This window comes from Lentzea miocenica (assembly GCF_033949945.1).
Lineage (GTDB): Bacteria > Actinomycetota > Actinomycetes > Mycobacteriales > Pseudonocardiaceae > Lentzea > Lentzea miocenica.
In genome coordinates, this window is sequence record NZ_JAXAVW010000019.1 from 1 (window position 1) to 56,970 (window position 56,970).

The following is a 56,970-nucleotide window of genomic DNA, read 5'->3' on the forward strand; positions in this document are numbered from 1 at the left end:
ACCCAGCGAACTAGACCCAGCGCACGTGGGTGCCGTCGCGCACGGTGCCCACGTACTCCTCCAACAGGTCTTCCAACGCCACGACACCCAGCACACCGCCGTCAGCCGACACCGCGCGAGCGAGGTGCGACTGCGCCCGGCGCAACGCGGCCAAGGCCTCGTCCAGACGGGCGTCGACGGGCACCTCAGGCAGCCCGCGCACCCGATCACGCGGGACCAGGGTCTCCGCGCCCTCCAGGTCCAGCACGTCCTTGACGTGCAGATACCCGATCAACCCGGCATCGGACAGCACCGGGAAGCGTGAGAACCCGGTCGCGGCGACCGCGGCCTCGATCTCACCCACGGTCGGCGAGGAGGAGACGGTCGTCAGCCGGTCCGACGGCACCAGCACGTCCGCCACCGTGCGCTCGGCCGACGACAACGTCTGCGCCAGCCGCCGGTGTTCGGAGTCCTCCAGCAGGCCTTCGGAACGGGACTGGCCGATCAGCAACGCCAGCTCGTCCGGCGTGTAGGCCGACTCGAGTTCCTCCACCTGCTCCACCCCGAAGCGGCGCAGCACCCACCGGCCAACGGCGGTGAACATCGCCAGCACCGGCGCGATCATCCGCGAGAACCCGTAGTGCACCGGCACCAGCCACACGGCGGCCCGTTCGGGGCCCGCGATGGCGAGGTTCTTCGGCACCATCTCGCCGAGGATCGTGTGCAGCGCCACCACGATGACCAACGCCACCGCGAACGCCACACCGTGCACCACGGCCAGAGGCAAGCCAACGGCGCTGAGGGGGCCCTCCAAAACCGAAGCCAAAGCAGGTTCGGCGATCGCACCCAGACCCAGCGAGCACAAAGTGATGCCCAGCTGCGCGCCCGCGATCAGCAACGGCAGCTGCTGCGACGCCTTGATCGCCGTGCGGGCCCGAGAGGAACCCTTGTCGGCCAACGCTTCCAGGCGGTCACGCCGCGCGGTGATCACCGCGAACTCGGCACCGACGAAGAAGGCGTTGCCCGCCAGCAACAAGACCACAATGAGGAAATTCACGACGACACCACCCGCAGCTCGGCCACGCGGTGCTTGTCCATCCGCATGACGGTCACCCGCCAGCTGTCGACGCGGATCTCGTCCCCGACGTCGGGGATGCGGCCGAGCCGGGCCAGCACCAGGCCCGCCAACGTCTCGTAGTCACCGTCGGGCATCCGGAAACCGGTCGCCTCGGCCACCTCGTCGTCACGCAGCAGGCCCGACACGAGCCAGCTGTCCTTGCCCAGCGACCGCACCGGCGGCGCCTCGCCCCGGTCGTGCTCGTCGCGTACATCACCGACGATCTCCTCGACGACGTCCTCCAGCGTCACCAGACCCGCGGTGCCGCCGTACTCGTCGACGACCAGCGAGGCCTGCAGACCGGAAGCCCGCAGCCGGTCCAGCAGCGCGTCGCCCTCCAGCGTCTCCGGCACGGAGTACACCGGCCGCGTCAACGCGGACAGAGGAGTCGTCCCGCGCAGAGCAGCCGGCACGGCGAACGCCTGCTTCACGTGCACCATCCCGCGCACGTCGTCCAACGACCCGTCGTGCACCGGAAAGCGGGAGAACCCGGTCTGCCGTGCCTTCATGACGAGGTCCGCGACCGTCGCGTCGGCACGCAGCGCCTCGACCTGCACGCGCGGCGTCATCAGCTCACCGGCGGTCCGGTCGCCGAACCGCAGCGAGCGGTCCAGCAGCACCGCGGTGCCCCGGTCCAGCGTGCCGTGCTCGGCGGAGGTCCTGACCAGCGCGCCGAGCTCCTCCGGCGACCGCGCGGACGCCAGCTCCTCGACCGGCTCGACGCCGAAACGGCGGACCAGCCAGTTCGCGGAGTTGTTCATCGCGGTGATCAGCCAGCGGAACACGCTGGAGAACGCCGCCTGGATGCCGACCACGAGGCGCGCGGTCTCCAGCGGTCTCGCGATCGCGAGGTTCTTGGGCACGAGCTCGCCGAACACCATCGACAACGCCGTGGCGATCGCCAGCGCCAGCGCCAGCGACAACCCGCCGGCCACCGACAACGGCACACCCAGCGACGTCAGGCCGGGTTCGATCAACGAGGCGATCGCGGGTTCCGCGATGTAACCGGTGATCAGCGTGGTCAGCGTGATGGCGAGCTGTGCGCCGGACAGCTGGAACGACAACGTCCGGTGCGCACGGTCGATGGTGCGCGCCTTCGCATCGCCCACCTCGGCGACGTGACGTTCGACGGTGCTTCGTTCCAGCGCGGTCAGCGAGAACTCCGCCGCCACTGCGATGAAGGTGCCCGCGGTCAGCGCCACGACGGCGACCAGACCGAGCACGCTCAACAGGATTCCGGTCACCTACGCGCTCCTGAACAGCAGGAACAAGGGACCGGGCAAATATGCCAGCCAGGGCCAGACCCCATGGGGACGGCTCAACTCCTCATGACTAAGTACGTGAACAGCCAGACGAGTCTAATTGTGAGCAGTCGACGCCCTGAGCACCACCTCGCCCGCCACGCGGACGGTGCGGGCCTCGTCACCCCCGCCGTCCAGCACGAGACCTGCGGCGATCTCGCCCATCTCCTCGAGCGGCAGCCGCACGGTCGACAGCGCCGGAACCGTGTCGCGCAGCGTCGGGATGTCGTCGAACCCGGCGATCGACATGTCCTCCGGCACCCGCACACCCCGTTCGCGCAGCGCGGCCATCGCACCCATCGCCATCACGTCCGTCACGGCGAACACGCAGGTAGCACGTGATTTCGAGGCCAGCAGCTCCATCGCGGCCGCGTACCCGCCGTCCCGCGTGAAGGCGCCGTTGAACACCACGGGCGGTGTGACGCCGGCGTCCGCGAGACCCGCCTTGAACCCCGCGAGCCGGTCGCGCGCCACCACGAGTTCGGAAGGTCCACCCAATACGGCGAACTTCTTGTGCCCGAGCTCGGTCAGCGCGCGGGCGAGAGCACGCCCGCCCGCGCGGTTGCCCGGGACGACCGTGTCGGTGCCGAGCTTCGCCTGCGACACGCACGCGACACGCCCGCCCTGCTCGGTGAACGCGTCGATCTCCGCGGCCAGCCGGGATTGCGACGCGCGGTCAGTCGTCCGCGAACCGGCCAGAACGACCGCACGCGCCCGATGCGCACGCAGGGTGGAAAGCAGCTCCACCTCGCGTTCCGGACGGCGGCCGGTCGTACCGAGAACGACGACGAGCCCCGCTTCCTCGGCCACCCGTGTCACGCCCGCGGCGATGCACGAGAAGTACGGGTCCGTGATGTCGTGGACCACCAGCCCCACGAGAGAGCTCGAGTTGCGGGCCAGCGCCTGCGCGGAGGCGTTCGGCACGTAGCCGAGCTGCTCCGCGGTGTGCAGGACGCGGTCGCTCAGCTCCCCGCTCACCTGGCGCGTGCTGCCGTTGAGCACGCGAGAAGCGGTCGCCAGCGACACACCCGCCTGCTTCGCCACCTCGGCGAGCGTCACCTGTCGGGCGGACACGACCACCTCCGTCAACGTGCATGTGAGCGCTGAGACTAACTCGCGCGGAGGTTGACGGCCGTCAAGTGCCGCGATTAGCGTGGCGGGAAAGCGCTTTCCAGCGCTGCTACCAGGGAGGTGCGATGGCGGTTCGGACCATCGGAGTGGCGGTCAACGGCGTCACCGGGCGGATGGGATATCGCCAGCACCTGGTCCGGTCGCTGCTCCCGTTGCGCGACGAGGGAGTGCGGCTGCAGGACGGGACCGTGCTGAAGGTGGAACCGGTGCTCGTGGGCCGCAACGCCGACAAGCTCAAGGAGATCGCGGAACGGCACGACCTCGCGCACTGGACGACGGACCTCGACGCGGCGCTCGCGGACCCGTCGGTGGAGATCTACTTCGACTCGCAGGTGACGTCGAAACACGTCGAATCGATCACCAAGGCGATCGACGCCGGCAAGCACATCTACACCGAGAAGCCGGTCAGCGAGACGGTCGAGGAAGCGCTCCAGCTCGCGCGCCTGGCCGACGCCAAGGGCGTGAAGCACGGTGTGGTGGCGGACAAGCTGTACCTGCCGGGCATCCGCAAGCTGAAGCGGCTGATCGACGGCGGCTTCTTCGGCCGGATCCTCAGCGTGCGCGGCGAGTTCGGCTACTGGGTCTTCGAGGGCGACTGGCAGCCCGCGCAGCGCCCCAGCTGGAACTACCGCACCGAGGACGGCGGCGGAATCGTCTCGGACATGTTCTGCCACTGGAGCTACCTGCTGCACGACCTGTTCGGCCGGGTCGAGGCGGTCACGGCGAAAGCCGTCACGCACGTCCCGAAGCGCTGGGACGAGCAGGGCGTGGAGTACGCCGCCACCGCCGACGACGCCGCGTACGGAATTTTCGAAATCGAGAACGGCGTCATCGCCCAGATCAACTCGTCCTGGTGCGTGCGGGTGCGCCGCGACGAGCTCGTGGAGTTCCAAGTGGACGGCACCGAGGGGAGTGCGGTCGCGGGGCTGCGCGAATGCTTCGTGCAGCCCCGCGCCGTCACGCCGAAGCCGGTCTGGAACCCGGATCTGCCGGTCACGCACCCGTTCCGCGACCAGTGGCAGCAGGTGCCGGACAACGAGGACTTCGACAACGGCTTCAAGGTGCAGTGGGCCGAGTTCCTGCGGCACGTCTACCAGGGCACGCCGTTCCCGCACGACTTCCGCGCCGGCGCACGGGGTGTCGCGCTGGCCGCGGCCGGGCTCCAGTCCTCTTCGGAGGGTCGCCGGGTGGAGATCGCGGATGTCTGACCAAGAACGGATCGTGTTCGCCGCGGCACACGTTGTCGCCAAAGATGAACGCACGGTGGACTGGGACGCGACTTTGGCGTTCCGGCACCACCTCTGGTCGCACGGACTGGGCGTCGCGGAGGCGATGGACACCGCGCAGCGCGGCATGGGCCTGGACTGGCCGACCGCCGCCGAGCTGATCCGCCGCAGCGCCGCAGAGAAGTCCGGACGGATCTGCGCGGGCGTCGCGACCGATCACCTCACGGGCGAGGCCGGCCTGGACGACGTGCTCAAGGCGTACCTGGAGCAGCTCGACATCGTGCAGGAGGCGGGCGCACAGCCGGTGCTGATGTGTTCACGCCAGCTCGCGGCGTGCGCGCGCGGACCCGAGGACTACGAAAAGGTCTACGGGACTCTGCTCGACCGCGTCAGCGAACCGGTGATCCTGCACTGGCTCGGCACGGCGTTCGACCCGGCGCTGGCGGGGTACTGGGGCTCGGCCGAGGTCGGTCAGGCCACCGACAACTTCCTCGCGATCATCGCCGCACGTCCGGACAAGGTCGACGGCGTGAAGGTCTCGCTGCTCGACGCCGACCACGAGATCGGGCTGCGGCGCAGGCTTCCGGCCGGCGTGCGCTGCTACACCGGCGACGACTTCAACTATCCGGACCTGATCGCGGGCGATTCGCAGGGATACAGCCACGCGTTGCTCGGCATTTTCGATCCGATCGCGCCGGTGGCTGCTAAGGCTTTGCTGAAGCTCGCACTAGGTGACGCCGACGAGTTCCACCGGATCATGGCGCCCACGGTTCCGTTGTCACGCCACCTGTTCAGCGCGCCGACCTACTACTACAAGACCGGTGTGGTGTTCCTGGCGTGGCTGGCCGGGCATCAGGAACAGTTCCTGCTGCTCGACGGCCTGGAATCCGCCCGCAGCGTCGAACATCTGGCCGAGGCGAAACGGCTGGCGGAGATCGCCGGCGTGATCGACCCGGACTTCGCGGAACGGCGGTGGCGGCAATGGCTCGCCTCTCGCTGAACCAGGCCACGATCAAGCGCGCGACCGTCGTCGAGGCCGTCGAAGGCTGTGCCCGGCACGGCATCGAGTCGATCGGCCTGTGGCGCGAACCGGTCGCCGACCACGGGCTGGAGCGCACCGCGAAACTCGTCGCGGACGCGGGACTGCGTGTGTCGTCGCTGTGCCGCGGCGGGTTCCTCACGGCCGTGGACAACCGCGCTGCGTTGGACGACAACCGCCGTGCGATCGAAGAAGCCGCGGCGTTGCGCACGGATACGTTGGTCATGGTCGTCGGCGGCGTCGCGGGCGACAAGGACCTGATCGGCGCACGTCAGCGCGTCGCGGACGCCATCGCGGAACTGTCGGTGTTCGCGGCGGAAGCAGGCGTGACACTGGCTCTCGAACCCATGCACCCGGTGTTCTGCGCGGACCGCGGCGTGCTGTCGACGTTGGCGCAGGCGCTGGACATCGCGGAGAAGCACGAGTCCGTCGGTGTCGTCGTCGACGCGCTGCACGTCTGGTGGGACCCCGACCTCGACGCGCAGATCGTGCGCGCGGGGGAGCGCATCGCGTCGTACCAGGTGTGCGACTGGCTCACGCCGGTACCCGCGGACGTGCTGCTGGGCCGCGGATATCCGGGCGACGGAAACATCGATCTCGACCGGTTGACCAGGCACGTCGCCGCGACCGGATATTCGAGGGACGTCGAAGTGGAGATCTTCAACGCCGACATCTGGGCGGCGGACTTCGACGAGGTGATCGAGGAGGTCTCGCGCAGGTACCACTCCATTGTGGAACCGGCGCTCTAGGCAACGCGGGGAAGCCGGTCGTCGACGGCGGCGACGACCGACCCCGGCGTTGGTATGTATATATCCGAAAACGAGTGCTCTTTGGTCCAGTTTTCAGATAAATCTCAGGAATCAGCCGCCGTTGAAGAACCTGTAAACCTTTGCACGATGTTTCGGCTTCGTGGTCGTGATCTTGATGACCGCGTCGAACATGGACCGGCCGAGCTCGGCGCGAGCCGCGACCGCCGGGTGCGTGGCGCTGAAGTTGACGTCGTTCGCGGCCTTGTCGCCGTCGAACTGGCCCGACGCGAACATCGAGTAGATCAGGATCGCGCGGTTGTCCTCGCTGAACATGATCCCGGCCTCGTTGCGGCCGTCCTCGAACCAGCCTGCCTTCGTGGCGACCCGCAGCCGTTCGTTGGTCGACAGGTTGAGCCGCACGCCATCGGTGAAGCTCGCGGTCGCACGCAGGATGTTCAGCAGGTACGCGGTGGAGGCCGGCGACAGCAACTGGCCGTCGACCAGCTTCTGCAGCAGCGTGTGCGTCTCACGCGCCGTCGTGGTGCCGAGGAAGAACCGGTTCGGGTTCGCGACCGGGACGACCTGCGTGTGCACGAAGCCCTTGTCCCGGAGGATCTGGTTGAGCTCCAGCGCCGGCACGACCAGGCCGCACAGGCGGACCGCGGTGTTGTCCGAGACGGTGAGCAGGTTCGCCAGCGCGTGTCCGACCGTGATCTCGCTCGGGTACGCGCCGTCGAGCGCGAAGATGCCGTCGGTGTCCTGGATGACGATGGCGGCGGACACCGTGACCGTCTGGTCGAGCTTGATCAGCCCGCGGTCCACCTTGTCCAGCACGGCGACCGCCACGGCCACCTTGTTGACGCTGTAGGCCTCGACCACCTTGTCGGCGTTCTCGTCGACGGCGGACTTCGTCGTGCCGTCGAGGTCGGCGACCGTGATCAGCGACGACCAGCTGCCGCGCGCCTTCCTGGCCTGCCTGCGGTACACCTGCGCCACGCGCTTGCGCGACCTCTCGGCGGTGGCCGGGTAGCGTTCGATTTCGGCCTCCGCGTCTTCTTGTGCCTGCGCTGCACCGTTGGAGCCGAGCACGGCCGTCGCGGCCGCGACGGTACCCAGCCCGAACACGGACCTGCGGTTCAAAGTCATGCCGGACATCAAAACAGGCGGCCCTGACACTTCACTGACTAGGGTTCCGGATCATGGAAAACGTCTTCGTGGTGACCGGCGCCTCCCGCGGAATCGGGGCGGCGACCGCAGCTTTGGCCGCCGACGCGGGGTATCGCGTGGTGAGGGCCTCGCGCTCGGCAGAAGAATCTGTCGGTGACCGCGGGTGGGACGCGAAATGTGACGTTTCTTCTTGGGACTCCGTGCAGGACCTCATGTCGCGGGTGGAATCGAGGTGGGGCCGAATCGACGTGGTCTTCGCGAACGCGGGCGTTTCGGTCGACACGTCGTTCGTTTCCGACGCCGGCGCGAAGCCTGTCGAGTGGACCGACATGGTGGTCACGAACGTCTGCGGCCCGGCTTTCACGGCTCGTGCCGCCATGCCCGCGCTGATGCGGTCCGGCGGGCATCTGGTGCTGACCGGGTCCGCGGCGGGGCGCGGCGTGCGGCCTGGCAACCTGTACTCGGCCACCAAGTGGGCCGTCACCGGGCTGGCGCAGGCGATCCGGGCGGAGGCAGTGGAGACCGGCGTCAGGGTGACGGTGATCCAACCGGGACTCGTCGACACCGACGCGATTCCGCCGTCGCGTGTGGATGATCCGAAGCTGGCACCGGAAGATGTTGGCAGGGCGGTGCTTTACGCCGTCTCACAGCCGTCCACTGTGGATGTGAACGAGATCTTGCTGCGGCCGACCGGACAGGCCGCGCATCGCTGAGGGGGACTTTGCCGTGGAACGTGTCGTGCTCTTCGCGGTCGGCGGAGGCGGTGATCCCGTGCGCCACCAGCCGTTGCTGGACGCGTTCGAGGCCCGCGGCTGCCGGGTGATCGCGCCCGCCTTCGAACGCCTGCACCCGCGGCAGGCGACCTGGGACGACTACCTCGCCCGGCCGCTCGGCCTGGTCGAGGCGCTGCGGGACGTCGATCCCGGCGCCGAGGTGGCGGTGATCGGCCATTCGATCGGCGCCTGGGCGGCCCTGTGTCTCGCGGGCGCGACGCCGTGGAGCGAGGAACGCCGGCCGCTCGACGTGCCGCGCGATCCCCGCGTCAGCCGCCTCGTGCTGTACACGCCGCCCGCCGGCTGGTTCGCGGCTCCCGGCGCGCTGGACGCGGTGAAGACGCCGATGCTCGTCTACGTCGGCGAGCTCGACACCTTCGTGCCGGCCTCGGAGGTCGAGGTCCTGAAGGCCGCACCGGCCGAGCTCGATCTGCGAATCGTGCCGCGGGCGGGGCACTTCAGCTTCGTGCACGTGCCGCCGCCCGGCATGGACGAGGATCCGGCGTTCGACCGCGACCGGTTCCTGGATCGGATGGTCGACGACACCGTGGAGTTCAGCCTCCGCTGAGCGCCGCGTCAGGTGCTGACCGCGGGCTTCGCGGGCACGATGTTGTGCCAGAGGTTGAACGCGTTGCCGGGGTCGAATTCGGCCTTGATCGCGGCGAGCCGGTCGTAGTTCTCTCGGCCGTAGCCGGCGACGACGCGGTCCGCGCCCTCGTCGCCGATGAAGTTGAGGTAGACCGCGCCCGTGGTCCACGGTGCGAGCACGTCACGCAGGTGGTGCGCCCAGTCGCGCGCCCGCTGGTCGTCCGCGGGGTTCTCCCACAGTCCCAGCGGATGCGCGATCCAGGGCGTGTCCCGGTTGGCCATCGGCCAGTCGTCCGCGTTGCGGGCGACCGCGCCGCCCCACGGGATCATGGCGTGCTGAGAGGGCGACGGGATGATCATCTTCTCGGCGGCGGCGCAGAACGCGTGCACCGCGTCGTCGGGCAACGACCGCAGGTACTCGGCGGACCAGTAGTTCCGGAAGCCGGGCGGATCGTCCAACATGGACTGGAGATCGGCGTAAGGCATGTCGGTCAGCACCAGTGCGCGCGGCTCCAGCGCCGTGAGCGGGGCGACGAGGCTTCCCAGTTCCTCGGCGTTGCCCATGTAGGTGACGAGAATCCCGCAGCAGAGCTCGCCGACGAGCTCAGCCGGCACGAAGTCCTCCGGCGGCCCGGTCATGTACAGCGCGCCGCCGCCGGCCTCGTCCGGCGAGGTCTCCATGAAGTCGCGGAAAGCGCGGGTCGCGGCTTCGCCTTCCTCAGCGGGCCACAGCATGAGCGCGAAGGAGAACTCCGGCAGCGGGTGCAGCCGGAACGTGAACGACGTGGCCACCCCGAAGTTGCCGCCACCGCCGTGCAACGCCCAGAACAGATCGGGGTTCTCGGTCTCGCTCGCGGTCACCGTCCTGCCGTCGGCGAGCACCAGGTCGACGGCGAGCAGGTTGTCGCACGCCAGCCCGCACTTGCGCTCGATCCAGCCTGACCCGCCGCCCAGCGTCAGCCCGGCGACGCCCGTGGTGGAGACCCTGCCTCCGGTCGTGGCGGCCCCGAAGGGTTCCGCGGCCCGGTCGAACGCACCCCACGTGGCTCCGCCTCCCACCACCGCGCTGCGCCCGTCCGGCGCGATCGAGGCGGCGTTCATCCGGCGCATGTCCAGCACCAGCCCGTCCTGCACGAGGCTCGCGCCCGCCACGCTGTGGCCGCCGCTGCGCACCGCCACCGGCATCCCGGCACGCTGGGCGAAAGCGAGTGCTTCTCGCACGTCGGCTGTGTTGTCGCATTGGGCGATCACCGCCGGTCTCGTCTCGATGGCGCTGTTGAACAAGGCTCGCGCGTCCTCGTACGCCTGGTCGTGCGCGGTGAGCAGGGTTCCGGAGAAGACGGCGCGCAGGCTCCCTAGGTCTGTCATGGCTGAACCTCCTGAGTGGTGGGTTCACTCAGGTTCCGCCACCTGCGGCATTACCGCGCGCCCAGTAAGAGTCCCCTAAGAAGTGGGCACCCTGCGTTTCCCGATGACTCCGTTCAGCCTTCGCTGAGCACCGCTGAACACCGCTGCAGGAGCGCGCGCAGCTGTGCGCGCTCCTCTGGCGTGAACGCGTCCGCCAGCTTCTGCTCCACCGCGACCGCGCCCTTGTCGGCCTTCCGGAACGTCGCGTAGCCCGCCTCGGTCAGCCGGTTCTCCAGGACGTTGCGCTGCCACTGGTGCGGTGTGCGCTCGACGAGCTCCATGGCGACCAGGTTCTGCAGGATCGTGGTCATCGTCTGCGGCGTCACCAGGCACAACCGGGCGAGCTCCGCCGCCGGTGCGCCGGGGTGGTCGCTGAGCGCCAGCAGCGCCGAGTACTGCGGCACCGTCAGACCGGCCGGTCGCACCGCCGCCGCTTTCGCGGTCATCAGTTCGAGCTCGGCGCGCTTGATGTCTCCGCCGATCCGCTCACTGCTCCGCATCCAACCATCGTATGAGTGTGGTAAGAGTATTGATAGTTATCAGAACTCTGATAGCTGTCAGGGCTCTTACTGGAGGGAAGCAATGCGCATCGCGCTTGCCGTCTTGGCGGCGTTGTTGCTGGTCACGGGCACGGCCTCGGCGGCGCCACGCTCGGTGGTGGCGTCATCGCCGTCGCTGCACCCCGAGGGCGTGCAGTGGGATCCGTCGCGTGGCCAGTTCCTGGTCAGCTCGCTGCGCCACGGCACGGTGTCGCTGGTCAGCACGACCGGCAGGGTCCGGCCGCTGGTCAGCGGGACCCGGATGGTGTCGACGTTCGGTGTCCAGGTGGACCGCGGCCGGCTGCTGGTCGCCTACGGGGACATCGGCCTGGGCGAGCGGTCGTCGCCGGGGCAGTCGGGGCTGGGGATCTTCGACCTGCGCACCGGACGGGCGGTGAAGTTCGTCCACATCCCCAACGGCGCCAACGACGTGGCGGTCGACCCGTTCGGCAACGCCTACGTCACCGGGACTCTCGGCGACACGATCTGGAAGGTCGACCGCGCGGGCACCGTCACGGCGTTCGCCCAGGATTCACGGCTGGGTGGAGCGGCGTTCGGCAACAACGGAATCGTGTGGGACCCCAGGGGATTCCTCGTCACCGGCCACTACACGAACGGCACGTTGTTCAAGATCACGCGTGGACAGGTCGAGGAGCTGCCCGCACCCAAGCTGCCGGGCGCGGACGGGCTCACGCTGACGCCGCACGGGCTGGTGGTCGTCACCAACAGCCTCAGCGCGCCTGGGAAGAACGCCGTGACCGTGCTGGACACGCGTACTTGGCAGGTGAAGTCGCAACGTGACTGGGGGACCGCACCTACTACGGCGGCACGCACGCCGTACGGGACGTATGTGTTGAGCGGCCGCGTCGACGTGCTGGTGAAGGGGGAGACGACGGACGAGTTCAGCCTCGACCGATGAACTCGACGAGCAGCCGGTTGACCTCGTCCGGCCGCTCCAGGTACCCGACGTGCCCGCAGTCGGCGACCTCGACGTAGCGGGCCGACGGGATCGCGTCCGCCACCTCGCGTGACAGGCGGGGTGGCAGGACGAGGTCGTCCGCGAAACCGATCACCAGCGAGCGCGTGCTGATGGCGCGGTAGGCGTCCAGGCGGTGTTCGTAGTCGCTCAGGGCGAGCTGGGCGCGTTCGCCGGGGCTGAGAGCGGAGCCGGCGAACTCGTACATCTGCAACCAGTCGCGGGCGACCATCGGGTCCGCGAGGGTCGCCTGCGAGACGTTGCGGGTCAACGAGGCCACGGCGTAGAACGACGCCGGCACTTCGACGCCCTTGTCGTGCAGGTCGCAGAGCGCGCGCGACCAGGCTTGCTGCGCCGGGTCGGCGCGGCCGGCGGTCGCCATCATCACCGCGGACCGGACCAGCGCCGGGTGCTTCAGCGCCAGTTCCTGGGTGATGCGGGCGCCCAGGGACGTGCCGATCACGTGGGCCGGGGCGCCGAGGTGCTCGATCAGCGCCGCGGTGTCGGCGACCATGTCGTCGATGGTGAAGCCGGTCGCGCACTCGGACGACGGCTTGATCCCGCGGTTGTCGAAGTAGGCGACCCGGCAACCGGCCTTGACCAGCGCGGGCACCTGGTAGCTGCGCCACACGCGGCCTGGGCTGCCGGTGCCCATGACCAGCACGACGAGATCGCCGGAGCCCTCGGTCTGGACGTTGAGCTCGATGCCGTTGAGCGGGACGATCGCCATGTCTGGTGATCCTAGAAGCGGCACAAGGGCCTGATCGCGTCGGCGTGGGTGGGATAACGCGCGCACAGGTCGTCCGCGTGACCGAACGACACGATGTCGTCGGTGTACGGCGGCACCACCACCGTGCCGACCAACGACCAGTCACCGTCCGGCGCGCTGCCCTGCCACACGCCCGCAGGGACGACGACCTGCGGGTTGGACGCGCTCAGGAGAGGTTGCTGCACAGTGCCGTCCGGGAAGAGCAACAGCATCCGCAACGGCGAACCGGCGTGGAAGTGGTAGATCTCCAGGTGCTTCAGCACGTGCATGCCCGAGTAGTCGGGCTTGCGCAGCAGGTACGCGATCGAGGACACCTCGTCGGACCGGTGGGTCTGCACGAAGTAGCCGCCCTCGACGGGAAGCTCCTGCATGTTCAACGACGAAATCAACTGCGCGGGGTCCAGTTGTTCTGGGGTCACGTCATCTCCGGGAGCGGGGAACCGTGCACGACGACCATGCCCTTGCCGAGGCGCTTCGCCGTGTACATCGCGGCATCGGCGGCACCGAGCACGTCGTCGGCCGTCACTGAAGGGTCGTACGAAAACCGTTGTGCCACACCGATGCTGGCGTGCACACGATGAACACGGCCGTGCACCTCGTGCGGGTGTGCGAGAGAGGCCAACAACCGCGCGCCGATCTCGTCGGCGTCCCCGCCGTCGATCAGCACACCGAACTCGTCACCGCCCAACCGCGCGACGGTGTCCTCTGCCCGAACGCTGTTCTCCAGCCGTGCGGCGACATTGCGCAGAACGACGTCGCCCTCGGCATGCCCGTGGTTGTCGTTCACGGCCTTGAAACCGTCCACGTCGATGAACAACAGGATCAACGGCTGTGTGCGATCTCGGTCCGCCAGCGCGCGCTCCAGCCGTTCGCGGAACAACGAGCGGTTCGCGACGCTGGTCAACGGGTCGTGCGTCGCCTCGTGCCGTAGCTGTTCGCGAGAGACACGGAGTTGGTCCATCAACCTGACGTTGTCCATCATCGTGAGGAGCTGACGGACGATCACGAGACACACGACGGCGAGACCGACGTAGATCTCGATCGGGTTGAGGCGGCCACCGGTCGCGGTGTTCCACATGATGAACAGGCCGGTGATCGCGAGCGGCAGGTACGGCACGGACAGGTGCAGCAGGTCCGCCATGCGCATGCGGCCGGACGTCGGTTCGAGGTTGCGCGTCGGGGCCAGCGCGCCGAGGAAGAACAGCGCCGGGCACAGCATGAAGCCGATGTCCGCGGTCGCCGGGATCGCCGTGACGCCCTTCGAGATGTAGAACGCGAACACCCAGCCCGACGACGACTGCGCGATACCGGCCAGTGCGACGAACAACATCGGCCACTGACGCACGGAATGATGCGTCCACGACAGCACGACGATCGCCACGAGCAACACGAGATACGCGGCGGGATGCGCGACAACCGTGGCGAAACCGGGTCCTTCAGTTGCCCACGCGCGTGTGAGCGATTCCAGCGTCGACACCCACGTCAGCACGAACAGCGACCCGATGACGATCAGTCCGTCGAGCACCACGACCGTGCGGCTGCGGTAGTTCGGCAACAGGTCGTCGGCGCGCCGTTGTTGTGCCTTCACGATCACCGCGGCCAGGCACAGCACCGGGGTGAGCGTGAACCCGAGCGGCGCGATCGTGGACGACGGCAGTTGCACACCCAGGATCTGCTGTCCCCAGATCCACGCCGACAGCCCGATGCTCAGGCTCGTCAAAGCAGCGGTCATCCAACGGTCGCCCCGACGCGCGTACGCGACAAGTGCAGCTACGGCAAAGAGAAGCTGCACGACCTTGTCGATCGCGAGGCCGATCTCCCGCGGCGCGGCGAGGGCAGTGAGGATGGTGACCGCCATGACGGTGCCGACGCACCCCACAACGAGCCAGAACCTCTTCACCGCATCTCCCGTGATCGAAACCCGATCACCGTAGTGAGGCAGGCCTGGACTTGTCGAACCGTGTCGGTGCGAGTCCCCTTCAGGTGCACCGGATATGGTTCGAACTGTTGTTCGTTCAGCGATCCGGGGAGCTGTTGTGCGGGTGTTCGGGGTCGACCCCGGTCTGACCAGGTGCGGCTTCGGCGTGGTCGACGGCGGACCCGGTCGGGTCGTGCGCGCGGTCGCCGTCGATGTCCTGCGCACGTCCGTTGACGCTCCGCTGTCCGTGCGGTTGCACGAGCTGTACATCGGCGTCTGCGAGTGGCTGGACAAGTACGAGCCCCAGGTCGTGGCCATCGAACGGGTCTTCGCGCAGCACAACGTCCGCACCGCGATGGGAGTCGCGCAGGCTTCCGGGGTGGTGGCCCTGGCCGCCGCGCAACGGAACCTGCCGGTCGAGTTCCACACGCCGTCCGAGGTCAAGGCCGCCGTCACGGGGTCGGGCCGCGCGGACAAGGCGCAGGTGACGGCGATGGTGACGAAGCTGCTCGGCCTGAAGGTGGCGCCGAAACCGGCGGACGCGGCCGACGCGCTGGCCATCGCGATCTGTCACCAGTGGCGCGCGCCGATGCGGTCGCGGCTGGAGGAGGCGCAGGCACGGGCGGCTGAGCTGGCCCGCGTGCACAAGGCCAAGCTGGCCGAAGCCGCCAAGCGAGCGAACTGACCAAGGTCCAGCAAGTGGAGTCCGGAGGAACCAGGTGATCTCGTCACTGCGCGGACAGGTGCAGCACGTCGGCCTCGACCACGCCGTCGTCGAGGTGGGCGGCGTCGGGTTCGCCGTGCAGATGACCCCGACCACGCTCGCCACCCTGCGCCGCGGCGAGGAGGCCAGCCTCGCCACCACCCTCATCGTCCGCGAGGACAGCCTCACACTGTTCGGGTTCGCCGACGCCGAGGCCCGTGAGCTGTTCTCACTCCTTCAGACGGTCAGCGGTATCGGTCCGCGCATCGCCCTGGCGACGCTGGCCGTGCTGGAACCGGACAAGCTCCGGCACGCGCTCGCCGAAGGCAACATCACCGTGCTGACGCAGGTGCCGGGCATCGGCAAGAAGGGCGCGGAACGCCTCATCATCGAGCTCCGCGACAAGGTCGGCGCTCTCCCCGCGCCCACCACGCCCGCGCACAGCCAGACGCGCGACCACGTCGTCGAAGCGCTGCTCGGCCTCGGCTTCCCGGCCAAAGCGGCGGAGAGCACCGTCGACAGCGTGCTCGCCGACAACCCCGACCAGTCCACGCCCGCCGTCCTGCGCAGGGCGCTCGCGACCCTGGGGCGCAAGTGACCGAGGACGAGCTCAGCCCGTACGAGGCGCCGGCCGAGCGGGACGTCGAGACCACGCTCAGGCCCCGTGACCTGCACGAGTTCGTTGGTCAGCAGCGCGTGCGCGAACAGCTCGAACTCGTGCTGCACGGCGCCATGCGACGGGGCACCGCACCGGACCACGTCCTGCTCAGCGGCCCTCCCGGCCTGGGCAAGACGTCGCTCGCCATGATCATCGCCAAGGAGCTGAACAGCGCCATCCGCATCACCAGCGGTCCCGCGCTCGAACGCGCAGGCGACCTCGCGGCCATGCTGTCCAACCTGGTCGAAGGCGATGTCCTGTTCATCGACGAGATCCACCGGATGGCCCGCCCAGCCGAGGAGATGCTGTACCTCGCGATGGAGGACTTCCGCGTCGACGTCGTGGTCGGCAAGGGCCCCGGCGCGACCAGCATCCCGCTCGACATCGCGCCGTTCACGCTGGTAGGAGCCACGACGAGGTCCGGAGCGCTGACCGGGCCGCTGCGCGACCGGTTCGGCTTCACCGGCCACATGGAGTTCTACAGCGCCGACGAGCTCGATCTGATCGTGAAGCGCAGTGCCAAGATCCTCGGCGTCGACGTCGACGTGGACGCCGCCGTCGAGATCGCCGGCCGCTCCAGGGGCACCCCCCGGATCGCGAACCGGCTGCTGCGCCGCGTGCGGGACTTCGCGGAGGTCAGGGCCGACGGCAGGGTGACGGAGGACATCGCGAAGCAGGCCCTCGAGGTCTACGACGTCGACCAGCTCGGCCTCGACCGGCTCGACCGCGCGGTGCTGAGTGCGCTGGTCAAGAGCTTCAACGGGGGACCGGTCGGGGTGTCGACGCTGGCCGTCGCGGTCGGTGAGGAGTCGACCACGGTGGAAGAGGTGTGCGAACCGTATTTGGTGCGGGCTGGCATGCTGGCCCGGACACCGCGCGGCCGAGTGGCGACGCCGGCCGCGTGGTACCACCTGGGGCTGGAGCCGCCCGCCGGTGATCAACTGTGGTGACCTGGCACAATCGGTGAAAGCACCTGGACATATCGGACGTGCGTCGAGGCATGTCCACTTGATCGGAGAATGATGGGCAACCTTTCGTCTTTGATGTTCCCGTTGCTTTTGGTTCTGCTGGCGGTGCCGCTGTTCCTCAGCGCGCGCAAGCAGAAGCGGGCGATGGCCGAGCAGAAGAACCTGCAGGACTCGCTCGCCCCCGGCGACAAGGTGATGACCACGTCGGGCCTGTACGGCACCGTTGCCGACGCGAGCCACGACACCACCATCGACATCGAGATCTCCGAGGGTGTCGTCACGCGCTGGCTGCGTGCGGCCATCCGCGAGAAGGTCGCCGAGACCGACGAGGCCGTGGTCGAGAAGACCGACGACGACGTTGAGGAAGAGGTGCCCGCGACCACCGCACAGGTCGCCGAGCCCCTCGACCACAGCGCCAAGAAGTAACTACCAAAAAATCGGACACTGTGGCTCGCACTCCTGGAGTTGGCAACGGTCAAGACCGCCAACTCCAGGTAGTGACGCGCAGCTCACGCGGCGCGCGTTACGCTGCGCGCTCGGAAACCATAGCTACTAGGAGACGGACGGATCGTGGCACCTCCGGCCGGGCAAATTCGCCCTGCGAAGTATTTGGCGAGTTTTGTCCTCATCGTGGTCGCGCTCTACGCCCTGGTGTTCCTCACCGGGAACGGTTCGGCCAAACCCAAGCTCGGAATCGACCTCCAGGGCGGCACGCTCGTCACTCTGACCGCGCGTCAGGAAGACGGTGCCCAACCGAGCGAGGAGGCGCTGAACCGCGCACGTGACCTCATCGAGGTGCGCGTCAACGGTCTCGGCGTCTCCGGTGCCGAGGTCGTGCGAGACGGCAACAACCTGGTGATCACCGTGCCGGGCGCGGACAGCGAAGGCGCGAAGGGCCTCGGCCAGACCGCCCGCCTCGCGTTCCGCAAGGTCATCGGTCAGCCGGTCCCGGCAGGCGCCGCGCCGAACCCGACGCAGCCGTCGTCGAGCACGGCACCGTCGTCCGGTGCGAGCACGCCGCCGTCGACGCCGCCGAGCCAGAGCGCGGGCACCCCCTCGTCGAGCAACGCTCCGCAGGGCCGCCCCGCGCCGAACCTCGCCGCGCAGCCGTCCAGCACGCCGCCGAGCAGCACCGCTCCGTCGAGCAACGCGAGCACGCCGCCGAGCACCCCGTCGGTCCCCTCCAACGTCGACCCGAAGGTCGCGAAGGAGATCCAGGAGGCCAAGGCGCTCCGGCAGGCCACGGACCCGCAGATCCTGCAGCAGGCCGCGCTCATGCTCGACTGCACGCAGCCCGACCCGCTGCGCGGCAACGACGACCTCGACAAGCCGCTCGTCACCTGTGACGAGAAGGGCGAGTTCAAGTACACCCTGGCTCCGGTCAACCCTCCCAAGGAGGACACCCAGACCAAGCCGGACGACTACACGAACTACACCCGCCTCACCGGTGAGGACATCAACAACGCCGCGGCCAACAACAACCCGAACGGCACCGGCTACGTCGTCAACCTCGACTTCAAGTCCGACGGTGGCTCCAAGTGGGCCAAGTTCACCTCGGCCAACGTCCAGCAGGCCGTCGCGGTCGTGCTCGACGGCGAGGTCATGTCCGCGCCGAACATCCAGTCGGCGATCGAGGGCGGCTCGACCGAGATCAGCGGCAAGTTCACGCTGAAGGAAGCCCAGAACCTCGCGAACACGCTGAAGTACGGCGCGCTGCCGCTGTCCTTCGACTCGTCCGAGGCGCAGACGATCTCCCCGACGCTCGGCCTGCAGTCGCTCAAGGCGGGCCTGATCGCCGGCGGCATCGGCCTCGCGCTGGTGTTCGTCTACTGCATGTTCTACTACCGCCTGCTCGGCATCCTGACGATCCTGTCGCTGGGCCTGTCCGGCGTGATCATCTACGCCGTGCTGGTCCTGCTGGGCCGCTGGATCGGGTTCACCCTCGACCTCGCCGGCATCGCGGGATTCATCGTCGCCATCGGTATCACCGCCGACTCGTTCATCGTCTTCTTCGAACGACTGAAGGACGAAGTGCGTGAAGGCCGCACGTTCCGCTCGGCCGTGCCGCGCGCGTGGGTTCGCTCCCGCCGCACGATCCTGAGCGCCGACGCGGTCAGCTTCATCGCCGCCGCCGTGCTGTACATCATCGCGGTCGGCCAGGTGAAGGGCTTCGCGTTCACCCTGGGCATGTCGACGGTCCTCGACCTCGTGGTCGTGTTCCTCGTGACGCACCCGCTGGTCTCGATGGCGTCGAAGTCCAAGTTCCTGTCCAACCCGAAACTGTCCGGACTGGGCGGCGCCCTGCGCGAGGGTGCGTCTCACCGCGCGGGCACGTCCGGCAAGACCGCTGCCGTGAAGGAGGCCTGACATGAGCAACGTGTTCACGCGCCTCTACGTCGGCAACGGCGCTTTCGACATCGTCGGCAAGCGCATCCGCTGGTACATCACCTCGAGCATCATCCTGCTGGTCTGCATCGGCTCGATGGTGTTCAACGGCTTCAACCTGGGCATCGACTTCAAGGGCGGCACGAAGATCTCGATGCCGTCGGTGTCGGAGTCGAGCCAGACGATCTCGACGAACGCCGTCGAGGACGCGTACTCGAAGGCCCTGCCCGGCAAGAAGCCGAACGCCGTGCAGGCCGTCGGTTCCGGTGCCAGCGCGACGATCCAGATCAAGTCGCCCGCGCTGAACATCGGTGAGGTCGCCGCCCTCAAGACGGCCCTCGCGCAGGACACCAAGCCGCGGGGTGGTCAGGGAGCGATCTCCGACAGCGCCGTGTCCGCGTCCTGGGGCGGTGAGATCAGCGGCAAGGCCCTGTGGGCCCTGTTCTGGTTCTTCGTCGCGGTGACCGCGTTCCTGGCGTTCTACTTCGAGTGGCGGATGGCCGTCGGCGCGCTCGTCGCCGTGTTCCACGACGTCATCATCACCGCGGGCGTGTACTCGCTCATCGGGTTCGAGGTGACGCCGGCGACGGTGGTCGGTCTGCTCACCATCCTCGGTTTCTCCCTGTACGACACGGTCGTCGTGTTCGACAAGGTCAAGGAGAACACCCGAGGCCTGCTGGGCCTGACCCGCCGCACCTACGGCGAGGCCGCCAACCTGGCGCTGAACCAGACCCTGATGCGCTCGATCAACACCTCGCTGATCGCGCTGCTGCCGGTCATCGGCCTGCTGGTCGTCGGCGTCGGCATCCTGGGCGTCGGCACGCTCCAGGACCTGGCGCTCGTGCAGCTCGTCGGTATGTTCATCGGCGCCCTGTCGTCGATCTTCATCGCGACGCCGGTGCTGGTCGACCTCAAGATGCGCGACCCGAAGTACATCGCGCAGGCCAAGCGCGTGGCCGCCCGCCGCGCCAAGGCCGGCGCCGCGACCGCCCAGGTCGCCGAGGGCATCGAGTCGGTGGACGACGAAGCGCTGTCCTCCGACCTGCGCAAGGAAGAGGCGATGGCCGCCGCCGCGTCGGTGCCTCACCGCACCGCCAAGGCAGCGGACTCGCGCCGCCGCCCGACCGGGAAGCGTCAGCGTTGAAGTTGGACCGTGCTCTGGGACTGATGCGTGAGGTCCCCGACTTCCCCAAGCCCGGGGTCGTCTTCAGGGACCTCACGCCCGTCCTCGCCGACCCGGACGCCTTGCGCGCCATGGTCGACGCACTTCAGGACAAGATCGACGACAGCACCCAGGTGATCGCCGCCATCGAGTCGCGCGGCTTCCTCCTGGGTGCTGCCCTGGGTTACGGCTGGCGCTACGGCGTCGTGCCGCTGCGCAAACCGGGCAAGCTGCCGGTGGTCGCCGACTCCGAGTCCTACGACCTGGAGTACGGCAAGGCCTCGCTGGAACTGCCCGCGGACGCGATCCATCCGGGACAGCGCGTCGTCGTGGTCGACGACGTGCTGGCCACCGGTGGCACCGCCGAGGCCGCCTGCAAGCTCGTGGAGCGGGCGGGCGGCATCGTGACGGGTGTGTCGGTGGTGCTGGAGATCGCGGCCTTGGGCGGACGCACACGGCTCGCGGGCCGCGAGGTCAGCGCGCTGCTCGCCGTCTAGCCCGGCGACGTGATCAAGCCGATCACGATCGCCACCGCGATGTAGATCGGCACCGTGAACGGGATCAGCGTCCACGCCTTGAGGCGCCTCCTCAGCAGGATCAGCCAGGTCACGGTCGTGGTCACCACGAACAGGATCCCGCCGTCGACCAGTGCGGGCACCACGTCGTCCCAGCCGGTCCGCTTGTTCAGCGCGCGGGCGACGGGCGAGGCGATGATCACGAGGTACCAGATCCCGGCGCCCGCTGCGACGTGCAGGAATGGCGTGCCTTCTCGAACGGGTCGCGTCGTCGAAGGCGGAGACGGTGGTGGTGGCGGTGCGATCGGATCTGGCTGCATTTGGTCCCCCCAGACCTTGTCGTCGACTCACGACGAGTGACCAAGCATGTCAGAGGGGTGGCGCCGCCGTCACGAACCTGGACGCGACGACGACCGTCAGCGCCCACAGGAAGTAGAAGATCGGCAGGCCCAGCAGGATCAGCCGCCACGCCTTCATGCCGCCGTGCGCGACCCGCAACAGCGCGACCGAGGTGCCCAGCCACGGCACGACGCCGAGCAGAAGGGTGTTGAGCACGTTGTCGCCCCACACGTTGACCAGGACGATCGCGGCGTACCAGATGCTCGCGAACGCCAGACATTGCCAGTACGGCCGGTGAACGTGCGTGTGCTGCTCCATCGCTGCCGATTCTCTCAGGTGGCCGGCGGTGCCACGATGCCGGCGCCGATGCTGATGAACACCAGCGTCACCAACGACGCGGGCGCGGTCACCACGGCGAACTCCCACAGACGCGGCGCCTTGGCCCGGCGCAGCACCATCCAGCTCAGCGTCGTCGCGACCACCCAGCCCACCGCTGAGCCGATGATCGACCTCGGATCGATGTAGTCCGGGTCGTCGAGGGCCAAGTACGCCATCGTGCCGAGCCACACGAACGTCATCGCGGCGCACCAGAGCAGTGTCCTCATGGTCGTGATTCTCTCAAGCGGATTCAATGGCGGTTTCGCCGCCCCGGTTTTGTGCGTGTGTGCATTTTTGCCGTGTAGGTGGTTGTGCGCGTTGTGCACGTCTAGAGAGGTGTGCGATAACGCATCACACGGGGCTTGATCAAGTCGATTCACCCGAACGTGGCACCGCTGACGTGCGTTTACACCATGATCCTGCGGTACTGTCGAACGCATGAGCGAACCGGACTTCCGCCTCCTGTCTACCGACGAACTGCTGAGCGCAGTCGTCGGAGACGTGGTGGAAATTCGCGTTCTCGAGCACGCGATGATGCAGAAGATCGCCGAACTGGAAAGGCGTGGTGCGGCTGCGGATTTGGGATACAAGAATGTGTCTCAGATTTTGCGGCACGCCGTGCGGTGGGACCTGAAGACCGCGCGGCAGTGGGTCGCGCGGGCCGAGGTGCTCGCTCGGGCGATCACGCCGACCGGGTCGGTGCTGGAGCCGGAGTTGCCCGTCACCGCCGGAGCGGTGGCGGAGGGCGCGTTGTCGGGGGAGCACATCTCGGCGGTCGCCGAGGTGATGAAGGACCTGCCGCCCGAGGCGGAACAGCCCGTGGTCGAGTTCGCGCGGGAGCACGAGCCCAGCGCGGTGCGCTCGTTCGGCAAGGAGCTGGCGTACCGGCTCCACCAGCAGGACCCGGAGCCGCACGAGACCGAGCAGGAACCGCCGGTCAACCGCCTGCGGATGCAGTGGAAGGGCGACCAGCTGGAGATCTGGGCCAAGCTGGACAAGGTCACGGGTGCCAAGTTCGAGGCGATGATCGACCCGCTGGCCAAGCCCCGCCCGGCCACGCCGGAGGAAGGCCCGGATCCGCGTTCGCGGGCCGAGCGCGAGGGCGACGCTTTCGCCGACCTCGTCGACCTGATGCTGCGCGCCGACCGGCTGCCGGAGCACGGCGGCGAGCCGGTCACCCTGACCCTCACGATGGCCTACCAGGACCTGGTGCGGCAGATCGGGTTCGCGACCCTGGACAACCGCGACCGCATCCCAGCCGCCCTGGTGCGCCGCCTCGCCTGCAACGCCGGAGTGATCCCGGTGGTCCTGGGCGGCCGGTCCGAGCAGACGGACATCGGCCGCAAAGCCCGCACCTTCACCGCCGCGATCCGCCGCCTGCTCGTGGCCAGAGATCAGGGCTGCGCCTTCCCAGGCTGCGACCGCCCGCCCAAACACTGCGACGCCCACCACATCAGATTCTGGTCCCAGGGCGGCGAGACCTCGGTCGACAACGCGGTGCTGCTGTGCCGCCACCACCACACCTTGATCCACCAAAGCGATTGGGAGGTGAAGTTGCTCCATGGGATACCCGCCTTCATCCCACCCTCATGGCTCGACCCCGCCCGCACCCCCAGAACCAACACCGCCCACCGCGACAGCTGGCACCTCGCCGGCTAGCGCCCCCACGACCAGCCCTGCGGCAGATGCTGCCACCAGCCGTTTTCACCCAAAGGAGAGAGTTCGTGGAGCAGGGCCAATCCCTACGGTCGTCCGCATGACTGCGATCACCTCCACCGCCTACAGCCGCGACCTGGGCGACGAACTGCGCCGCCTGCGTGAGAAGTTCACGACGTTGACCGGCGCCGCCTTCGCCGAGGAACTCGGCTGGGACCCGAGCAAGGTGTCGAACATCGAGAAGGGCAAGGCGCGCGCGAGCGAGATCGACCTCGTGCAGTACCTGATGACGTGCGGCCGCGACAGCAACTACTTCGAGGCGTTCCGCGACCGCTACCGCTACGCCTTCGACCCGTACGTGCTCCTCGTTCCGGACAACATCCGCACGCTGGCCATGGCGGAGGCGAAGGCCACGAAGATCACGACCTACGACGCTCACACCGTCCCTGGTCTCATCCAGACTCCGCAGTACGCGCGAGCGCTGTTCATCGATGGCGGCCGGGTGGCTCCAGCAGACATCGACAAGGGTGTTCAGTTGCGCATGGAGCGACAAGCGGTCCTGCGGCGCCACAACCGTCCGGAATGCCTCTTCTACGTGCATGAACTCGCGTTGCAGCTGAAGGTCGGCGACGATCAGCTCATGGAGGAGCAGTACCTGCGCATGCTCTTCCACACGCACATCCTGCGGATCGTGCCGATGTCGGCGGGTTCCGCTCCGCTGAGGCAGTCGTCCCGCATGCTTTTCAGCTTTGAGAAGCACACGCCAGTCGCGTACAGCGAGAACGGACTCGGCCAGGTGTTCGCACACGACGGCGGTGCCATCAGGGACAGCCGTGAGTTCTTCACGTGGTTGGAAACGCAAGCTTTGGATGAGGGACAATCGCGGAGCCTGCTGGCGAGCTACGTCAGTGGCCTGCGAAAGGACCTCGATGAGCCACGACCGGAGCTGGCGTAAGAGCTCCTACAGCAATGACACGATCGAGAGCGCCTGTGTCGAGGTATCCCTCGCGCGCGACGCGCTTGTGCGTGACTCGAAGGCCACTCGGGGTGACGTGCTGGCCTTCTCGATTCAGGCCTGGCAGGCGTTCGTGGTGAGCGTCGCCTGATCGGCCCAGCAAAAGTTTGGTCGGCGTTCACCGTGTGAGCTGTGCCGCTCAGCGCGCCATCGGAAGTTTCGTCAGCGTAAACGCGTTATCCTCGGTACTCGCGAGACCCGAGGAGCGTGGGGTTGAGTCAAGACACCGAACCCGCTGCGACGGTTGTTCAACCGTCGGCGACCCGGCGTGTGCGCGCCCGCCTTGCGCGGCGCATCACCGCCCAACGTGCGGCCCCGGTGAAGCAGGTCCTCGAACCTCTCGCCGCCGCGCACTACGACCTCCATCCCAAGGCCGATCTGGCGCTTCTGCAGCACGCATATGACGTTGCCGAGGAGAAGCACCGCCCGCAGCGCCGCAAGTCCGGCGACCCGTACATCACCCACCCGCTCGCCGTGGCGACGATCCTCGCCGAGCTGGGCATGGACACCACGACGCTGGTGGCAGCGCTGCTGCACGACACCGTTGAAGACACCGATTACTCACTGGGGCAGCTGAAGGACGACTTCGGCGAGGAAGTCGCTCGTCTCGTCGACGGCGTCACGAAGCTCGACAAGGTCAAGCTGGGGGCAGCGGCCGAGGCCGAGACCATCCGCAAGATGGTCATCGCGATGGCGAAGGACCCGCGGGTCCTGGTCATCAAGCTCGCCGACCGGCTGCACAACATGCGCACCATGCGGTTCCTGCCGCCCGAGAAGCAGGCCCGCAAGGCGCGCGAGACGCTCGAAGTGCTCGCGCCGCTGGCCCACCGCCTGGGCATGGCGACCGTGAAGTGGGAGCTGGAGGACCTCGCGTTCGCGATCCTGCAGCCGAAGAAGTACGACGAGATCGTCCGCCTGGTCGCGAAGCGCGCGCCGAGTCGCGACACGTACCTGCGGACCGTCGTCGACGAGTTGAACGGTCAGCTGGAGGCCGCGCGGATCGTCGCGAAGGTCGAAGGGCGGCCGAAGCACTACTACTCGATCAACCAGAAGATGATCGTCCGCGGCCGCGACTTCGACGACATCCACGACCTCGTGGGTGTGCGGATCCTGGTCGACGAGGTGCGCGACTGCTACGCCGCGATGGGCGTCGTCCACGCCGCGTGGCAGCCGATGCCAGGGCGGTTCAAGGACTACATCGCGCAGCCGCGGTTCGGCGTGTACCAGTCGCTGCACACGACCGTGATCGGTCCCGACGGCAAGCCTCTCGAGGTGCAGATCCGCACCTCGGAGATGCACCAGCGGGCCGAGTACGGCATCGCGGCGCACTGGCGCTACAAGGAGACCAAGGGCACGCACAACGGCAAGTCCGTCGAGATCGACGAGATGGCGTGGATGCGTCAGCTCCTCGACTGGCAGCGGGAAGCCGCGGACCCCGGTGAGTTCCTGGAGGGCCTGCGCTGGGACCTCGCCGCGCGCGAGATCTTCGTGTTCACGCCCAAGGGTGACGTCGAGACGTTGCCGACCGGCTCCACGCCGGTCGACTTCGCCTATTCCGTCCACACCGAGGTCGGTCACCGGTGCATCGGTGCCCGCGTGAACGGTCGTCTGGTCGCTCTCGAACGCAAGCTCGAGAACGGCGAGGTCGTCGAGATCTTCACCTCCAAGGCGGAGGGTGCTGGTCCGTCCCGCGACTGGCTGTCGTTCGTCGCTTCCCCGCGCGCCAAGGCGAAGATCAAGCAGTGGTTCGCCAAGGAGCGCAAGGAAGAGGCGATCGAGCAGGGCAAGGACGCGATCACCAAGGAGGTCCGCAGGGTCGGTCTGCCGATCCAGCGCCTCGTGTCGGTCGACTCCATGCAGGCCCTCGCGAAGGAACTGCACTACCCGGACATGAGCGCGCTGTACGCGGCGGTCGGCGAGGGTCACACCTCGGCCCGCCACGTCGTGCAACGTCTCGTGGCCCAGCTCGGCGGAGTGGATCACGCCGAGGAGGAGCTGGCCGACCGCGCCACCCCGTCCACGGTCACCCGGCGCCGCCCCACCGGCGACGCGGGCGTGATCGTCAAGGACGCGGGCGACGTGTGGGTGAAGCTCGCCCGTTGCTGCACCCCGGTGCCGGGCGACGACATCCTCGGCTTCGTGACGCGTGGTGGCGGTGTCTCCGTGCACCGAACCGACTGCACGAACGCGGACGAGCTGCTGAAGTCGCCGGAGCGGTTGCTGGACGTCGAGTGGGCCCCGTCGGCCTCCTCGGTGTTCCTGGTGGCCATCCAGGTGGAGGCGCTCGACCGGCACCGGCTGCTCTCGGACGTCACGAAGGTGCTGGCCGACGAGCGGGTGAACATCCTGTCGGCGTCGGTGACGACGTCGAGGGACCGTGTGGCCGTCTCGCGCTTCTCGTTCGAGATGGGTGATCCGAAGCACCTGGGGCACGTTCTGAAGGCTGTGCGGAGCGTTGAGGGCGTCTACGACGTCTACCGCGTGACGTCAGCCTCGTAACCGGCACACGAAAAGGCCCCCTGGAGCGATCCGGGGGGCCTTTTCGTGTGAAGAACTAGTTGGCCGCCACTTAGTTGGCCACTGCCGCCGACTTGATGTCGACCGGCGTCTTCGGCTTGCCGTCACCCTGGCCCGGCTGCTGCGAGATCGTGCCGGTCTTCGCGACCTCGTCGATCTTCTTCAGCGACTCCTCGTCCACCGTGCCGAACACGGTGTACGCGGGCTTCAGGTTCGCGCCGTCGCCGTAGACGATGAAGAACTGCGAGCCGTTGGTGTCCGGGCCCGAGTTCGCCATGGCGAGCACGCCGCGGCCGTAGGTGAGCTCCGGGTAGACCTCGTCCTTGAACGAGTAGCCGGGGCCGCCCATGCCGTTGCCGCCGGGGTCGCCGCACTGCAGGACCTGGATGCCGGTCACCACGAGGCGGTGGCAGGTGGTGTTGTCGAAGTACTTCTGCTTCGCCAGGTTCACGAAGTTGTTCACCGTGCACGGCGCGAGCGCGCGGTCGAGGTTGAACTTCAGGTCACCGATGGAGGTGCCGAGCGTGAGCGCCACGGTTCCGGTGGCGGACTGCTCGCCGTTCGCGGGCGGCGTGTTCTCCTTGGCCGCCGGCTCCTGGCCCTTCGTGTATTCACAGTTCACTTTTTCCGGCAGCGCGGTCGGGCGCTTCGGAATCTGGTGCAACGCGGTCGGAATGTTCTCCGCCTTGTCCACCGACTCCTGCTGGGGAGTCTCCGACGCGGCGGCGTCGCCGTTACCGAAGTCGTGGGTCGCGAGCCACCACACACCACTTCCGACGAGCGCAACAACGACGACCGTCGAGACGACGGCGATGATGCGACGCTTCTTGGCCCGCTCCTGGCGGTAGACCATCTGACGCTCAAGCTTGCGCTTGGCTGCCGCGCGTCGCTGCTCGTTGGTGGGCACGTGCTCCCTCCCCAGGGACTCATGCGAATAGGGCGGTCGGCTCGGCAGTCTAGGGCCTGGGCATATGAGCTTTGTGTGGTGGTTAGGCTGTGGTTGAACAGGGAGGTCATTTTCGTGCTCGTGATCGGGTTCCCGACTGGTGCGCTCCAGGCGAACTGCTTCGTCCTGGCGGCCGGTGAGGGCGAGCCCTGCGTGATCATCGACCCCGGTCAGGACGCGGTCGAGCCGATCGAACAGGCGCTGCGGGAGTACAAGCTCGCCCCTGTCGCCGTGCTGCTCACGCACGGGCACTTCGACCACACGTTCTCCGTCACCCCGGTCTGCGACGGCAACGACATCCCCGCCTACATCCACCCGGATGACGTAGCGATGCTCTCCGACCCCCTGAAGGGCGTCAGCCGCGAGTCGGCCGCGTTCTTCGGCGGCAACCTGGAGATGCGCGAGCCGTCCGAGGTGCGCGAGCTGACCGACGGGGTCGAGCTCGACCTCGCCGGGTTGCAGATCACCGTCGACCACACGCCGGGCCATACCGGCGGGTCGGTGATGTTCCGCTCCGGCGTGCAGGAAGGGGGTCGCCTGGTGATCTCGGGTGACACGCTCTTCGCCGGTTCCATCGGACGCACCGACCTGCCTGGCGGTGACCACTCGCGCATGTTGTCGTCTCTGCAGAACAAGGTCTTGACCTTGCCCGACGACACGGTGGTGCTGCCCGGCCACGGCCCTTCGACGACCATTGGCCGCGAACGTGGGACGAACCCCTACCTGCTCCAGCTGCAGGACGCTGTTCGCACTGAGGCTGTTCACATCGAGGACACGCCGGCCGCCCCGCACCGAGGACTTTGAGAGACGTGTTTTCCGCACCCAAAGGCGTTCCTGACTACATCCCGCCGACGTCCGCCGCTTTTGTGCACGTTCGGTCAACCCTGACCCGTGCCGCGGAGCTCGCGGGCTACGGCTACGTCGAGCTGCCGGTCTTCGAGGACACCGCGCTGTTCTCGCGCGGCGTCGGCGAGTCGACCGACGTCGTGACGAAGGAGATGTACACCTTCCTCGACCGCGGCGACCGATCCATCACGCTGCGGCCCGAGGGCACCGCCGGCGTGATGCGGGCGGTGATCGAGCACAGCCTCGACCGCGGCTCGCTGCCGGTGAAGCTCTACTACGCGGGCCAGTTCTTCCGCGCCGAGGCTCCGCAGGCCGGCCGGTACCGGCAGTTCCACCAGGTCGGCATCGAGGCGATCGGCATCGACGACCCCGCGCTCGACGCCGAGGTCATCGCCGTCGGTGACGCCGGGTTCCGCGCGATCGGGCTGACCGGGTACCGGCTGGAGCTCACCTCGCTGGGCGACGCCCACTGCCGTCCCGCGTACCGGGAGAAGCTGCAGGCGTTCCTGAGCGACCTGCCGCTGGACGAGGCGACTCGTCAGCGCGCCGAGCTGAACCCGCTGCGGGTGCTCGACGACAAGCGGCCCGAGGTGCGCGCGCTGGTCGCGGACGCGCCGCTGATGGTGGACAACCTGTGCGACGCCTGCCGTGAGCACTACGAGTCGGTCAAGGGCTACCTGACCGAGCTGGGCGTGAAGTTCGTCGAGAACCCGCGCATGGTCCGCGGGCTCGACTACTACACCAAGACGACGTTCGAGTTCGTCCACGACGGTCTGGGCGCGCAGTCCGGCATCGGCGGCGGCGGTCGCTACGACGGCCTGATGGCGCAGCTCGGCGGCCAGGAGCTGTCCGGCGTGGGCTTCGGCCTCGGCGTGGACAGGGCGCTGCTGGCTGCTGAGGCCGAGGGCGTGCTGCCGTCGTTCAGCCGGGTCGACGTGATCGGCGTGCCGCTGGGCGAGGCCGCCAGAGCCCGTCTGGTCGCGATCGCCGGTGAGCTGCGTGCGGCTGGTGTGCGGACGGACCTCGTCTACGGCGGCCGGTCGATGAAGGCGGGCTTCAAGGCCGCCGACAAGTCCGGTGCGCGGCTGGCGCTGGTGCTCGGTGAGCGTGACCTGGAAGCCGGGAACATCGGCATCAAGACGCTCGCCACGGGTGACCAGGTGACGGTGCCGCTCGCCGACGTGATCTCGTCGGTGCAGGACGCGTTGCGGCCTGGCGATCTCCTCGCCGGTGTGCCCGGCGGCGTCGAGGCGCTGGCCTCGGACGCCGGCGGCACGGTGGCCGAGGCGGTGCGAGAGACCCCGTGAGCGCCTCCGACGACAAGCTCGTTCTCGACCTGCTGGACAAGGCGACGGTGCGCAAGCGCGCGCGGATGGTGGCGATCGGTGGCCTCATGGTCGCGCTCGCCTTCGGCGCGATCGTCGGGTTCATCGGTGGCCGCTGGTCCGGCGTGATCGCCGGGTTGATCGTGTCGGTGCCGGTGATCCTGCTGGCACTGTCCGAGGCGCGCCGCACGGTGTGGCTGGAGGGCACGACCGTGTACGTCCGGGCGTTCGGCACGCGCAAGGTCGACCTCGCGGTGGCCGATGCGCTGGACCTGCTCGTCACCGATCTGCGTGGCGCTCGGACGGTCGGGCTGTTCGTGCGGGGCGGCAAGAAGGCGATCAACATCGCGTTGTCGATGTACGCGGGTACCGGTGGGCGTGAGCTGGGGATCTACCAGCTGCGCCGGCTGGCTGACGCGCTGGCTGCCCGTGGGGACACGCCTGGGTTGGTGTTCTCGGAGCTGCTGGTGGCTCAGTTGCGGGCGGAGGCTCGCGGGCTGGCTGCGGCCGACCGGCCGTTGTACCGGCTGGGGTCGTTGGCACCGGCTGGGCGGATGGCGCAGAAGCTCCATCCGGAGGCCGTGTCGAAGTTCGTGACCTCGCTGGACTGAGCGGGCCCCGGCGGGCTCAGGTGCCCCAAAGGCCGGACGGCGGTGCGGGGGAGAGGGTCGCGGTCACATCGGTGGTGACAGGTGCGCCACCGATGAACTTCGTCAGCCCCGTGCCGTGCTCGACCCGGCCTGGGAACGGATCCCCGGCGGTCGCGCGCATCAGCTGCTGCATCGGCAAGCCGGTGTGCGAGGCGAAGATCACGAAGTTGCCGAACCGCCGGCCGCGGAACACGCCCGGTTCGGCCAGCACGCAGACGTGTTCGAACACCGCGCGCACGGTGGCGCACTGGGCTCGGGCGAACTGCAGTCCGTTGCCGTCGCCGATGTTCGCCGCGTAGACCCCGTCCTCGACGAGCGCCGCCGACGCCTGGCGCACGAACTCGACCGAGGTCAGGTGCGCCGGCGTGCGGGCTCCGGCGAAGCAGTCCGAGACGATCAGGTCGAACGAGCCGGGGCGGGTGCGGGCGAGCACGGCGCGGGCGTCGCCCGTGGTGATCTTCACCCGTGGGGGTGGCGGGAGTTCGCGGCGGATGAACGCGATCAGGCCCGCGTCGATCTCGGCGACCTGTTGAGACGCTCGTGGGAGCGATTCCGCGATGTAGCGCGCTAGCGTGAGCGCGCCACCACCCAGGTGCAGAACACGCGAGGGCGCCGTGAAATCGACGATGTGACCCAGCCGGCGGACGTACTCGAACTCCAGGTACGTCGGATCGTCCTGGTCCACATGCGACTGTGGGGTTCCGTTGACGCGCAACGTCCACGAACGACGGCCACCGATGTCGGGAACCAGTTCGGCGACGCCGGAGTCGATCGACTCGGTGATCGCCTCTGTGCCGGGCCGCTGTCTTCCCACTGCTCTATTGTCTCATCGGGCGTATCAGTCCAGAGGAGGACCTCAAGTGCAGGTTGTTGCAAACGTTCTGATCGCCCTGGTGGTGTTGATCCACATCTACATCGTGGTGCTGGAGATGTTCCTCTGGACGACACCGCGCGGCCAGAAGGCGTTCGGCATCACGCCGGAGTTCGCGCAGGAGTCGAAGGCACTGGCCGCGAACCAGGGCCTCTACAACGGCTTCCTCGCCGCCGGCCTGATCTACGCGCTGATCCGGCAGGACTTCGGCGCGTCGGTGCTGTTCACGGTGTTCGTGATCGTCGCGGGCATCTACGGCACGTTCACGGCGAGCCGGAAGATCTTCTTCGTGCAGGTGGTGCCTGGCGCGCTGGCGCTGCTCTTCGTGCTGCTCGCGGGCTAGCACCCGGTCGTTCCCACGGCCCCTTGTCGGGGTCGTAACCGATGTAGAGGTCGCCCTCGATCCGCTGCCGCCGCGGCGGTTCGGGCTTCGCACGCTTCACGGTCTTGGTCTTGGGTTCCGGCTCCGGGTCGGGTTCTGGCTTGGGAGCGGCCGCGGGGGCGACCTCCTGGCGCACGGCGACCAGCGCGGCCAGCGCGGTGGTGACCGGGATGGCCGCCACCAGGCCGATGCTGCCGACGAGCGTGCGCACGATCTCCTGCGCGATCTGCTGTGCGGTCAGGATCTCGCCCATCGACCGCCCGGCCAGCGAGATCGCCAGCAGCAACGGCAGCGCGGCGCCGGCGTAGGCCATCACGAGCGTGTTCACCACGGACGACATGTGGTCGCGGCCGATCCGCGAACCGGCGGCGAACAGGTCGCGCCACGTCAGCTTGTCGTTGGCCCGGCGCAGCTCCCACACGGCACTGGTCTGCGTGACCGTCACGTCGTCGAGCACGCCCAGCGCACCGATCAGGGTGCCCGCCAGGAGCAGTCCGCGGGTGTCGATGTCGGTGCCGAGCACGGTGACGAGGTTGATCGTGTCCTCGTCCAGCCCGGTCAGCGACGCCACCGCCGAGAACAACGCGCCCAGCACGCCGATCAGCGCGAGGCTGACCAGCGTTCCCAGCACCGCTGTCGATGTTCGAGCGCTGATGCCGTGGGTCAGGTAGAGCACCACGAACATGATCAGCCCGGCGCCGACCACCGCGACCATCAGCGGGCTCTTGCCGGCCAGGATCGACGGCATCACGAACAGCACCAGCACCACGAAGCTCAGCAGCAACGCGCCCAGCGCCGCGAAGCCCTGCCATCGCCCGAGCAACAGCACGGCAGCGGCGAAGAGCAATGCCAGCACCACGAGCGACCAGCCGCGCTGGAAGTCCACGATCTGATACGACTCGGCGGCCTGCGGCTGGCTGCCCGAATAGGACAGAACGACCTCGTCGCCGACGTTGAAGCGCGGTGCTCCCGGGCCGTTCACGCTGGGGATCGTGATGCTCTGCCCGCTCGCGTCGCCGTCGGTCATCCGCACGGTGATCGCGACGCACTTCTCGCCGCAGTTCGCCTGCTCGCCGGTGACGACCGCGTTGACGGGCTTCTGGTGCAGGCCGATCTCGGCGCCGGTCTTCTGCTCGTGCCCGAACGGGTAGAGCAGCGCCGCGCCGACGATCGTGGCCAGCGCCAACGGCACCAACAGCCACATCAGCAACGTGCGTACGCGCTCCGACGCGGGTTCTTCGTCCTTCAGCGCATGGCTATGCCCGTGACCGTGACCCACGCGTGACATCCTGCCTCATGAGTTGTTCGACGGCCGTTACGGCGGTCGCGAACCTGTCCTCGGTCAGCTTGAGCCACGGCACGCCGCGCCGGGCCAGCTCCCGTTCGAACAGTCCGGTCATCCACTCCCGCAGGTGCTCGCCGTCGCGCCAGCCGTCCTGTTCGAACAGAACGCCGGCGTGGTCGGTCAGCAGGTAGAGGTCCGGTTCCGTGCCCAGGAAGATCTCCGGCCGGAAACCGAGGTAGCGCTCTCCCCAGACGGTCGCGGCGAACGCGTCGTTGTCCGCGATCACCAGCGGCGCGGTCTCGGCCTGGATGCGGCGTTCCTGTTCGCGTGCGACGTCTTCGAAGTCGCCCAAGGTCCACACCAGACCGTCCACAGTGGCGTTCTCCGCAAACGCTCGCGCGGCGGCCAGCTTGTGTTCGGTGTGTTCGCGGCCGTACTCGGCGATCCACGGCGCTGCGAAGTGTTCCGCGAGCTGCCGGGACAGGGTCGTCGTGCCGGTGCTCTCGGCGCCGACGACCACGACCTTCCACCCCAGACCGCGTTGCGTGGCGGGCGCCAGGTGGTGCCAGTTCGCGACCGGGTCGTCGCGGACGGCCGTTCCGGAGACCCGATGTGTGAGGCGGTCCAGGTCGACGAGGACGTGCTGCGCGCCGAGCCGCCGGGCCAGCTCGTCGCCGTACTTCTCGCTGGAGAACACGACGTCCACCGGCGCCTTCGACGGGTCGCCGTCCGCGATCGCGCGCCGGGCCAGCACCGCGCGCGTCAGTCCGACGTGCAGGTCCCAGATCTCGTCGGAGTCGAAGTCCATCGGGTGGTCGTCGAGGTCGCCGATGATCCGCACACCCGGCGTCGCGCGGTGTGTCTCCGTCAGCCAGCGCACGCGGTGTTCGAGAGGGATGGTCTCCGACGACGCCGCGAGCACGGTGACCGTTGTGCGTGCGCTGCGAGAGGCTGCCGTCTCGATGAGGTGGTGGTGTCCGTTGTGCGGTGGGTAGAACTTGCCGAGCACCAACGCGTGTTCGAACACCGTCACACCCGCACCTCGTCCTTGGTCCAGTTACGCAGCCCGATCACGCACAGCACCATGAACCCCACGTACAACACAGCCGTGAGGTACAGCTCCTTGTACGCGTAGAGCGGCACGTAGATCACGTCCGCGGCGATCCACAGCCACCAGCACTCGATCTTCTTGCGCGCCTGTCCCCAGGTCGCGAGCAGCGACAACACCGTCGTGATCGCGTCCCAGAACGGCACGGTCGACTCGGTGAACGTCACCAGCACCCAGTGCAGCAGCCCTGTCCCGAGCACACCGGCGACCGCGATCCAGATCCACTGCTGCCGCGTGGTGCGGCTGACGTGCAGCGTCGTGTGCTGCTCGCCGCCGCGCAGCCACGCCCACCAGCCGTAGACCGCGAGCACGACGTAGACGATCTGCAGCCCGGAGTCCGCGTACAGGCCGCTGCCCCAGAACAGCACGAAGAACGCGATGTTGTTGGCGATGCCGATGGGCCAGTTCCAGGCGTTTTGCCTGGCCACGAGCCACACGCACAGGGCTCCGGTGATGAAGCCGGCGATCTCGACAACCTTTTCGGGTGACACGCGCTCTCCTTGACCGCTGTTCGAACATGTGTTCGAATCGAAGGTGTGCGATGGGACGGACAGAAACTCGAGGCAGAGCCGCAGCAGGCACTACCGGGGCTACCGGGACTGGTGCGCAGCGTACGAACTCCTGAGTTCGCGGACGTGGTGTTCCACGAGGTCCGCGCCAAATCCGTGCTCAACGGGGTACCGGGTTCGTCGCTGCCCTTCTCGTGGACCGTGAATCCGTATCGGGGCTGCTCACACGCCTGCACCTACTGCATGGCGGGCGACACCCCGATCCTCATGGGCGACGGCCGCACCAAGCCGTTGGCCGACCTCCGGGAGGGCGATGAGATCTACGGCACTGAGCTCGTCGGCAACTATCGGCGCTACAAGCTGACGACCGTTCGTGCGCACTGGGAGGCGCGCAAGGTCGCGTACCGGCTGACGCTCGAGGACGGCACGTCGGTGGTGGCGTCCGGTGATCACCGCTTCCTGACCGACCGCGGCTGGAAGCACGTGACCGGCGAGACCGCGGGCACCGGCCGCCGTCCGCACCTCACGACCGGCAACAAGCTGATGGGCACGGGGGCGTTCGTCGAGCAGCCCTCCGTGACCGACGACTACCGCCGCGGCTACCTGCGCGGCATGGTGGACGACGAGCACGAGTTCAAGATCCCCCTGGCCGACATCGAGGCCATGGACCGCACACAGGAGTATCTCGACTACTTCGGTGTGCGAGAAGGGAGGGGATTTCTGCACCAAGTGCGCGAGCTCGCGCACTGGCAGATAGCCCCGAACCCCGACTGGCTCAAGGGATTCCTGGCCGGTGCGTTCGACTACCTCGGGACCTGCTCGCGCAGCATCCTGCGCATGTCGACGCGCAACGCCACTGTTCTCGAAGCGATCTGCATCGCCCTGAAGCACTTCGACTTCGACTTCGCGATCGAGGAACTGCGCCGCCGTCGTGGCGTGCGCGTCGTGCGGCTGCGTGGCGGGCTGCGCGAGAACCTGCGCTTCTTCCACACCGTCGACCCGGCGATCACGCGCAAGCGGGACATCGACGGCGTGGCGATCAAGTCGCAGCAGCCGTTGGGTGTCGTGTCGGTGGAACCGTTGGGGGAGATGACGCTTTACGACATCTCGACCGGCACCGCCGACTTCATCGCCAACGGCGTGGTGTCGCACAACTGCTTCGCCCGCAAGACCCACACCTATCTGGATCTGGACTCCGGCAAGGACTTCGACAACCAGCTGATCGTCAAGGTCAACGCGGGGGAGGTGCTGTCGCGGCAGCTGCGGTCCGCCAAGTGGAAGCAGGAGCACGTCGCGCTGGGCACCAACACCGATCCGTACCAGCGGGCGGAGGGGCGGTACGCCTTGATGCCAGGGATCATCGAGGCGTTGACCGCCTCTCGTACGCCCTTCTCGATCCTGACGAAGGGCACCTTGCTGGCGCGTGATCTGCCGCTGCTGTCCGCGGCGGCAGAGGTCGTGCCGGTCGGGATCGCCGTTTCGCTGGCGTTGATGGATCGGGATCTGCACAAGTCGCTGGAGCCCGGCACACCGACGCCGGCTGCCCGGCTGGACCTGGTGCGGAAGGTGCGGGAGGCCGGGTTGCCCTGCGGGGTGTTCGTGGCTCCGGTGTTACCGGAGCTGACGGATTCCGTTGAACAGCTGGACTTCCTGCTGGAGCAGATCGCGGCTGCCGGGGCCACTGGCGTGACGGTGCTGCCGTTGCACCTGCGTCCTGGCGCGAAGGAGTGGTTCGCTGCCTGGCTTCGTCGCGAGCATCCGGATCTCGTCGAGACCTATCGGTACCTCTACGGAACCGGGTCCTATGTGGACAAGCGGTATCGCGCCCGGCTGGCTGCGCGCGTCGTGCCGTTGATCGAGAAGCACGGACTGGCGCCGCGTGGGCGGTCCACCGACGCCGTCACCGGTGTTCCCGGTGACGACGACGGCGTGTGGCCCGATGGCAGTCTGCCGGTGGGTGTTCCGGCTCCGCGTGTGGACCAGGAACAGCTCACCCTGCTGTGATCTTCAGCGTGAGGAGCACCCTCTTCCCCAGGGTGTCCTTTCGCGCGGTCACTCGGCCCAGCCGCCCTGGGCCATCGTCTGGAACTTCCACTCGCCGCCGACCTTCGTGAGCAGGTCGCCGTAGCGGACCGTCATCCCGTTGATCGTGCCGTCCGTGATGACGAAGACCAAGTTGTCGTTGATGAAGTGCGGCGTCCTGGTGGACTCCATCTGTACATCGCCGCCGAGTTGTGCCCCCATCTCCTTCAGGAACGTCTCGCGGTCCCACGACGTGGCCGAGCCGTCGGTGACCGTGTTGATCGGGAACAGTGCCATGTCGGCCATCGCCTCGACGTCGCCCTTGACCGCGAGCGCGTCCCACTTCGCAAACCACTGCATGACCTCGTCGTACGCCATACCGTACATTGTACGGAACTTAGGCGCTGCCGACCACTGCCGTGGTGTCCTCGCTGGTCACGAGCTTGGCGTCGAGCCCTGCCGCCGTGAAAGCGGCCAGTGCGGCCGGTGCTTGGCGTTCGCTGGTCTCGCTCATCAGCCAGCCGCCGGGTCGTAGCCAGGTCGCTGCCTGCGCGGCCACGCGGCGCATCACCTCGAGGCCGTCCTCGCCGCCGTCGAGCGCTACCCGTGCCTCGTGGTCGCGGGCCTCGGTGGGCATGAACCGGATGTCGTCGGTCGGTACGTACGGCACGTTGGCGACCACGACGTCGATGTGGCCCTTGAGGTGCGTGGGGAGCGCGTCGAACAGGTCGCCCTCGAACACGTTCGTGAGGTTCTGGCGTGCGCACGCCACGGCCACGGGGTCGATGTCGGCGGCGTACACGGTGGCGGTCGGCAGCCGGTGTTGCAACACCGCGCCTACCGCGCCTGATCCGCAGCACATGTCGACGACCAGGGCGGGCTTCAGGTCGGTGGCGAGGTCCACCAGCAGTTCGGTGCGGTGGCGCGGGACGAAGACGCCCCTGGTGACCGCGATCCGTTGCCCGCAGAACATCGCCCAGCCGACGACGTGTTCCAGCGGCAGCCCGCCGATGCGTTGCTTGACCAGTTCTCCAAGGTGCCGGTCGTCGCGAGCGGCTTCTTCCAGCAGAGCGGCCTCTTCTTCGGCGAAAACGCAGCCGGCGGCCCGCAGTCGTTCCACGATGCTCATCGCTGCCGGACGCTAGCAGCGACATTTACAAGCAGGCTTGACTGTTTGTTTGTGGGCCGGAACACTCGGGAGCGTGGAGACGAGGCAACGCCAGGCCGACCGCAGCCGCGGCACCAAGCGGAAGCTGATGGAGGCGACCGTCGAGTGCCTGGTCGAACGTGGCTGGTCAGGCACCACGACGACCGAGGTGGCCGAGCGGGCCGGGGTGTCGCGGGGCGCGCAACTGCACCACTTCCGGACGCGCGGTGAGCTGGTCGCGGCGGCCGTGGAGCACGTGGGCGCGGAGAGCGTCGAGGTGCTCAAGGCGCGGGCGCAGATCGCGGAGAAGAGCACGCACGCCGTGGTGGAGCTGATCGCGGACTTCCACGCCAGCGACCTGTTCACCGCTGCCTTGGAGCTGTGGGTGGCCGCGCGGACTGATCCGGAGCTGCGCGAGCAGGTGCTGGAGCTGCAGGCGCGGCTGGGGCGTGAGGTGTACGGGCTGGCGTTGGAGCTGCTCGACGTCGACGACACCAGACCGGGCGTGAAGGACGCCGTGCAGGCAACCCTGGATCTTGTGCGCGGGCTGGCTCTCGCGAACCAGCTCGCCGACGACGCCAAACGCCGTGCGCACGTCGTGCGCTACTGGGCGAGGATGCTGGAGGAGCAGCTGTGATCACGGAACTGCTGGCCGACCTCGACGCCGAGTCGCGGGAGCTGGACGACATCGTGGCCGGCGCGGAGGACTGGTCGGTGCCGACGCCCGCCGAGGGATGGACGGTCGCGCACCAGATCGGCCATCTCATGTGGACGGACAAGGCGGCGATCCTCGCGATCACCGATCCCGAGGCGTTCCAGGCCCAGCCGCTGACGGCGGACATCGTCGACCGGACCGCGGCTGAGGCCGCTGCCATGCCGGACCTGTTGGAACAGTGGCGTTCCGGCCGCGTGGCGCTGCGGGAGCACCTGGCGGCGGCCTCCGGGAAGATCCTGTGGTTCGGGCCGCCGATGAGCCCGGCGTCGATGGCGACCGCGCGGATCATGGAGACGTGGGCGCACGGGCAGGACGTCGCCGATGCGCTCGGTGTCGTGCGGGAGCCGACTTCGCGTCTCAGGCACGTGTGTCACATCGGGGTGCGGACGATGGGATTCGCCTTCCTGCTCAACGGGTTGGCGGCGCCGGAGGCCGAGGTGCGGGTCGAGCTGACCGGGCCGGGCGGGGAGTTGTGGACCTGGGGGCCTGAGGGCGCTGAGAACCGGGTTTCCGGGCCCGCGCTGGACTTCGCCTGGCTGGTGACGCAGCGGCGGAACCGCAAGGAGCTGGCGGTGGAGGCGGTCGGGCCGGTGGCGGAGGAGTGGGTGCCGATCGCGCAGGCCTTCGCGGGGCCTCCTGGCGGTGGCCGGTGATTCGGATCGGCAACGCGTCGGGGTTCTACGGGGATCGGTTGTCCGCCATGCGCGAGCAGCTGGAGGGCGGCCACCTCGACGTCCTGACCGGCGACTACCTCGCCGAGCTGACCATGCTCATCCTCGGCCGCGACCGGATGAAGGACTCGGGTCTCGGGTACGCCAAGACGTTCCTGCGGCAGATGGAGGACTGTCTGGCGCTGGCGCTCGATCAGGGCGTCAAGATCGTGGTCAACGCCGGTGGGCTCAATCCTGAGGGGCTGGCGCGCAAGCTCGACGCCAAGGTCGGGTACGTCACCGGTGATGATCTCAAGGCGCGGTTCCCGGAGGCGTTGACCGCCAATGCCTACCTGGGCGCGTGGGAGATCGCGGAGTGCCTGAACCAGGGCGCGCAGGTCGTGGTCACCGGGCGCGTCACGGATGCGAGCCTCGTGGTCGGGCCCGCCGCGGCGCACTTCGGGTGGGCGCGCGACGACTGGGACCGGCTGGCCGGGGCGACGGTCGCCGGGCACGTGCTGGAGTGCGGGACGCAGGCGACCGGCGGGAACTACTCGTTCTTCACCGAGATCGACGCGACCAGGCCCGGGTTTCCGATCGCGGAGATCGACGAGGACGGGTCGTGCCTGATCACCAAGCACGCCGGCACGGGCGGTGCGGTCACGGTCGACACCGTTACGGCACAACTGCTCTACGAGATCGGGGCGCCGGAGTACCTGGGGCCGGACGTCACCACGCACTTCGACACGATCCGGCTGACGTCGGACGAGCGTGGCGTGCGGATCAGCGGCACCAAGGGGAGTCCGCCGCCGGACACGTTGAAGGTGTGCCTGAACACGTTGGGCGGCTTCCGGAACTCCACGACGTTCGTCCTCACCGGACTCGACGTCGGCGCGAAGGCCGAGCTGGTCAAGCGGCAGCTGCACGACGCCATCGGTGAGGAAAGCCTGACCTGGACGTTGGCGCGCACCGATCACGCGGACGCGGACACCGAGGAGCGGGCCAGCGCGTTGTTGCACGTGACGATCAAGACGGCGGATCCCAAGCGGGCCAAGGGGTTCAGCCGGGCGGCGATCGAGCTGGCGCTGGCGAGCTATCCCGGGTTCCACGTGACGGCGCCGCCGAGCGACGGGACGCCGTTCGGGGTCTACAAGGCGGCCTACGTCCACCGCGACGAGGTCAGCGCGAAGGCGGTGTTGTTGTGAGCGGGGCTGTGAAGAGAGCGCTGGGAACGATCGCCGGTGCGCGCAGCGGTGACAAGGGCGGCGACGCGAACCTCGGCGTGTGGGTTCGCTCGCAGGAAGCCTACGAGTGGCTCAACGGGTTTCTGACTACCGAGAAGCTCAAGGAACTGCTGCCGGAAGCCGGGGAGGTCAGCCGGTACGAGTTGCCGAACCTCAGGGCGCTCAACTTCGTGCTGCACGGGCTGCTCGGTGACGGCGTGGCCAGCAGCACGAGGTTCGATCCGCAGGCGAAGGCGCTGGGCGAGTGGTTGCGCGGCAGGGAAGTCGAGATCCCGGAGGAGCTCCTGTGATCACGAAGACTGTGATTACGAAGGACCTGTACGAGCGGAAAGAGCTCAGGGCGCTCGTCCGCGACTTCACGCGCAAGGAGATCGCGCCGCACCTCGGCGAGTGGGAGAAGCAGGGCGAGGTTCCGCGTGAGCTGCACAAGAAGGCGGCGGAACTGGACCTGCTCGGCATCGGGTTCGAGCACGGCGACCTGCTCGACTCGGTCGCGCTGACCGAGGAGATCATCCAGAACGGCGGGTCGTCGGGGCTGATGGCGGCGTTGTTCACGCTCGGCATCGCGATCCCGCACATCTGGCAGACCAGGAACGACGACCTGATCGAGCGGTTCGCGAAACCGGCCATCCGGGGCGAGAAGATCGGCAGTCTCGCGGTCACCGAACCCGGCGCCGGATCCGACGTCGCGGCGATCAGGACCAGGGCGGTCAGGGACGGCGATCACTACGTCGTCACCGGCGAGAAGACGTTCATCACCTCCGGGTGCCGGGCGGACTTCGTCACGACCGCGGTGCGGACCGGCGGCGAGGGCTACCAGGGCATCTCGCTGCTGGTGATCGAGGACGGGTTCACCCGGCGCAAGCTCGACAAGATGGGCTGGCACTGCAGCGACACCGCCGAACTGCACTTCGACGACGTGCGCGTGCCGGTGGAGAACCTGGTGGGCGAGGAGAACCAGGGCTTCGCGCTGATCATGCAGCAGTTCCAGGTCGAGCGCGTCACGATGGCGGTCGAGGCTTATGCGACGGCGCAACGGGCGTTGGACCTGACCGTCGAGTGGACCCGCGACCGCGAGACGTTCGGCAAGCCGCTGATCAAGAACCAGGTGGTGCGCCACAAGCTCGCCGGGATGGCGCAGAAGATCGACCTGGCGCGGACCTACACGCGGGAGGTCGCGGCCAGGATCAACCGCGGCGAGGACTGCGTCACCGAGGTCTGCTTCGCCAAGAACGCGGCCGTTCAGGCGTGCGACGAGGTGGTCGACGCGGCGGTGCAGTTGCACGGCGGCATGGGATACATGCGGGAGTCCGAAGTGGAGCGTCACTACCGGGACGCCCGCATCCTCGGCATCGGGGGCGGGGCGAGTGAAGTGATGACCGAGCTCGCGGCACGACGATTGGGGTTCGTCTGATGGGCAACAGGGAGGCGCTGCTCGCGAAGATCGCGGGGCTGGACGCCGAGCACGCCAAAGCCCTCGCGGGCGGTGGGCCGAAGTACGTCGAGCGGCACCACAAGCGCGGGAAGCTGCTGGCCCGCGAACGGGTCGAGCTGCTCGTCGACGAGGACAGCCCGTTCCTGGAGCTGTCGCCGCTGGCCGCGTGGGGCACGGACTTCCCCGTTGGCGCGTCGGTGGTCACGGGCATCGGGCGGATCGAGGGAGTCGAGTGCGTGATCGTCGCGAACGACCCGACGGTGCGCGGTGGGTCGTCGAACCCGTACACACTGCGGAAGTCCTTGCGGGCCAACGACATCGCGTTGCAGAACCGGTTGCCGCTGGTCAGCCTGGTCGAGTCCGGTGGCGCTGATCTGCCGACGCAGAGCGAGATCTTCATCCCTGGCGGGCGGGCGTTCCGCGACCTGACCCGCCTGTCCGCCGCGGGCATTCCGACGATCACCGCGGTGTTCGGCAACGCGACGGCCGGTGGTGCGTACGTGCCGGGCATGTCGGACTACGCGATCATGATCAAGGATCGCTCGAAGGTGTTCCTCGGTGGTCCGCCGCTGGTCAAGATGGCGACCGGGGAGGACTCCGACGACGAGTCGCTGGGCGGCGCGTCCATGCACGGCGCCACGTCCGGGCTCGCGGACTTCGTGGCGGAGGACGAGACCGATGCGATCCGGCTGGCGCGCAGGGTGGTCGCCCGGTTGAACTGGCGCAAGCTCGGGCCGGAGCCGGCGCCGGTGGAAGAGCCGCTGTTCGACGCCGAGAGCATCCTGGACATCGTCAGCGAGGACCAGCGGGTGCCGTTCGATCCCCGCGACGTCATCGCGCGGCTCGTCGACGGGTCGGTGTTCGACGAGTTCAAGCCGTTGTACGGCAACAGTCTTGTCACCGGGTGGGCCAGGATGCACGGCTATCCGGTCGGCATCCTCGCCAACGCGCGTGGGGTGTTGTTCAGCGAGGAGTCGCAGAAGGCCACGCAGTTCATCCAGCTGGCGAACCAGAGCGACACCCCGCTGGTCTTCCTGCAGAACACCACGGGCTACATGGTCGGCGCCCAGTACGAGCAGGGCGGCATCGTCAAGCACGGCTCGATGATGATCAACGCTGTGTCCAACAGCCGGGTGCCGCACCTGACGATCACGATGGGTGCCTCCTACGGCGCGGGCAACTACGGCATGTGCGGCAGGGCGTACGACCCGCGGTTCCTGTTCACCTGGCCCAACGCCAAGTCCGCGGTGATGGGGCCCGCGCAGCTCGCGGGTGTGCTGTCGATCGTCGGGCGGCAGGCCGCCATGGCGAAGGGGCAGGAGTACAACGAGGAGCACGACGCCGCCATGCGCAGGATGGTGGAGGCGCAGATCGAGGAGCAGTCGCTGGCGCCGTTCCTGTCCGGGAAGCTCTACGACGACGGCGTGATCGACCCTCGCGATACCAGGACCGTGCTTGGCGTGTGCCTCTCCGCTGTCCACAGCGGACCGATCAAGGGCGCCGACGGCTTCGGCGTCTTCCGGATGTGATGACCCCAGTGATCAAGACCCGATTGATCAAGACGCTGCTGATCGCCAACCGCGGCGAGATCGCCCGCCGGATCATCCGCACCTGCAACGCTTCCGGCATTCGGACCGTGGCGGTGTTCTCCGATCCGGACGCCGATGCGCCGCACGTGCGGGAAGCCGATTTCGCGGTTCGGCTGCCCGGTGCGTCGCCGGCCGAGACCTACCTGCGCGCCGATCTGCTCGTGGAGGCGGCGACCATGGCCGGTGCGGACGCCGTGCACCCCGGCTACGGGTTCCTCAGCGAGAACGCCGATTTCGCGCGAAAGGTCCAGGCCGCGGGCCTGACCTGGGTCGGGCCCGAACCCGACTCGATCGAGTCGATGGGGTCGAAGGTCGCCGCGAAGAAGCGGATGGCCGCCGCGGGTGTGCCGACATTGCCCGAGCTCGATCCGGAGACCGTCACCGAGTTCCCCGTGCTGATCAAGGCATCGGCGGGCGGCGGTGGACGTGGCATGCGGATCGTTCGGGAGAAGGCCGGGTTCGCGGACGCGCTGGCCAGCGCGCGGCGTGAGGCCGAGTCGGCGTTCGGTGACCCCACGGTGTTCTGCGAGCCGTTGCTGGAGCACGCGCGGCACGTCGAGGTGCAGATCCTCGCCGACACGCACGGCACGGTGTGGGCGTTGGGGGAGCGCGAGTGCTCGATCCAGCGCCGGCACCAGAAGATCGTCGAGGAGTCGCCCAGCCCGGCGGTGACCGACGACGTCCGCAAGCGTTTGTTCGCCGCGGCGACGGCGGCGGCGGAGTCGATCGGGTACGTCGGCGCGGGCACCGTCGAGTTCATGCTGAAGGGCGAGGACTTCCACTTCCTGGAGGTCAACACCCGGCTTCAGGTCGAGCACCCGGTGACCGAGCTGGTGCACGGCGTCGACCTGGTCGAGTGGCAGCTCCGGATCGCCGAGGGTGCCGCGTTGCCGGTCGAGGTGCCGGAACCGCGGGGGCACGCCATCGAGGTCCGGCTCTACGCGGAGGACCCGGCGAACGACTGGCGCCCGGCGAGCGGCACGCTGCACCGGTTCCACGTTCCCGGTGACATCAGGCTCGACAGCGGTGTGGAGGACGGCTCGGTCGTCTCCGTGCACTACGACCCGATGCTGGCCAAGGTGATCGCCTGCGCACCGACGCGCAGGGCCGCCGCCCGCAAGCTCGCGACGGCGCTGGAAAGCGCACGGATCCACGGCCTGATCACGAACCGCCAGTTGCTGGTGGACATCCTCGAACACGATGCTTTCCTCAACGGCGACACGCACACCGGGTTCCTGACCGAGCACGACTTCACCCGGACCTTTGACCCGCAACCGTTTGCGCTCGCCGCGGCTCTCGCGCAGGCCGCTGGCCGCAGGATCGGGCACCTGCCGCTCGGCTGGCGGAACGTGCGGTCGCAGCAGCCGAGGGCGAGGTTCCTGTTCGGCGAGGAGCCGGTCGAGGTCGAGTACGACCCCGCGCAGGCCACTCCTGACGTCGTCACCCTGGATCTGGACGGCGTGCGCACGCCGTTCCACGTCGCCCGGTACGGCGATCTGATCGAGGTCGACTCGCCGCGGGGTTCGGTGACGTTGAAGGTCGTGCCGCGGTTCCCCGAGCCGGAGACCAAGCTCGCACCGGGCGCGACCATCGCGCCCATGCCCGGCACGGTCGTGCGGGTCAGCGTCCAGCAGGGCGACCAGGTCGAGGCCGGTGCCGAACTGCTGGTGCTGGAAGCCATGAAGATGGAACACCGCGTGCTCGCCACCAGCGCGGGCACCGTCACCGAACTGCTCGTCGAGAAGGCCCAGCAGGTCAACGCCGGAGACGTCCTGGCCGTAGTGGCCGGGAAGAATGGAGACGAACAGTGAGCTTCGTCGAGTCCGAAGAGCGGATCGCGCTGCGCAAGGCCGTTTCCGAGTTCGGCGCCAAGTTCGGCCACGACTACTTCATCGCCAAGGCCCGCTCGGGGGAGAAGACCACCGAGTTGTGGGAGGAGGCGGGCAAGCTCGGCTACCTCGGCGTGGCCGTGCCGGAGGAGTACGGCGGCGGTGGTGGCGGCATCGGTGACCTCGCGGCGGTGTGCGAGGAACTGGCGGCGGCGGGATGTCCGTTGCTGCTCATGGTCGTCTCGCCGGCGATCTGCGCGACGGTGATCGCGCGGTTCGGCACCGACGAGCAGAAGTCCAAGTGGCTGCCCGGTTTCGCGGACGGCACGCTGAAGATGGCGTTCGCGATCACCGAACCGGACGCGGGCTCCAACTCGCACAAGCTGAAGACCGGCGTCCGGCGGGACGGCGACGACTGGGTCCTCAACGGCGGCAAGACCTACATCTCCGGCATCGACGAGGTCGACGCTGTGCTCGTGGTCGCGATCCAGAAGACCGGGCCGGTGCTGGTGGTCGTCCCGACGACCGCCGAGGGCTTCACCTGGCACGAGATCGAGATGGACCTGGTGGCGCCGGAGAAGCAGTTCACGCTGTTCTTCGACGACGTGCGGCTGCCGTCCGACGCCGTCGTCGGCTCGCCGGACCAGGGGCTGCTGCAGGTGTTCGCCGGCCTCAACCCCGAACGGATCATGGGCGCGAGCATGGCGACCGGTTCGGCCCGGCTGGCGATCAGCAAGGCCGTCGCCTACGCCCAGCAGCGCACGGTCTGGGACAGCCCGATCGGCGCGCACCAGGGCCTCGCGCACCCGCTGGCGAAGATCCACGTCGAGATCGAGCTGGCGCGGTTGATGACGCAGAAGGCGGCCGCGCTGTACGACTCGGGCCGGGACAAGGACGCCGGCGAGGCCGCGAACATGGCCAAGTACGCGGCGGGCGAGGCCATCGCGGCCGCGGTCGACCAGGCGATCCAGACCCATGGCGGCAACGGGCTGACCCGTGAGTACGGGCTGGCGTCGATGCTCGGCATGTCCCGGTTGTCCCGCATCGCGCCCGTGTCGCGGGAGATGGTGCTGAACTTCGTCGCGCAGAACAGCTTGAAACTGCCTCGCTCGTACTGACACCTGCGGGCACACTGCGGGGCATGGGGACCTTCAAGACTTCAGACGGCGTCAGCCTCGCCTACCACGGCCCGTCCGGCCCGGATCCGTTGATCTGCCTGCCGGGCGGGCCGATGCAGGCCTCGTCCTACCTGAACGGCCTGCCGCTCGAACACGTGCTCCGGCTCGACCTGCGCGGCACCGGCGACTCCGAGGAAGCGCCGAAGGAGACCTACCGGGCAGACCGGCAGATCGACGACGTGGAAGCGCTCCGTGAGCACCTCGGTCTCGACCAGCTCAGGCTGCTCGGTCACTCGGCCGGCGCCACCCTCGCGCTTCTCTACGCCGCACGATTCCCGCAGCACGTCAAGGAACTCGTGCTCGTCGCACCCAGCCCGCGCCCGGTCGGCATCGACGTCACCGACGCGGACCGCCGTGAGCTCGCGCTGCAACGCGGTGGCGAACCCTGGTACGCCGAGGCCATCAAGGGGTTCGAGGAGATCTGGGCGGGCAACGTGACGCCAGAGGCGTTCGCGAAGATCAGCCCGTTCTGGCACGGCCGCTGGGACGACGCGGCGCGGGCTCTCGACGATCATCCGCGCAACAGCGAGGCCGCCCAGGAGTACTACGCGGACGGTGTGTTCGATCCCGAGCAGGTTCGGGCGGCGCTCAAGAACCTTGACGTGCCAACGCTTTTGCTCGCGGGCGAAGTCGACGTCGCGCTACCGCCCAAGCGCGCGCAGGAGTACGCGGACCTGTTCCCGCGCGCGCAGTTCGTCGTGCAGCCCGGCGCCGGTCACTTCCCCTGGGTCGACGACCCCGAGGCGTTCGCGGCCGCGGTCCAGCGCATTCCGTAAAGGCCCGGCCCGAAGTCGAGCGCGGCGGCGTGAGCGTAGCCCCACGAGTCCACCGGGGCCGGGCGGGCGCCGCCGAACATTTCCGTTCCCGCCGGGCCGGACGCGAATTGCTCGCACGAAGCGGGAGGGGACTCGGCCGGGAATTTGATCTCCAGCACGTAGTCGTGCACGCGTTCGCCGAACCGCCGGAAATGCGTGTGCTCGACCGTCGGATGTGGATAGATCAATTCGTACTCGATCGCGATCGAGCCGCCGGCGGAGATCGGTTCGTCGAACAACAGCTCCGCGACGAGCACGCCGTTCGTGCGTTCCCTGGCGATCCGGCCGACCCGGCAGGACCGCACGGCGGTCAGCGCGGGCTGCGCCGAACCCGTTTCCTGGCACAGGATCCAGCGGTCCACTCCTGCCGAGGTCGCCTGCATGACCTGGCGGGACCGGACGCCGCGCACACCACCGCAGGACGCGACGTCGACCCGGTCGTGCTGAGCGGTCAGGACCAGCCCGGAACCGTCCCACGGCGCTCGTGCCGACAGCTCCCGCCTGCGCGAACGCCCACGCGGCCGAGGCGGGCCCAGCAGCCGGGACAAAGCCGCCCGCGGTACTCCGAGGACGTCCTCGAGGTGGGCGAGCGCCATCAGCGACTCGGGTCTCTCTGGTCTGCGCCGGCCTGACTGCCAGTAGCTCAGCGCGGTCACGCTGATGGGTGCGCCGCGCACCTTGAGACGGTGCTGCAGCCGTTCCAGACTGAGCCCCCGCACCTGGATCGCGACCCGCAACGCGTCCGCGAACGGACCCGTCACCAAGAGGTCGGCGAGCTCCTCGCGCGGTGGGTAAATCGTCAGCATCCACCCCTCCGTTTCCCGGGGTCAAGCTGGGAAGGCTATCGGCAGCAAAGGGAACGCGGTACAGCCGATCGGCGGTTTCGGGCCGCTGGGAAACCCGGAAAGTTCAGATCTCGGGCCTATTACGCCGCCAATAGTCCCGATTGGGTTCCTGAGCATCCCCTGCGACGAACAGGACTACACAATGCGCAAGACAGCGACCCTGCTCGGCTCGGCGGTCATGATCGCCGCGTTCGCGGCACCGGCCACGGCGGCCGTCGGTGAGATCCGCACGTCTCCCGGCGAGAACATCGCGGGCAGCTTCATCGTCAAGCTCAAGGACAACACGGTCACAGCGAGCGCGCAGACGCTGGGCTCACGGTTCGGTGGCGAGATCGGCTACGTCTACGACGCCGTGTTCAAGGGCTTCTCGGTCAAGATGAGCGACGCCCAGGCCCGCAGACTGGCCGCTGACTCCTCAGTCGAGTACGTGGAGCGCGACCAGGTCGTCAGCATCCAGGCGACCCAGGTCAACCCGCCGTCGTGGGGCCTCGACCGCATCGACCAGCGCAACCTGCCGCTCGACCAGCGCTACACCTACAACACCACCGGTTCCGGCGTGAACGCCTACATCATCGACACCGGTGTCCGCATCACGCACCGCGACTTCGGCGGACGGGCCCGCAACGGCCGTGACTTCGTGGACAACGACGCCGTCGCGCAGGACGGCAACGGGCACGGCACGCACGTCGCGGGCACGGTCGCGGGCGCGCTGCACGGTGTCGCGAAGCAGGCGACCATCCACGCGGTGCGCGTGCTGAACAACTCGGGCTCCGGCACCATCGCCGGTGTCGTCGCCGGCGTGAACTGGGTGGCGGCCAACCACGTCAAGCCGGCCGTGGCGAACATGTCGCTCGGCGGTGGCGCGAACACCTCGCTCGACAACGCGGTGCAGGGCGCCATCACGCGCGGCGTGTCGTTCGCGGTCGCGGCCGGCAACGCCAACACCAACGCGGCGAACACCTCGCCCGCGCGTGTGGCGGCGGCGCTGACCGTCGGCTCGACCGACATCAACGACGCCCGTTCCTCGTTCTCCAACTATGGCGCGGTCGTCGACGTCTTCGCGCCGGGCCGGAACATCACGTCCGCCTGGCACACCAGTGACACGGCCACGAACACCATCTCCGGCACCTCGATGGCGTCGCCGCACGTCGCCGGTGTGGTGGCGCGGTACCTGCAGGGCAACTTCAACGTGACGCCCGCTCAGGTGGCGGCCGCGATCACCTCCAACGCCACCAACGGCAAGGTGACCAACCCCGGCCCGAACACGACGACGAGGCTCCTGCACTGGGCGCCGATCAGCTGATCCCCTGTGAGATGTGCGGCCCCGGCTCCCTGTGAGCCGGGGCCGTTTTCCCTGCAATCGAAAGGAACTTCCCTGTGAGAGCCCTGCTGGGAATCGCCGCCCTGGCGGCAGCGGTCGTGGTCGCTCCGGCGTCCGCGGCCACGTCCTCGTACATCGTCGTGCTCAAAGAGGGCACTCCAGAAAATGTCACAGCATCGTTCGGTGGCACGGTGGAGCACACGTATTCCAGTGTTCTCAACGGTTTCAGCGCTCGGATGACAGCTGCGCAGGTTCGCGCGCTCAAGGCCGACCCGAACGTGTCCTCTGTGGAGCGCGACGGGATCGTGCACGCGAACAGCGTCCAGCTCAACCCGCCCTGGGGGCTGGACCGGATCGATCAGCGCGCGTTGCCGTTGGACCAGCGTTACGAGTACACGAGCACCGGCCGTGGCGTGAACATCTACGTGATCGACACCGGTCTTCGGGTGACGCACGCGGACTTCGGTGGCCGTGCGCGCAACGGGTGGGACACCGTCGACAACGACGCGGTCGCGCAGGACGACAACGGGCACGGCACGCACGTCGCCGGCATCGCCGCGGGCACCAAGTACGGCGTGGCCAAGCAGGCGACCGTGTGGGGTGTGCGGGTGCTGAACGGTTCCGGTTCCGGCACGATCTCCGGTGTCATCGCGGGTGTGGACTGGGTGACGCGCAACGCCGTCAAGCCCGCGGTGGCGAACATGTCGTTGGGCGGCAGTGCTTCCGCGGCTCTGGACACGGCGGTGAAGAAGTCGATCGACTCGGGCGTCTCGTACACGGTCGCCGCCGGTGGCAGCAACACCGACCCGGGAAACTCGTCGCCACAACGGGTTTCGCAGGCGATCTGCGTGGGTGCGCTGACGCAGACCGACACCAAGTCGTCGTCGTCGAACTTCGGGCCGCTGGTGGACATCTGGGCGCCGGGCGTCAGCATTCCCTCTGCCTGGAACACGAGTGACACCGCGACCGCGACGCTGAGCGGATCGTCCATGGCCGCACCGCACGCGGCCGGTGTCGCGGCCCGGTACCTGCAGTTCAACCGTGCCGCCACGCCCGCGCAGGTGGAGCGTGCGCTGGTTACCACGGGCACTCCTGGCACGCCACCCGTCACTCGTATCCTTTACTGGCCGCCTTCCCTGTGAAAGGTCAATTGTTCGATAATGGAAGCGCGTCTTAACCTTTAGGACACCCTTGGCAGGAACCGGATCTCTCCATAGCGTCGAAAGCGTTCGTTCCCCTGCAAAGAACGGAATGCTCACCATGACGCGAAAGATCCGGTTCCTGGCCGGTGCCGGCGCGGCGACCCTCGCCATGTCGGTTCTGATGGTTCCCAACGCCTCCGCCGCGGAAGGCGAGGTGCTCTCCCTCGGCTCGCCCGAGAAGATCGCCGGCAGCTTCATCGTGAAGTTGAAGGAGGGCAAGGGCAACTCGCACGCCCTCGCTTCCCGGTTCGGCGCGAAGGTCGAGCGCGACTACACCAGCTTCGGCGGCTTCAACGTGAAGCTGACGGAGAAGCAGGCCAAGCGCCTCGCCGCCGACCCGTCGGTGGAGTTCGTCGAGGCGGACCAGGTCGTGCACACGCAGGCGACGCAGACGAACCCGCCGTCGTGGGGTCTCGACCGCATCGACCAGCGCAACCTGCCGCTCAACCAGTCGTACAGCTACACCTCGACCGGTTCGGGCGTGACCGCGTACGTCATCGACACCGGCGTGCGCATCAGCCACTCCACTTTCGGTGGCCGCGCTGCCAACGGCCGTGACTTCGTGGACAACGACAACGTTGCCCAGGACGGCAACGGCCACGGCACGCACGTCGCCGGCACCATCGCGGGCTCGCAGTACGGCGTCGCGAAGGCCGCGAAGGTCGTCGCCGTCCGCGTGCTCGACAACAACGGCTCCGGCACCCTCGCCGGTGTCGCGGCGGGCATCGACTGGGTGGGCGCCAACGCCGTCAAGCCGGCTGTCGCCAACCTGTCGCTGGGTGGTGGCGCCAACGCCACTCTGGACACCGCCGTGCGCAACGCGGTCGCCAAGGGCGTGACCTTCGCGGTGGCAGCGGGCAACTCCAACGCCAACGCGTCCGGCTTCTCGCCGGCCCGCGTGACCGAGGCGATCACGGTCGGTTCCACCGACCGCACGGACGCCCGCTCGTCGTTCTCGAACTTCGGCGCGGTGCTGGACATCTTCGCGCCGGGCCGCGACATCACGTCGTCGTGGAGCACCAGCGACACGGCCACCAGCACCATCTCCGGTACGTCGATGGCCACCCCGCACGTCGCGGGCGCCGCGGCCCGTTACCTCTCGACGAACCGCGCGGCGACGCCGGCTCAGGTCGCCTCGTACCTGATCGCGCAGTCGACGCCGTCGAAGGTGACGAACCCTGGCACCGGTTCGCCGAACCGCCTGCTGTACCTCGCGCCGACCGCGTGAGCTAGCCCTGGGTGAGACAGCTCTGTGAGAAGGTCGCGGCTCCGGTCGCGGCCTTTTCCTTATGCTCTGGTCCATGTTGGAGGGCTTGAACTCCGTTGCGTGGCACGAGATCGACCACGCCTACGGCCCCGCGCTGGACACGCCGGGCCACCTGAGGGCGTTGCTGTCCAACGATCCTGAGGTCGTCGCACAGGCCGTCAAGGATCTCGACAGGACGGTCCACGAGGAAGGCGGCTTCGTGTGCCCGGCGGCCACGGCCGTGCTGCCGTTCCTCGTCGAGGTGCTGCCGGTGCTCGAACCCGGTCCGCGAGCCGCGCTGCTGGACATGATCGAGCGCATCGCCGACGACGGGGAGAACGCCGAGCAGGTCGACCCCGGCTGGCCCGCCGCGTGGGCCAGGGCCAGGCCCGCGATCCGCCCTGCCTGAAAATCTGTCGGTGCCTCCAGCTAGCCTTGACGGCAAAGCTGACTTCGTCTACAAGGAGCCACCACCGTGTTGCGCACGCACGAGGCCGGATCACTCCGGGCCGAGCACGCCGGGCAGTCCGTCACCCTCACCGGGTGGGTCGCTCGCAGGCGTGATCACGGCGGTGTCATCTTCATCGACCTCCGCGACGCCTCGGGTGTCGCCCAGGTCGTCTTCCGCGAGGGTGAGATGGCCGAGCGCGCGCACCGGTTGCGCAGCGAGTACGTCATCAAGGTCACCGGCGACGTGAGCAAGCGCCCCGACGGCAGCGAGAACCCCGACCTCGCCACCGGCGCCATCGAGGTCTACGTGACCGACCTCGAGGTGCTCAACGAGGCGGCGCCGCTGCCGTTCCAGGTCGAGAGCGAGATCGAGGTCGGTGAAGAGGCCCGTCTCAAGCACCGCTACCTCGACCTGCGCCGCAGCGGCCCGGCCAAGGCCATCCGGCTGCGCAGCGAGGTCAGCCGGATCGCGCGCGAGGTGCTGCACGGGGAGAAGTTCGTCGAGATCGAGACGCCCACGCTGACCCGCTCCACGCCGGAGGGCGCGCGTGACTTCCTGGTGCCGGCGCGGCTGCGTCCCGGCTCCTGGTACGCGCTGCCGCAGTCGCCGCAGCTGTTCAAGCAGCTGCTGATGGTCGGTGGCCTGGAGCGCTACTACCAGATCGCGCGCTGCTACCGGGACGAGGACTTCCGCGCGGACCGCCAGCCGGAGTTCACCCAGCTCGACATCGAGATGAGCTTCGTCGAGCAGGACGACGTCATCGGGCTGACCGAGAAGCTGCTCGCCGCGATCTGGAAGGAGACGAAGGACGTCGAGCTGCCGTTGCCGTTCCGTCGCATCTCCTACGCCGAGGCGATGGCGAAGTACGGCTCGGACAAGCCGGACCTGCGTTTCGAGCTGGAGCTCACCGAGCTGACCGAGTACTTCAAGGACACGACGTTCCGCGTGTTCCAGGCGCCGTACGTCGGTGCCGTGGTCATGCCGGGTGGCGCCTCTCAGCCGCGCCGCACGCTGGACGCGTGGCAGGAGTTCGCCAAGCAGCGCGGCCACAAGGGTCTCGCGTACGTGCTGGTCCAGGAGGACGGCACGCTGGGCGGCCCGGTCGCCAAGAACCTCACCGACACCGAGCGCGAGGGTCTCGCGAAGGCCGTCGGCGCCAACCCCGGTGACTGCATCTTCTTCGGTGCGGGCGAGGCCAGGGACGCGCGCGCCCTGCTGGGTGCGGCCCGGGTCGAGATCGCGCACCGCGTCGGCCTGATCGACGAGAACGCCTGGGCGTTCGCGTGGGTCGTCGACTTCCCGATGTTCGAGTCCGTCGACAAGCTCGAGGCCGGCGACGTCGCGGTCGGTGGCGGCAACTGGACCGCGCTGCACCACGCGTTCACCTCGCCGACGCCGGAGTGGATCGACAACTTCGAGACCGACCCCGGCAACGCGCTGGCCTACGCCTACGACGTGATCCTCAACGGCAACGAGCTCGGCGGTGGATCGATTCGTATCCACCGCGCGGACGTGCAGCAGCGCGCGTTCGGCGTGATGGGCATCGGTGCCGAGGAGGCGCAGGAGAAGTTCGGCTTCCTGCTCGACGCGTTCAAGTTCGGCGCACCGCCCCACGGCGGCATCGCGCTCGGCTGGGACCGCCTCTGCATGCTGCTCGCGGGGGTCGACTCGATCCGCGAGGTCATCGCGTTCCCGAAGAGCGGCGGCGGCTACGACCCGCTGACCGCGGCTCCGGCGCCGATCACCGCGCAGCAGCGCAAGGAGGCCGGCGTCGACGCCAAGCCTCAGGAGAAGTCGGACAAGTCCGAACAGAAGGCCTGAGTGCTCCGGTTGCGGGTGGTCTGCCCGGCAGACCAGACCGAGGCCGCGCTGAAGATCCTCCGCGACCACGCGGGAGCCACCCACCTGGTGGTCCTGCGTGGCGCGGCGGTCGCTCCGGAAGGCGACCTGATCACGGCGGACGTGGCGCGCGAGGCGGTCGACGAGATCGTCATCGCGCTCTGCGACCTGCACATCGACCACACCGGCGGCGTGACGATCGAAACGATCGACACGTCGCTGTCCGACAGCGCCGACCGCGCCGAGGAGAACGCGCCGGGTGAGGGCTCGGACGTGATCGTGTGGGAGGAGCTGATCGCCAAGTCCGGCGAGGAGTCCCGGCCCAGCGTCACCTTCCAGGCGTTCCTCACCATCGCCTGCCTGCTGGCGGCGGTGGGCGTCGCGACGAACTCGCCGGTCACGATCGTCGGCGCGATGGTCGTCGGCCCGGAGTTCGGGCCGCTCGCCGCGATCGCCGTCGGACTCGTCGCGAAGCGGTGGGACCTGGTCAAACGGGCATCGATCGCGCTGGCTGTCGGGTTTCCGCTGGCCATGGTGATCACATCGGCGCTGACCTGGTTCGGCGAGCTCGGCGGCCTGTTCGACAAGGCCGCGCTGATCAACGGCCACGAGGTCGACTTCGTCTACCAGTTCGGACCGTTCTCACTGATCGTGGCACTGCTGGCGGGCGCGGCGGGCATGCTCTCGATGACGTCGGCGAAGTCGGCGGCGCTGGTCGGCGTGTTCATCTCGGTCACCACCGTTCCGGCGGCCGGGTACGCCGCGCTGGCCGCGGTTCTCGGAGTGTGGGACAGAGTCGGGCCCGCAGTTGCCCAGTTGGGCATCAACTTGATCGGTATTGTCGCCGCGGCCACGCTCGTCCTGTTGATCCGCAGGCGCCGGGCAACGGATGGTGTTTCCACACGTCCACTGTCCAAGGGGTGATCCGGAAACAGCGCGAGCCGTTATCAACGAGTAGTGGTGGTCGCAGCCTGGCCGGATTAGCGTCGGTCCGGCTCACGGACATGGGGAGTAGGGTCGGAGGGGATGAGCGTGGAGATCACCGCGGGCCCTCCCGACACGACTTCACCTGAGATCGCCGAAGCCGTCGAGGCAGCCGAGCGGGTACTGACCAAGCGTTTGGGCGCACAGGTGCGCCTCGCGGACCCCGAGGCTCTCGGGGGTACCGGGCGTTCCGTCGTCATTCGCGTGAGAGTGGCCTCCTCGCCGTTCTCGATGCCCCGCACGCTGGTGGTGAAGCGCTATCCGGCGGCGAGCGGCGACCGCGACCCGTGGGCGCACGAGGCCGTAAGTCACCAGTTGCTCACCGCGCTGCCGTCCGAAGAGCGCGCCACCCCAGAGCTGTTCGCACACGACGCGGCTGCGCGTCTGGTCGTGCTGGAAGACCTTGGCCGTGCGCCGCGCCTGTCGGAGAAGCTGCACGCACCGGACGCGCGCGCCGCGGAACGCGGACTGCTGTCGTGGGCACACGCCATGGGCCGGCTGCACGCCACCACGGCCGGTCGCGACGCCGACTTCGACGCGTTGATGCGCCGGGCCGGTGCGCAGTGCTGCCAGGACCCCATCGCGGTCGACGTGCACGCGGCGATCGTGGGCTTACCGGGGCTGCTCGAGTCCACGCTGGGCGTGGGAACGTCCTCGCAGGCCACCGAGTTCGCCGCCGACGCCGCACGGGCGTTCAGCACCTCACGGCGGCGTGCGTTCAGCCCGTCGACGTCCTGCCCGGACAACCACCTGGTCACCTCGAAGGGTGTCCGGTTCGTCGACTTCGAGGGCGGCTGCGTCCGCGACATCGTGTTCGACGCCGCGGCCCTGCGCGTGCCGTTCCCGTCCTGCTGGTGCGGATGGGGTCTGCCACCGGGCATGTCCGAGGCCATGGTCGCCGCGTGGCGGGCGGAGGTCGGGTCGGTGTGGCCCGAGATGGACGACGACGCGGTGCTCCTGCCGCGGCTGCTGGAGGCCCAGCTGCTGTGGGTGTGGCTCGCGACGTGGCGGGCGCTGTCCAAGCCGATGCCGGTGCCGATGCCGGTGATGACCAACGTTGTCAGCGCGCCACCGCGCAGCGTCGTGCTGGCCGGGCGCTGGGTCCGGTTGCGGTCCGACGCGCTGATCCTGGGCGAGAAGACGGTCGCCTCGCACGCCGACGCGGTGATCGGCGCACTGGCCGACCGCTACGGCGCTGAGGTGCTCGAACTCCCGCTTTACCCAGCATTTCGCTGAACCGTTCCCGCACGGTCATTCCGAGATCACCGGGCCCGCTGATCCTGAGTCGTGTGCTGGTGTTACTCGGTGACTCGACCGCGGTCGGGATCGGCGACCTCGTTCCCGGCGGCTGGCGCGGGTTCGGCCCCATCCTCTCGTCCGCCTACCCGGACAACGGTTACCGCAACTACGCCGTCTCCGGCGCGCGGCTGGCCGACGTCAGACGCACCCAGCTGCCGCAGGCGTTGCGCGAGAAGCCCACCGCCGCGGTCGTCATCGCCGGCGTCAACGACACGCTCCGCTCCGACTTCTCCGCGCGGCGGATGCACGAGGACCTCGACCA

The 56,970-nt window shown here is 68.4% G+C and carries 56 protein-coding genes and 2 pseudogenes (1 of these 58 only partly in view); 38 read left to right on the top strand and 20 right to left on the bottom strand.

Going from position 1 to position 56,970, the window contains the following annotated elements; translation table 11 throughout:
• Window positions 1-10: 10 nt before the first annotated feature.
• From SK803_RS23110 to SK803_RS23120, 3 genes are all read right to left on the bottom strand, one after another.
• The gene (locus SK803_RS23110) at window positions 11-1,036 is read right to left on the bottom strand and encodes a hemolysin family protein (protein WP_319968148.1); all 1,026 of its coding nucleotides are present in this window, start codon (window positions 1,034-1,036) and stop codon (window positions 11-13) included.
• Window positions 1,033-2,340: a hemolysin family protein gene (locus SK803_RS23115; protein WP_319968149.1), complete on the bottom strand. Its 1,308-nt coding sequence runs from the start codon at window positions 2,338-2,340 to the stop codon at window positions 1,033-1,035. The genes SK803_RS23110 and SK803_RS23115 overlap by 4 nt, the downstream gene beginning before the upstream one ends.
• A 114-nt stretch (window positions 2,341-2,454) precedes the next feature.
• The gene (locus tag SK803_RS23120; RefSeq protein WP_319968150.1) at window positions 2,455-3,471 is read right to left on the bottom strand and encodes a LacI family DNA-binding transcriptional regulator; all 1,017 of its coding nucleotides are present in this window, start codon (window positions 3,469-3,471) and stop codon (window positions 2,455-2,457) included.
• A 122-nt stretch (window positions 3,472-3,593) separates the two neighbouring features.
• Between SK803_RS23120 and SK803_RS23125 the strand changes: the two genes are divergently transcribed.
• The 3 genes from SK803_RS23125 to SK803_RS23135 are packed head-to-tail and all read left to right on the top strand — an operon-like array spanning window position 3,594 to window position 6,542.
• Window positions 3,594-4,736, top strand: coding sequence for a Gfo/Idh/MocA family protein (locus tag SK803_RS23125; RefSeq protein ID WP_319968151.1), 1,143 nt, complete (start codon window positions 3,594-3,596; stop codon window positions 4,734-4,736).
• Window positions 4,729-5,754: a dihydrodipicolinate synthase family protein gene (locus SK803_RS23130; RefSeq protein WP_319968152.1), complete on the top strand. Its 1,026-nt coding sequence runs from the start codon at window positions 4,729-4,731 to the stop codon at window positions 5,752-5,754. The genes SK803_RS23125 and SK803_RS23130 overlap by 8 nt, the downstream gene beginning before the upstream one ends.
• Window positions 5,736-6,542, top strand: coding sequence for a sugar phosphate isomerase/epimerase family protein (locus SK803_RS23135; protein ID WP_319968153.1), 807 nt, complete (start codon window positions 5,736-5,738; stop codon window positions 6,540-6,542). The genes SK803_RS23130 and SK803_RS23135 overlap by 19 nt, the downstream gene beginning before the upstream one ends.
• A 111-nt stretch (window positions 6,543-6,653) precedes the next feature.
• Here SK803_RS23135 and SK803_RS23140 read toward each other — a convergent pair whose 3' ends face one another.
• Complete coding sequence (locus SK803_RS23140) at window positions 6,654-7,688, bottom strand: serine hydrolase (RefSeq protein WP_319968154.1); 1,035 nt, start codon at window positions 7,686-7,688, stop codon at window positions 6,654-6,656.
• Window positions 7,689-7,738: 50 nt separating this feature from the next.
• Here SK803_RS23140 and SK803_RS23145 point away from each other — a divergent pair, with 50 nt between their 5' ends.
• Both SK803_RS23145 and SK803_RS23150 read left to right on the top strand, forming a co-directional pair.
• The gene (locus SK803_RS23145) at window positions 7,739-8,422 is read left to right on the top strand and encodes an SDR family oxidoreductase (protein ID WP_319968311.1); all 684 of its coding nucleotides are present in this window, start codon (window positions 7,739-7,741) and stop codon (window positions 8,420-8,422) included.
• Window positions 8,423-8,435: 13 nt separating this feature from the next.
• Complete coding sequence (locus SK803_RS23150) at window positions 8,436-9,050, top strand: alpha/beta hydrolase family protein (protein WP_319968155.1); 615 nt, start codon at window positions 8,436-8,438, stop codon at window positions 9,048-9,050.
• A gap of 8 nt (window positions 9,051-9,058) precedes the next feature.
• On the opposite strand, the gene SK803_RS23155 is transcribed toward SK803_RS23150, so the two are convergent.
• Window positions 9,059-10,438 (bottom strand): FAD-binding oxidoreductase, encoded by a 1,380-nt coding sequence (locus tag SK803_RS23155; RefSeq protein WP_319968156.1) that lies wholly within the window; start codon window positions 10,436-10,438, stop codon window positions 9,059-9,061.
• A gap of 113 nt (window positions 10,439-10,551) precedes the next feature.
• On the bottom strand, window positions 10,552-10,977 hold the full coding sequence (locus SK803_RS23160; protein WP_319968157.1) for a MarR family winged helix-turn-helix transcriptional regulator: 426 nt from the start codon (window positions 10,975-10,977) through the stop codon (window positions 10,552-10,554).
• Window positions 10,978-11,059: 82 nt separating this feature from the next.
• Here SK803_RS23160 and SK803_RS23165 point away from each other — a divergent pair, with 82 nt between their 5' ends.
• Window positions 11,060-11,935 (top strand): hypothetical protein, encoded by an 876-nt coding sequence (locus SK803_RS23165; RefSeq protein ID WP_319968158.1) that lies wholly within the window; start codon window positions 11,060-11,062, stop codon window positions 11,933-11,935.
• Here SK803_RS23165 and SK803_RS23170 read toward each other — a convergent pair.
• Genes SK803_RS23170 through SK803_RS23180 form a run of 3 tightly spaced genes read right to left on the bottom strand, consistent with a single transcriptional unit; the run spans window position 11,919 to window position 14,661 of the window.
• Complete coding sequence (locus SK803_RS23170) at window positions 11,919-12,722, bottom strand: alpha/beta fold hydrolase (protein WP_319968159.1); 804 nt, start codon at window positions 12,720-12,722, stop codon at window positions 11,919-11,921. The two genes, SK803_RS23165 and SK803_RS23170, sit on opposite strands and share 17 nt — an antisense overlap.
• Before the next feature lie 11 nt (window positions 12,723-12,733).
• Window positions 12,734-13,180: a cupin domain-containing protein gene (locus SK803_RS23175; protein ID WP_319968160.1), complete on the bottom strand. Its 447-nt coding sequence runs from the start codon at window positions 13,178-13,180 to the stop codon at window positions 12,734-12,736.
• On the bottom strand, window positions 13,177-14,661 hold the full coding sequence (locus SK803_RS23180) for a GGDEF domain-containing protein (protein ID WP_319968161.1): 1,485 nt from the start codon (window positions 14,659-14,661) through the stop codon (window positions 13,177-13,179). The genes SK803_RS23175 and SK803_RS23180 overlap by 4 nt, the downstream gene beginning before the upstream one ends.
• A 136-nt stretch (window positions 14,662-14,797) precedes the next feature.
• On the opposite strand from SK803_RS23180, the gene ruvC reads away from it, so the two are divergent.
• The 7 genes from ruvC to SK803_RS23215 all read left to right on the top strand — a co-directional run bounded on the left by ruvC (window position 14,798) and on the right by SK803_RS23215 (window position 21,052).
• On the top strand, window positions 14,798-15,364 hold the full coding sequence (gene ruvC, locus SK803_RS23185; protein WP_319968162.1) for a crossover junction endodeoxyribonuclease RuvC: 567 nt from the start codon (window positions 14,798-14,800) through the stop codon (window positions 15,362-15,364).
• A gap of 34 nt (window positions 15,365-15,398) precedes the next feature.
• Window positions 15,399-15,980 carry a Holliday junction branch migration protein RuvA gene (gene ruvA / locus SK803_RS23190; protein ID WP_319968163.1) on the top strand — a complete coding sequence of 194 codons (582 nt, stop codon included), beginning with the start codon at window positions 15,399-15,401 and terminating at the stop codon, window positions 15,978-15,980.
• Entirely contained in the window at window positions 15,977-16,990 is a 1,014-nt protein-coding gene (gene ruvB / locus SK803_RS23195; RefSeq protein WP_319968164.1) for a Holliday junction branch migration DNA helicase RuvB, read from the top strand. The genes ruvA and ruvB overlap by 4 nt, the downstream gene beginning before the upstream one ends.
• A gap of 93 nt (window positions 16,991-17,083) precedes the next feature.
• The gene (yajC, locus tag SK803_RS23200; RefSeq protein ID WP_319968165.1) at window positions 17,084-17,434 is read left to right on the top strand and encodes a preprotein translocase subunit YajC; all 351 of its coding nucleotides are present in this window, start codon (window positions 17,084-17,086) and stop codon (window positions 17,432-17,434) included.
• 144 nt (window positions 17,435-17,578) lie between these two features.
• On the top strand, window positions 17,579-19,375 hold the full coding sequence (gene secD, locus SK803_RS23205; RefSeq protein WP_319968166.1) for a protein translocase subunit SecD: 1,797 nt from the start codon (window positions 17,579-17,581) through the stop codon (window positions 19,373-19,375).
• Between the two features lies 1 nt (window position 19,376).
• Entirely contained in the window at window positions 19,377-20,537 is a 1,161-nt protein-coding gene (secF, locus tag SK803_RS23210; RefSeq protein ID WP_319968167.1) for a protein translocase subunit SecF, read from the top strand.
• A 23-nt stretch (window positions 20,538-20,560) separates the two neighbouring features.
• Complete coding sequence (locus tag SK803_RS23215; RefSeq protein ID WP_319968168.1) at window positions 20,561-21,052, top strand: adenine phosphoribosyltransferase; 492 nt, start codon at window positions 20,561-20,563, stop codon at window positions 21,050-21,052.
• On the opposite strand, the gene SK803_RS23220 is transcribed toward SK803_RS23215, so the two are convergent.
• From SK803_RS23220 to SK803_RS23230, 3 genes are read right to left on the bottom strand one after another with little or no spacing between them, the layout of a single operon-like run.
• Window positions 21,049-21,390 carry a hypothetical protein gene (locus tag SK803_RS23220; RefSeq protein ID WP_319968169.1) on the bottom strand — a complete coding sequence of 114 codons (342 nt, stop codon included), beginning with the start codon at window positions 21,388-21,390 and terminating at the stop codon, window positions 21,049-21,051. The genes SK803_RS23215 and SK803_RS23220 overlap by 4 nt on opposite strands.
• A 49-nt stretch (window positions 21,391-21,439) precedes the next feature.
• Window positions 21,440-21,727: a hypothetical protein gene (locus SK803_RS23225; RefSeq protein ID WP_319968170.1), complete on the bottom strand. Its 288-nt coding sequence runs from the start codon at window positions 21,725-21,727 to the stop codon at window positions 21,440-21,442.
• 14 nt (window positions 21,728-21,741) lie between these two features.
• The gene (locus tag SK803_RS23230) at window positions 21,742-22,014 is read right to left on the bottom strand and encodes a hypothetical protein (RefSeq protein WP_319968171.1); all 273 of its coding nucleotides are present in this window, start codon (window positions 22,012-22,014) and stop codon (window positions 21,742-21,744) included.
• A 211-nt stretch (window positions 22,015-22,225) separates the two neighbouring features.
• On the opposite strand from SK803_RS23230, the gene SK803_RS23235 reads away from it, so the two are divergent.
• The 4 genes from SK803_RS23235 to SK803_RS23250 all read left to right on the top strand — a co-directional run bounded on the left by SK803_RS23235 (window position 22,226) and on the right by SK803_RS23250 (window position 26,957).
• Complete coding sequence (locus SK803_RS23235; RefSeq protein WP_319968172.1) at window positions 22,226-23,446, top strand: HNH endonuclease signature motif containing protein; 1,221 nt, start codon at window positions 22,226-22,228, stop codon at window positions 23,444-23,446.
• Between the two features lie 97 nt (window positions 23,447-23,543).
• A complete protein-coding gene (locus SK803_RS23240) occupies window positions 23,544-24,398 on the top strand; it encodes a helix-turn-helix domain-containing protein (RefSeq protein ID WP_319968173.1) in 855 nt (284 codons plus the stop codon).
• A complete protein-coding gene (locus SK803_RS23245) occupies window positions 24,373-24,549 on the top strand; it encodes a DUF397 domain-containing protein (protein WP_319968174.1) in 177 nt (58 codons plus the stop codon). The genes SK803_RS23240 and SK803_RS23245 overlap by 26 nt, the downstream gene beginning before the upstream one ends.
• Before the next feature lie 122 nt (window positions 24,550-24,671).
• Window positions 24,672-26,957 (top strand): RelA/SpoT family protein, encoded by a 2,286-nt coding sequence (locus SK803_RS23250; RefSeq protein WP_406601565.1) that lies wholly within the window; start codon window positions 24,672-24,674, stop codon window positions 26,955-26,957.
• Between the two features lie 70 nt (window positions 26,958-27,027).
• On the opposite strand, the gene SK803_RS23255 is transcribed toward SK803_RS23250, so the two are convergent.
• Entirely contained in the window at window positions 27,028-27,882 is an 855-nt protein-coding gene (locus SK803_RS23255) for a peptidylprolyl isomerase (protein WP_319968176.1), read from the bottom strand.
• Window positions 27,883-27,996: 114 nt separating this feature from the next.
• On the opposite strand from SK803_RS23255, the gene SK803_RS23260 reads away from it, so the two are divergent.
• From SK803_RS23260 to SK803_RS23270, 3 genes and pseudogenes are all read left to right on the top strand, one after another.
• Entirely contained in the window at window positions 27,997-28,725 is a 729-nt protein-coding gene (locus SK803_RS23260) for an MBL fold metallo-hydrolase (protein ID WP_319968177.1), read from the top strand.
• A gap of 5 nt (window positions 28,726-28,730) precedes the next feature.
• A pseudogene (hisS, locus tag SK803_RS23265) lies at window positions 28,731-29,981 on the top strand (histidine--tRNA ligase); the annotation flags it as partial.
• Between the two features lie 89 nt (window positions 29,982-30,070).
• Window positions 30,071-30,703, top strand: coding sequence for a hypothetical protein (locus tag SK803_RS23270; RefSeq protein ID WP_319968178.1), 633 nt, complete (start codon window positions 30,071-30,073; stop codon window positions 30,701-30,703).
• Between the two features lie 16 nt (window positions 30,704-30,719).
• On the opposite strand, the gene SK803_RS23275 is transcribed toward SK803_RS23270, so the two are convergent.
• The gene (locus SK803_RS23275) at window positions 30,720-31,556 is read right to left on the bottom strand and encodes a spermidine synthase (RefSeq protein WP_319968179.1); all 837 of its coding nucleotides are present in this window, start codon (window positions 31,554-31,556) and stop codon (window positions 30,720-30,722) included.
• A 46-nt stretch (window positions 31,557-31,602) separates the two neighbouring features.
• Here SK803_RS23275 and SK803_RS23280 point away from each other — a divergent pair, with 46 nt between their 5' ends.
• Entirely contained in the window at window positions 31,603-31,956 is a 354-nt protein-coding gene (locus tag SK803_RS23280) for a DUF1304 domain-containing protein (RefSeq protein ID WP_319968180.1), read from the top strand.
• Here the strand turns inward: SK803_RS23280 and SK803_RS23285 are convergent.
• From SK803_RS23285 to pnuC, 3 genes are read right to left on the bottom strand one after another with little or no spacing between them, the layout of a single operon-like run.
• Window positions 31,877-33,274, bottom strand: coding sequence for a YibE/F family protein (locus tag SK803_RS23285; protein WP_319968181.1), 1,398 nt, complete (start codon window positions 33,272-33,274; stop codon window positions 31,877-31,879). The genes SK803_RS23280 and SK803_RS23285 overlap by 80 nt on opposite strands.
• Window positions 33,252-34,313: an AAA family ATPase gene (locus SK803_RS23290; RefSeq protein WP_319968182.1), complete on the bottom strand. Its 1,062-nt coding sequence runs from the start codon at window positions 34,311-34,313 to the stop codon at window positions 33,252-33,254. Before SK803_RS23290 ends, SK803_RS23285 begins: the two co-directional genes overlap by 23 nt.
• Window positions 34,310-34,879 carry a nicotinamide riboside transporter PnuC gene (pnuC, locus tag SK803_RS23295; RefSeq protein WP_319968183.1) on the bottom strand — a complete coding sequence of 190 codons (570 nt, stop codon included), beginning with the start codon at window positions 34,877-34,879 and terminating at the stop codon, window positions 34,310-34,312. Before pnuC ends, SK803_RS23290 begins: the two co-directional genes overlap by 4 nt.
• 45 nt (window positions 34,880-34,924) lie before the next feature.
• On the opposite strand from pnuC, the gene SK803_RS23300 reads away from it, so the two are divergent.
• Window positions 34,925-36,901 (top strand): intein-containing Rv2578c family radical SAM protein, encoded by a 1,977-nt coding sequence (locus tag SK803_RS23300; RefSeq protein ID WP_319968184.1) that lies wholly within the window; start codon window positions 34,925-34,927, stop codon window positions 36,899-36,901.
• 48 nt (window positions 36,902-36,949) lie between these two features.
• On the opposite strand, the gene SK803_RS23305 is transcribed toward SK803_RS23300, so the two are convergent.
• Window positions 36,950-37,297, bottom strand: a complete 348-nt coding sequence (locus SK803_RS23305) for a nuclear transport factor 2 family protein (protein WP_245822537.1) — start codon at window positions 37,295-37,297, stop codon at window positions 36,950-36,952.
• Between the two features lie 19 nt (window positions 37,298-37,316).
• Window positions 37,317-38,048, bottom strand: a complete 732-nt coding sequence (locus tag SK803_RS23310) for a putative protein N(5)-glutamine methyltransferase (protein ID WP_319968185.1) — start codon at window positions 38,046-38,048, stop codon at window positions 37,317-37,319.
• 127 nt (window positions 38,049-38,175) lie between these two features.
• Here SK803_RS23310 and SK803_RS23315 point away from each other — a divergent pair, with 127 nt between their 5' ends.
• From SK803_RS23315 to SK803_RS23350, 8 genes and pseudogenes are all read left to right on the top strand, one after another.
• Window positions 38,176-38,703 carry a TetR/AcrR family transcriptional regulator gene (locus SK803_RS23315; RefSeq protein ID WP_406601569.1) on the top strand — a complete coding sequence of 176 codons (528 nt, stop codon included), beginning with the start codon at window positions 38,176-38,178 and terminating at the stop codon, window positions 38,701-38,703.
• Window positions 38,700-39,434 (top strand): TIGR03084 family metal-binding protein, encoded by a 735-nt coding sequence (locus SK803_RS23320; RefSeq protein WP_319968187.1) that lies wholly within the window; start codon window positions 38,700-38,702, stop codon window positions 39,432-39,434. The genes SK803_RS23315 and SK803_RS23320 overlap by 4 nt, the downstream gene beginning before the upstream one ends.
• A gap of 47 nt (window positions 39,435-39,481) precedes the next feature.
• Window positions 39,482-40,965, top strand: a pseudogene (locus SK803_RS23325) (acyclic terpene utilization AtuA family protein).
• Window positions 40,962-42,089 (top strand): acyl-CoA dehydrogenase family protein, encoded by a 1,128-nt coding sequence (locus SK803_RS23330; RefSeq protein ID WP_319968188.1) that lies wholly within the window; start codon window positions 40,962-40,964, stop codon window positions 42,087-42,089. The pseudogene SK803_RS23325 and the gene SK803_RS23330 overlap by 4 nt, the downstream one beginning before the upstream one ends.
• Window positions 42,089-43,639 (top strand): acyl-CoA carboxylase subunit beta, encoded by a 1,551-nt coding sequence (locus tag SK803_RS23335; protein WP_319968189.1) that lies wholly within the window; start codon window positions 42,089-42,091, stop codon window positions 43,637-43,639. Before SK803_RS23330 ends, SK803_RS23335 begins: the two co-directional genes overlap by 1 nt.
• A 23-nt stretch (window positions 43,640-43,662) precedes the next feature.
• Window positions 43,663-45,510 (top strand): ATP-binding protein, encoded by a 1,848-nt coding sequence (locus SK803_RS23340; protein WP_319968312.1) that lies wholly within the window; start codon window positions 43,663-43,665, stop codon window positions 45,508-45,510.
• Window positions 45,507-46,646, top strand: a complete 1,140-nt coding sequence (locus SK803_RS23345) for an acyl-CoA dehydrogenase family protein (RefSeq protein ID WP_319968190.1) — start codon at window positions 45,507-45,509, stop codon at window positions 46,644-46,646. Before SK803_RS23340 ends, SK803_RS23345 begins: the two co-directional genes overlap by 4 nt.
• A gap of 23 nt (window positions 46,647-46,669) precedes the next feature.
• Window positions 46,670-47,482, top strand: coding sequence for an alpha/beta fold hydrolase (locus SK803_RS23350; RefSeq protein ID WP_319968191.1), 813 nt, complete (start codon window positions 46,670-46,672; stop codon window positions 47,480-47,482).
• Here the strand turns inward: SK803_RS23350 and SK803_RS23355 are convergent.
• Window positions 47,422-48,327 carry a helix-turn-helix domain-containing protein gene (locus tag SK803_RS23355; RefSeq protein WP_319968192.1) on the bottom strand — a complete coding sequence of 302 codons (906 nt, stop codon included), beginning with the start codon at window positions 48,325-48,327 and terminating at the stop codon, window positions 47,422-47,424. The genes SK803_RS23350 and SK803_RS23355 overlap by 61 nt on opposite strands.
• Before the next feature lie 181 nt (window positions 48,328-48,508).
• Here SK803_RS23355 and SK803_RS23360 point away from each other — a divergent pair, with 181 nt between their 5' ends.
• The 8 genes from SK803_RS23360 to SK803_RS23395 form a co-directional block, all read left to right on the top strand.
• Complete coding sequence (locus tag SK803_RS23360; RefSeq protein WP_319968193.1) at window positions 48,509-49,669, top strand: S8 family peptidase; 1,161 nt, start codon at window positions 48,509-48,511, stop codon at window positions 49,667-49,669.
• Window positions 49,670-49,743: 74 nt separating this feature from the next.
• The gene (locus tag SK803_RS23365; RefSeq protein ID WP_319968194.1) at window positions 49,744-50,829 is read left to right on the top strand and encodes a S8 family peptidase; all 1,086 of its coding nucleotides are present in this window, start codon (window positions 49,744-49,746) and stop codon (window positions 50,827-50,829) included.
• A gap of 109 nt (window positions 50,830-50,938) precedes the next feature.
• Window positions 50,939-52,117: a S8 family peptidase gene (locus SK803_RS23370; protein WP_406601566.1), complete on the top strand. Its 1,179-nt coding sequence runs from the start codon at window positions 50,939-50,941 to the stop codon at window positions 52,115-52,117.
• A gap of 73 nt (window positions 52,118-52,190) precedes the next feature.
• Window positions 52,191-52,544, top strand: coding sequence for a hypothetical protein (locus SK803_RS23375; RefSeq protein ID WP_319968196.1), 354 nt, complete (start codon window positions 52,191-52,193; stop codon window positions 52,542-52,544).
• Window positions 52,545-52,610: 66 nt separating this feature from the next.
• Complete coding sequence (aspS, locus tag SK803_RS23380) at window positions 52,611-54,407, top strand: aspartate--tRNA ligase (RefSeq protein ID WP_319968197.1); 1,797 nt, start codon at window positions 52,611-52,613, stop codon at window positions 54,405-54,407.
• Entirely contained in the window at window positions 54,408-55,349 is a 942-nt protein-coding gene (locus tag SK803_RS23385) for a DUF389 domain-containing protein (RefSeq protein ID WP_319968198.1), read from the top strand.
• A gap of 102 nt (window positions 55,350-55,451) precedes the next feature.
• Complete coding sequence (locus SK803_RS23390) at window positions 55,452-56,645, top strand: hypothetical protein (protein WP_319968199.1); 1,194 nt, start codon at window positions 55,452-55,454, stop codon at window positions 56,643-56,645.
• A 53-nt stretch (window positions 56,646-56,698) separates the two neighbouring features.
• Window positions 56,699-56,970: the start of an SGNH/GDSL hydrolase family protein gene (locus tag SK803_RS23395; RefSeq protein ID WP_319968200.1), read on the top strand. Its footprint extends 517 nt past the window's final position; the window shows 272 of its 789 coding nt (coding positions 1-272); it begins with the start codon at window positions 56,699-56,701; its stop codon lies off the right edge, out of view.

Bases quoted from the DNA above. Each gene is read 5' to 3' on its own strand.
- SK803_RS23135 (WP_319968153.1), top strand. From the start codon at position 5,736: ATGGCTCGCCTCTCGCTGAACCAGGCCACGATCAAGCGCGCGACCGTC.
- SK803_RS23230 (WP_319968171.1), bottom strand. From the start codon at position 22,014: ATGAGGACACTGCTCTGGTGCGCCGCGATGACGTTCGTGTGGCTCGGC.
- secF (WP_319968167.1), top strand. From the start codon at position 19,377: ATGAGCAACGTGTTCACGCGCCTCTACGTCGGCAACGGCGCTTTCGAC.
- SK803_RS23305 (WP_245822537.1), bottom strand. From the start codon at position 37,297: ATGGCGTACGACGAGGTCATGCAGTGGTTTGCGAAGTGGGACGCGCTC.
- SK803_RS23335 (WP_319968189.1), top strand. From the start codon at position 42,089: ATGGGCAACAGGGAGGCGCTGCTCGCGAAGATCGCGGGGCTGGACGCC.
- SK803_RS23225 (WP_319968170.1), bottom strand. From the start codon at position 21,727: ATGGAGCAGCACACGCACGTTCACCGGCCGTACTGGCAATGTCTGGCG.
- SK803_RS23140 (WP_319968154.1), bottom strand. From the start codon at position 7,688: ATGACTTTGAACCGCAGGTCCGTGTTCGGGCTGGGTACCGTCGCGGCC.
- SK803_RS23390 (WP_319968199.1), top strand. From the start codon at position 55,452: ATGAGCGTGGAGATCACCGCGGGCCCTCCCGACACGACTTCACCTGAG.
- SK803_RS23155 (WP_319968156.1), bottom strand. From the start codon at position 10,438: ATGACAGACCTAGGGAGCCTGCGCGCCGTCTTCTCCGGAACCCTGCTC.
- SK803_RS23355 (WP_319968192.1), bottom strand. From the start codon at position 48,327: ATGCTGACGATTTACCCACCGCGCGAGGAGCTCGCCGACCTCTTGGTG.
- SK803_RS23130 (WP_319968152.1), top strand. From the start codon at position 4,729: ATGTCTGACCAAGAACGGATCGTGTTCGCCGCGGCACACGTTGTCGCC.
- SK803_RS23235 (WP_319968172.1), top strand. From the start codon at position 22,226: ATGAGCGAACCGGACTTCCGCCTCCTGTCTACCGACGAACTGCTGAGC.
- SK803_RS23170 (WP_319968159.1), bottom strand. From the start codon at position 12,722: ATGGCGATCGTCCCGCTCAACGGCATCGAGCTCAACGTCCAGACCGAG.
- yajC (WP_319968165.1), top strand. From the start codon at position 17,084: ATGTTCCCGTTGCTTTTGGTTCTGCTGGCGGTGCCGCTGTTCCTCAGC.
- SK803_RS23360 (WP_319968193.1), top strand. From the start codon at position 48,509: ATGCGCAAGACAGCGACCCTGCTCGGCTCGGCGGTCATGATCGCCGCG.
- SK803_RS23370 (WP_406601566.1), top strand. From the start codon at position 50,939: ATGCTCACCATGACGCGAAAGATCCGGTTCCTGGCCGGTGCCGGCGCG.
- SK803_RS23125 (WP_319968151.1), top strand. From the start codon at position 3,594: ATGGCGGTTCGGACCATCGGAGTGGCGGTCAACGGCGTCACCGGGCGG.
- SK803_RS23350 (WP_319968191.1), top strand. From the start codon at position 46,670: ATGGGGACCTTCAAGACTTCAGACGGCGTCAGCCTCGCCTACCACGGC.
- SK803_RS23315 (WP_406601569.1), top strand. From the start codon at position 38,176: ATGGAGGCGACCGTCGAGTGCCTGGTCGAACGTGGCTGGTCAGGCACC.
- SK803_RS23220 (WP_319968169.1), bottom strand. From the start codon at position 21,390: ATGCAGCCAGATCCGATCGCACCGCCACCACCACCGTCTCCGCCTTCG.
- SK803_RS23165 (WP_319968158.1), top strand. From the start codon at position 11,060: ATGCGCATCGCGCTTGCCGTCTTGGCGGCGTTGTTGCTGGTCACGGGC.
- SK803_RS23310 (WP_319968185.1), bottom strand. From the start codon at position 38,048: ATGAGCATCGTGGAACGACTGCGGGCCGCCGGCTGCGTTTTCGCCGAA.
- SK803_RS23240 (WP_319968173.1), top strand. From the start codon at position 23,544: ATGACTGCGATCACCTCCACCGCCTACAGCCGCGACCTGGGCGACGAA.
- SK803_RS23215 (WP_319968168.1), top strand. From the start codon at position 20,561: ATGCGTGAGGTCCCCGACTTCCCCAAGCCCGGGGTCGTCTTCAGGGAC.
- SK803_RS23245 (WP_319968174.1), top strand. From the start codon at position 24,373: ATGAGCCACGACCGGAGCTGGCGTAAGAGCTCCTACAGCAATGACACG.
- SK803_RS23375 (WP_319968196.1), top strand. From the start codon at position 52,191: ATGTTGGAGGGCTTGAACTCCGTTGCGTGGCACGAGATCGACCACGCC.
- SK803_RS23160 (WP_319968157.1), bottom strand. From the start codon at position 10,977: ATGCGGAGCAGTGAGCGGATCGGCGGAGACATCAAGCGCGCCGAGCTC.